Source organism: Wolbachia endosymbiont (group A) of Colletes cunicularius, from assembly GCF_964264715.1.
Taxonomy (GTDB): domain Bacteria; phylum Pseudomonadota; class Alphaproteobacteria; order Rickettsiales; family Anaplasmataceae; genus Wolbachia.
Map to the genome: position 1 here is coordinate 972,469 of NZ_OZ183471.1, position 53,593 is coordinate 1,026,061.

A 53,593-nucleotide genomic window follows, 5' to 3' on the forward strand; every position below is an offset into this window, starting at 1 on the left:
CTTAATTAAACTTCATCTCTACTAGTGGAATGTTATTCCAGCTATTGCTTCCATAGTCATCAATAGAAGCGTTTAAGTAATCTGTATCAAAGCGCACGGGCACATCAAATTCGAAGCTCGCAGTGATTATTGCATCTTTTACTGGTGGCTTCATAAATGTTATTTCTCCCGTTGAATAATTTACTGAATATTCACTCTCTTCTTTACCATTTAAATAAATCTTTACTGTCCCATGTACTGGCTTTTTGATCATGCGTATATGCTTATCTTCCCCACTTACATAAGTTTTGATTAGCTGAAAAGTCGTTTTTTTGTTATCTCCTATACCAATCTTTTGATTAATGGCTATAAAATCTGACCAATCCTTAAAACGAAACCCTATTGCTTTACCTTTTCGTGCATGAAAAAATGTTATGAGTTCTGTTAGAGCCTGTCTTCAAACTAAGTAGAAAGGAGTTAAGAAGTGTGTTATAAGATATATTTTAAATGTACCCAAGCGATATAAGTGACAAAGAATGGAAGATAATAGAGCTATATTTTGAACCTAAAAAGACCGGTAGACCAAGAAAACATAGTATTAGAACAATTATTAACGCAATCCGCTATATGATGAGAACAGGATGTCAATGGAGACAACTGCCTAAAGATTTTCCACCATGGAAAACAGTGTATAGTTGTAATTAGCGATTGAAAAAAAGTGGAATATGGCAAGAGATTCATGATTTTCTAGTTAAAAAAGTAAGAGAGATAATTGGTAAGAATGAAACTCCATCAGTGGGAATAATAGATAGCCAATCAGTAAAAACTACTCAAAAAGGGGATCCAGAGGATATGATGCTGGCAAGAAAGTAAAGGGTAGAAAGCGCCACATCGTTGTAGATACTGTAGGTCTTGTAATTGCTGCTGAAGTACAAAGTGCAAGCATTCAGGATCTTGATGGTGCACTAAATCTTTTTGTTCAAGCCAAATGCAAAGCTCCAACATTACATAAGTTTTTTGCTGATCAAGGATACACAGGTAAATTGCAAAACCTCTGCTTATTGGAAACTGGATGTTTATTGACGATTACCAAGAAAATAGTTGATACAGGATTTCAGGTTATTCCCAAACGTTGGATTGTTGAGAGAACCTTTGCTTGGCTCTCCAATTTTAGACGTATGAGTAAGGATTATGAGCATTCTCCTCTCACTTCAAAAAATAACATCTTCTTTAATATGATCACTATTATGCTTCACAAATTAGCTCATTCTTGAGTTTGAAGACAGGCTCTTAGCTGCTCGTTTGATCTGACCCCGTAAGCTATGTTGTATCTAGTGCGTGCATGAGACCAATTGATGTTGCGATGTTCACAACCGTTATGAGTTGTTACAACGTCAGTGGAAAATTCCGGTCCTCCAGTGGAACCATAAGATATATTTTCTGGAAATCTAATTTCTGTGAATGACATATGTCCTCCTATGAAAGTAAAATTAAAGTAATTTGAGCTAAATAACACCAGGTCATCCTGATTAAAAAGTACAATTATTGATGTCTGTGCTTGAGAGAAAACTTGCTAATTGAATGGTACCTTAAGTGTAATTTAAGCACCACGCCTACGGTACATTGTACTCAGGTTCGTTTACGTTGTCAAGTAAAAAAAATAAAATTTTATAGCAAATTAATCGCTGAAGCTAGTCTTTGCTTGCGACTTAATTCATCTACTTTTTTGCGTAATACATTCAAATCAGTTGCTCCTACAAACAGACTATCCCCAATTATTAAAAAAGGTGTGCCACCTACTCCCAAATCTCTTACTAGGAGCTTACTGCCATTTATCATTTGCTCAATTTTGTCTGCATTATTTTTCATGGAACTATTAAAATCGTCCTCATCAATCCCTATGCTTTTCACTACATCCAATATGCTTTCGTCTGAAAATCCTCCTTTGTGACTTAAAGCAGAATAGTGAAAGTCGAAATATTTTTCTTTATCAATAAAGTAAACAGCTAAAGCGCTTTTTGCTGCCCTTAAAGAGTCATTACCAAGTATTGGAGCATCCCTAAAGATATACTTAATTTTACCGTCGTTAATTAACTGTTTTATATTGTCTTTTATAGTCTTGCAATATCCACAAGAATAGTCAAAGAAACCTACAGCTATAACACTACTATTTTCATTTCCGGAGTAAGGATAAGTAAGGTCAAATATTTGATCCTTGTATTGTGAAATTTTACTTTTGGTCACATTATCTCGAGCAGCGTAACTACTTTTAATCGACTCCTCTTTGAGAGTTTTTATGATCTTATCAAAATTTCTACTTATATAATTATCTAATTTCTCACCTATATAATCATCGCTTAGCATTTGGCTGCGATTTGAAAGCCAATTGTTTATTACTGGTAAACTTGCTACTGCCAGTATAAGGATCAATAAAAACGATATTCTAGACATACACTTACTTAAAGAATAATCAGACACATTATATTAAATAAATGTTCAATCTTAAGATATAAAAACATTTATATCAAGAAATGCAAACTTTATAAAGTGAAATTTAAGCATATTGTTGTAAAGTTCATTAGAAGATTTGGTGATGAAAACTTGTGCAGAGTTGGGGATTTGAGAGATTTGGATGGTCTTTACCGCCACGTCTAGCAATTGTAAGTGTGGTAGTAAAAAGTTGATTATCTTGTAATTGCCGCATATAATACTGGTAAACGCGGCGGTAAATTATATGAATGATTGGTAAAGAAATAGCCATCCTAGAAAGTAAACTTCTTTCCTAATCAGCTGGCTGTTTGTATTATAGGCAGCATTGTGTAAGTCTAATAAAATGATTTTTCAGTAAATATGGTGACGTAATGAAATTTTTAAAAACTCTCTTTAACTTAGCATTATTAGTACTTTTTGTAGCTTCTACAGCTGAAGCGAGGTGGAGCAAGTATGAAGATGCTTCCGTTGAGGTCAAATTTTCTAATGTTAACATTAGTGTTAATAAGGATGGTACCTATGAAGTGGAAGTTGAACAACTAGTAAAAATACTCAAGGAATCTGGGCGTAGCAGATTCTCTCCGTATAGTGTTATTTATAATGGTGATAGTGCAGAATTGACTGTTTTAGAGGCTAAAACAGCTTATAACGGAAAGGAATATATAGTCACTGAAGACATGATGGAGGATAAACCATTGGCTAGTCCTGGCAAAAGTTTCGATCAGTTAAGGCAAGTAACCATATCATTTTCTAAAATAGAAATTGGTACCGAAGTATATTTAAGATATAAAAGTATTAACAAAAAAGTCCCTGTTGATAATTTTTATAGCTTGAGCTCTTCTTATTATGGGGATTACTTCCAAGCAGAAAATACTAAAATCAATTCTAAATTACCTCTAGAGATTAAAGTTAATGATCCAAGAAACGTATTAAAGATCGTTGAGAAAAAAAAGAATGATGTACATTCTATAAGTATTACTTTAAAAAAAGCAGTTTATGAAAACACAATAAATGAGCCACATAATGGAATATTGAATATTAAACATAATACTTGGGTATCATTGTCAAGCTTATCTAAATGGAAGGATTTAGCTAAAAAATTAGCGCCTGGATATCATAGCGTCATTAATCAGCCACTTCCTGCAACTTTTACAGCTATAGTAGGATCTGCTGCCAATAAGAATACTGATGAGGAGAAAATTAATGCTGTTACTTCTTTATTGAACGAAAAAATCCAATACATGGGAGATTGGCGTACAGTATCAGGAAAGTATTTTCCGAGAGATTTAGAGAAAATTGCTGATTCTCAAGTCGGGGATTGCAAAGACTTTTCTGCCAGCACGGCTGCTATTTTACAAGAACTTGGTTATAAAGTTCAACCTATTTTAGTTATGAGGGGAACTACTGGCATTTCCAATCCTGAAGCGTTACCTAATATGGGTAATTTTAATCATGTGATGCTTAGAGTAACAAATAAAGGTGGAAAAATATATTGGATTGATCCAACTAATACTGTCAGTATGGCTCAGGGTATTTTCCCAGACATTGCTAATAGGAATGCTCTAGTACTGGATTCTGAGGAAGCTAGTTACATAAAAATTCCTGCTGTGCAAGCTGAAAATTCAAAAGTGATATCCTATAGTGAATTAACTATAGAAGATAATGTTGTAAGTGAACGCGGATGGCTTACTGTTCAAGGGGAGTCAACTCTAGGCTTAACAGGTGTTGGATTATATTATTCAAACGAACAATTAAGAGATTCTGTTTTTCGTATGATTAGTGGAGTATATCTTGATGAAGAAGAAAAGAAGTTCTTAGAGTTACCTGATCTTACTTTGCGTAATGTAGAGGGTCTTACAATTAAGTATGAATTTCAGCAAAAAAATAAGGTTTTTAAGACAAATCTAGGGCCTGCTTTGAATTTAGGAAATAATTGGCTTAATGATGTTGTGAATACAGCTTCTGATCAAGTATCAGACCTTTTTATCGGTATTCCTAAAACGAAGGAAAGTCATATGATAATAAAAGATATTAAAATTAAAAACTGTGAAAGTTTGAATTTTGAAATAGATACTCCTTGGTTATATGTAAATAGGTTCTGTAAATATAAAAATGATGGAACTGAATTTAGCAATGTAATAGCTATAAAGAAAAGTTTTATTACTAATGAAGAGTTAAAGACTGCTGAATATAAAAACTTAAAAAGCGAGCTGGAGAATAATTTTTCTAAGGCCTCTATAGTAATCAGTGAATAGATAATTGTCTTATGTACTTATTGTGCTGGAATCTGGGGAAAAGCACTACTTAGTAGACTTAAATACTCAAATATGTACAACAACTTACGTGACTTCATCAAAGCCTTAGAGGGAAAAAAGGATCTGATTAGGATTAAGGAGGAAGTTTCAACAGTTCTTGAAATGACAGAAATTCATCGCAGGGTTTTGTCAAATAAAGGACCAGCTATTATCTTTGAAAATGTTATCACGGAAAACGGTAAAAATTCGATTCCAGTTTTGGTGAATTTATTCGGTACTATTGAAAGAATTGCGTTGGGACTGAACATAAACCCTGATGAACTGAGAGATTTGGGTAAACTTCTTGCATTTTTGCGATCACCTGAGCCACCAAAAAACTTCAAAGATGCCGTGAAAATGTTTCCTTTACTAAAAGTTGTATTGTCGATGCGAAGTAAAGTTGTGAGCAAAGCTCCATGTCAAGAAGTGGTGCTAACTGGAGATGAGGTAGATCTTAGTTTGCTACCTATTCAAACATGCTGGCCAAATGAACCTGCACCACTTATCACCTGGCCAATTGTGGTGACAAAAGGCCCAACGGAAGACAAGCAAGATAATTTCAATCTTGGAATATATCGTATGCAGGTTATAGATAAAAAAACGACTCTAATGCGCTGGCTTGCACATCGTGGTGGTGCAGGTCACCACAAACGATGGAAAGAGAAGGAACAAAATATGAAATTTCCTGCTGCTGCTGTGATCGGTAGTGATCCTGCAACAATTATTGCTGCGGTAACTCCAGTGCCAGAAACATTGTCAGAATACCAATTTGCTGGGTTGCTGCGCAAAAAACCGCTCGAGCTTGTAAATTGTAAGACTATTCCGCTTCAAGTGCCAGCTCATGCAGAGATTGTTCTGGAAGGCTATGTAAGTTTGGATAGATATCAAGATGAAGGGCCATACGGAGATCACACCGGCTACTATAATTCTGTTGAGCAATTTCCAGAATTTAATATTACTGCAATTACTATGCGCAAAAATCCAATTTATCTCAGCACTTTCACTGGCAAGCCACCTGATGAACCATCAATTCTTGGTGAAGCGCTCAACGAAATCTTTGTGCCCATTCTTATCAATCAATTTCCAGAGATAGTGGATTTTTATCTACCACCAGAAGGTTGTTCATATAGAATAGCGGTAGTGTCGATAAAAAAATCCTATCCAGGGCAGGCAAAAAGAATTGTTATGGGCATACTTTCTTTTCTCAAGCAGTTTTTATACACGAAGTTTATTATCGTTGTTGATGATGATATAAATGTACGTGATTGGAAGGAAGTGATGTGGGCAATATCAACTAGAATGGACCCTGTGCGTGACACAATCACAATAGAGAACGCACCTATTGATTATTTAGATTTTGCTTCCCCTGAAAGTGGCCTGGGAGGTAAGATGGGATTTGATGCAACAAATAAAATCCCGCCTGAAACCAAACGAGAATGGGGAGAGAAAATTGAAATGAGCGAAGAAATAGTAAGAAAAATCACGGAGAAGTGGGAAGAATATGGATTGACAGGTGATTAAATTATGATGTAGCCTATCGCCGTATATCCGGGGGTGGGTTGTTGTGAGGCTTTTTCACTTTTTATTCTTGTTAATGTGTTTTTCTCTGTATTACTATGCGGGTTTTATATTTTCGCCCTGCCCAAAAGCTAAGGTTTGCTTTTCACCTGGAGAAGATTGTGCTGTACCGATAATCAGCGTAATAGATCCATACGCGTCAAGTTAAGGAAAAATGAGCAAATTTAGTGCACTCAAAGTTGATATTCTTGTTTTTCTATATTTGTCTTTTAAGGAGAATTTTGACCAGGTTGAGATGAGTTTTTTGAGGAAAATTTGTACTTTACTGACTACACAATTTAATGTTAAGAATAGCTCTCTAACTCGCCTTTTAAGCTCAATAAATGCCTTTGTTAAACTAAGTTCTGTGCCCTTTTTTAGTTCTGTACAACCAACTATTCCATGAAATATAAGAATTGCACACAATTTAGCATATAATTCACATAATACCCTATATGGTTTTCCTTTTAGTTTATCAAGTCCTATATGGCTCTTATATAATTTAAATAATAATTCAATTTGCCATCTTACTCGGTAAATTGTTAATACTTGTTCAGCACTAATTTTACTTTTTGGAACATTAGTTATAAATATTGACCAATTCAATAACTTTTGATTCCTTTTGGAAGATGTATATCCATGTGATTTTGCTAATCTATTAGCCTTCCTTCTCCTGGCTATAGACTGTTCTTCAGTTAGCTTTTGACATATAATTCTTACTCTAATCTTTGCTTCTTTTCCCAATAATACCTCAGTTTCTAAAAATAGCTTACCCTCTAAACATTCCAGTAACTCCATTTTTTGATTTGTTTCTATATCATATATATTGGTATCAGATTTATAACGACTAATAAAATAAGCTCCTATTTCCTTAATCTGTTTAAAAGAACTTGGCACAAAATAACCAAGATCAGATATTAGCAAATCGTTACTTGATATATTACTCAAATGTTTCCTATACCCTTGATCTGACCTTATTCCCTCCGTTATATTTAATTGATCAAATGTCTGATTTAAGTAGTCGAAAACTAATTGCAACTTTATCCCGGACTTGGTATTACTTTCATAGCCGCTGTAGCTGGTACCATATCCTTTATACATATTCTCCATACTGTTAGGCAGGCTAATATAGCTACTATCCAATAACTTAACGCTTTTAAATTGCTGCAAGATTCTACAATCAATTTGCAGGGTATTTTTAAATAAAGCCATAGATTCATTATACATCCTTTTCATAAATTCCACTGCCTCTTCAGTAAACCTCAAATCTAGACTCTGTTTTGTTATTATTACAGATGCTTCGTTTAATAATTGGCACATTGTATCTATGCTGCAGTTTGCAACTCCTATATTACCCAAAATTATAGCTTTTATGAATGATGAACCACTCAATTTTCTCTTCCTTTTTATAAATCCTGTTTCAATTGATACTTCATTTGCTCTTTCATTGAAAAATTTGTTTAGGTAATTTGATAAGCAAGTTATTTTATTCATCATTAGTTCTCTCACTAAAATATATCCGAGAGAACTTATATCTTCTTATCCTATCTTCTTCATACCTTTATTTTCTTAACTTGACGCGTATGGTCAGAAAACACTGGAATTTCATATATAGACACAACTCCCATTGCAGTTTGTCATGCAAAAAGAATATCCAAAAACAAAGTTTTTGCTGGAATTGCAAAATTAAGCAAGAGCACTTACGGCTGGTTTTTTGGTTTCAAATTACATATGGTAATCAATGAAAATGTTGAAATTCATGCACTTACGCTAACAAAAGGCAATGTTGATGATAGGATACCTGTGCCAAATCTGACGGAAAAATTAATCGGTCTTTTGTTTGGTGACAAAGGTTATATTGCAAAAGAGCTTTTTCAGAAGCTGTTTGACCGAGGTTTGAAACTTGTTACCAAGGTGAAAAAAGGTATGAAAAATACATTGATTTCGTTAAATGAGAAGATTTTACTGAGAAAAAGGTCTATCATTGAGACTGTTTTTGGTTACCTAAAAAATAGACTAGAAATTGAACACACTCGCCATAGATCCCCTGTTAATTTTTTGGTTCATATCTTTTCTACTCTCATTTCCTATTCCATCAAATCCACAAAACCTTCTATTTCCTATACTTTCTTCCTTCCTTAATCCAGAATTCGCGTTTAAAGCACTGGAGGCAAAAGTAGCTCAAGACGGAATCATTTTAACTGAAGAACAACTTGCAGCTTTAGAAAAAGTGAAAGAACAAAGGGAAGCTCATGGTGAAATTGAGACGCAACATCCAGGTTATTTGGGTTCTCAAGATACCTATTATGTGGGCAATATCAAAGGCATAGGGCACATTTATCAGCAAACTTTTGTTGATACTTATTCCAGAGTTGCAATGGTTAAACTTTACACGGACAGAACAGCTATTACAGCTGCAGATCTTCTTAACGATAGAGTTATCCCATTTTTTGATGAGCAGAGAATTCCATTATTACGCATTCTAACTGATAGGGGTACGGAGTATTGTGGCAAGCCCGAAAATCACGCTTATCAGCTATATTTAGGAATCGAAAATATCGATCATTCTAGAACCAAAGCCAACTCTCCACAAACTGATGGCATATGTGAAAGATTCCATAGAACTATGCAAGATGAGTGTTACAATATTATCTTTAGAAAGAAAATCTACTATTCTTTGGAGGATCTACAGATCGATGTTGATCATTGGTTGCGTTCTTACAATGAGACAAGGCCTCACTCAGGCAAATACTGCTATGGCAAAACACCTATGCAAACGTTTTTTGACAGTAAACATATTGCTTTTCAGAAAAATATTAGTAGCATTAAACAACAGCCTGATATTAGTTTTGACTACGTCAATTCTTCTGTCAGATCAAATCTTGTCTTTTACATGCATATCAAGCTCATACTCAGTATGTAAATCTTTGACCAAAGCTACAACGTATTCTTTTTGAACAATTATACTGATTTTGATTTCGGATGTTGTGATAGAAAGTATTTCTATCTTTTTTTCGCTTAAAACCTTGAGTGTGCGGTGCATCACTTCAGTGTTAGACATAACACCAATACCAATTATTGAAATTTTAGCTACATTATCGTTTATAGCATAATTTTTATTCTTATTCAGTAACTTTTCCATTAAATCAATATCAAATTTGGAGATAACAAAACTTGACCCATGTATCATATCAATTTTAACGTTTGCCCCTACTATATCTCTTAAAGTACGCAAGTTATTTGCAAGGTTAGTGAAAGTTACAAGAGCTTCATTAGTGCTATAAGCTATTCCAGTAATTAAGTATCTCTCTAGTACATCCCTTTTGTGTAGTACTGTGGTGCCTTCTACTTCTTTAAAAGTGGATAGCACTTGCACTTTAATATTATGCTTCATTGCAAGTTGTACTGAACGATTATGCAGTATTTTAGCACCAGATGACGACATTTCCAACATTTCATCGTAAGAGATAAATTTGAGCTTGCGTGCCTTTGGAACAATTCTCGGGTCTGCTGTATATATTCCATCAATATCAGTAAAAATTTCGCAAGTTCTAACACCAAAGGCTACCGTGAAGGCAACTGCTGATATATCAGAGCCTCCTCTTCCAAAAGTAGTGATTCTATCATCATTTATACCCTGAAAACCAGCGATGATCGCAGCAGTATAACCCTCAGCAAAAGATCTTTTCACACGGTCAATCTTTATTGTTTTTATTTTAGACTCAGAATAAAAATCATCAGTTACAATTGGTAACTGCCAGGCAAGCCACGATTTAGCATTAACTCCGATCGATTGGAGAGTGATAGCTAATAGACCGCAAGAAATTTGTTCTCCTGCTGAAAGCATAACGTCATACTCTGATAACTCTTGTCTGCAACTTAAATTTGAAATTTGCCTAGCCTGAAAAGCCATTTGGTCAGTAAATCCTGCAGCAGCAGATACAACAACGATTACATTACAACCTTTCTCAATATCGTTTTTTATCAAATTTGCAACTCGGTTTAAATCAGTTAGCGAAGTCCCACCAAATTTTTTTATGATTATTTTGTCCATAGTTACAATATAACTCTCTTCTGAAGAAAAATATAGTTTTTGTAGAGATAGAGGTTGTCCGAAAACTAGAATTAAGGTAGAGTATAAGATGTATGGTTCCAGAGTGTGATGGCGTGGATCTATTATAAATAATTCAGGAGACTTTGTCAACTGAGAACATATAAATTCAAAAGGTGTAAGAGCCTGTCTTCAAACTCAAGAATGAGCTAATTTGTGAAGCATAATAGTGATCATATTAAAGAAGATGTTATTTTTTGAAGTGAGAGGAGAATGCTCATAATCCTTACTCATACGTCTAAAATTGGAGAGCCAAGCAAAGGTTCTCTCAACAATCCAACGTTTGGGAATAACCTGAAATCCTGTATCAACTATTTTCTTGGTAATCGTCAATAAACATCCAGTTTCCAATAAGCAGAGGTTTTGCAATTTACCTGTGTATCCTTGATCAGCAAAAAACTTATGTAATGTTGGAGCTTTGCATTTGGCTTGAACAAAAAGATTTAGTGCACCATCAAGATCCTGAATGCTTGCACTTTGTACTTCAGCAGCAATTACAAGACCTACAGTATCTACAACGATGTGGCGCTTTCTACCCTTTACTTTCTTGCCAGCATCATATCCTCTGGATCCCCTTTTTGAGTAGTTTTTACTGATTGGCTATCTATTATTCCCACTGATGGAGTTTCATTCTTACCAATTATCTCTCTTACTTTTTTAACTAGAAAATCATGAATCTCTTGCCATATTCCACTTTTTTTCAATCGCTAATTACAACTATACACTGTTTTCCATGGTGGAAAATCTTTAGGCAGTTGTCTCCATTGACATCCTGTTCTCATCATATAGCGGATTGCGTTAATAATTGTTCTAATACTATGTTTTCTTGGTCTGCCGGTCTTTTTAGGTTCAAAATATAGCTCTATTATCTTCCATTCTTTGTCACTTATATCGCTTGGGTACATTTAAAATATATCTTATAACACACTTCTTAACTCCTTTCTACTTAGTTTGAAGACAGGCTCTTAGCAACCCATTTATAATAACCACCAGCAGATATGTCTAAAACCCTACATAGTTCCTGTACTTTATAGCAATTTCTATATAAAAGAATACTTTACTCTTTTTGTTTGGTCAGGGCTTTTTTTTAAATGTCTCTTTCTCTTGTTACTCTTGCTAGTTCTTTTTTTAGATCAAATCTCTCTTTGTCATAAGGAGCCTTTGTCTGGAAATGCGTATGCTTTTGACATTTTTCCATCATATTTTCTTACCCATTTACTTAACATACTGCCATCTATGCCTAGATCCTTTGCTATTTTTGTACTTCTGTTTCTTTAACCAGCTTAACAGCTTCTAATTTGAATCCTGCTGTATATTCCCTTCTATTTGCCATATTTTGAAAAAACGTTTCATTTTACTCCAAAAAAGTCTTAACTTTCTCTCTACCTTTTCTGGGTAAGGCCACTAGACACTTATGCAGCTGTGCATAGAATGACAGAAGAGACTTGCGTTAGATATTGTTTATTTACTTTCGATCTTTTCTATCAATTTTTTAACTAAGCCTCTTAGCTTTTTACTGGATTCATCAAGCTCTTGAATCTGCGAGCTATGCTCTTTCATTAGTTCCTTATAGTTACCTCTTATGTAGTCAATCATTTCCTTCATCTGAGCAATCATCTTGTTAACATCCATACTACCCAAATCAGATACCATGCCAGGCATAGCCCCTTCTAACATACCGCCAGCCATAAGCTGCTGGGACATTTGCATAAATGGTTTTAAAGTCTGATTAAGCAATTCAGGATCCTTGGCTAATTTTTCTATTTGCTCTTTGCAAGTATCCATATACTGCTTCATAAATTCATCTTCTTGTCCTTTGTTTATCATAATATGTCTACCTAAAAATACGTATCCTTTATTATATATCGTTTTTAAATTAAAAACAATACAAAATACCTATCACAATTGCATTAATACTTTTTGAACAATAAAAAATGCTCCTTTGCTTACAAATGGTCACATACCTTCTTTAACCATTCCTTATCTTTTACGCTATTTTCTAAGTTTTCATAGACAAATTGATGATAGCTATTTATCCATTCAATTTCATCTTTAGTAAGCATTTGCACATCTATTAGCCTTCTATCATATGGAATGAAGGTCAGTTGTTTGAAATGTAAAAAGCTATTTTCTTGTCTGTCGACATACATCAGATTTTCAATTCTTATTCCATACTCTCCCGGAATGTAATAACCAGGTTCGTTGGAAAGTATCATTCCTGGCGTGAGTTTCACTTTATTGCCCTTTGATATTGCTTGTGGTCCTTCGTGTACTGATAGGTAACTTCCTACTCCATGCCCTGTACCATGCATATAGTCCATTCCAAATTTCCATAAATGTGTACGTGCCAATATATCCAATTCTCCACCAGTAGTGCCAGAAGGAAAGATGACACTTGCTACAGCAATGTGAGCTTTCAATACTATTGTATAGTGGGTTATTTGCTCACTAGTCGGATTACCAACCACTACAGTTCTTGTCACATCAGTTGTGCCATTAAGGTATTGGCCACCAGAGTCAATCAAATATAGTCCACTTTTCTGAATTACCTTATTCGTCTTACTGCTTGCACGATAGTGAATTATTGCACCATTTTCATTAAATGCGGAAATTGTTGGAAAACTTGGTTGCTTAAACAAATTCTGTTCTTTTCTGTATTCTAAAATCTTTTCTTCAGCTTCAAGTTCTGTACCAACATTACTTTCAAGCCAATGTAGAAAGTTTGTAACTGCCACTCCATCTCTGATATGCGCATTTATAGCCCCAGCTATTTCAGTTTGGTTTTTTACTGCTTTATAAATTAGACAAGGATCTTCTCTTTCAGCTACCTGTTTATCTTTTATTACAGCCATGATACTCATTGGAGTTGTGTTTGGATCTATAACTATTGAATTTAGCTTGTGCAGCAAATTTTCTAGCTCACTAATATCAAAAATATTTATATGATTGCCCAAATTTGCTTCTATAGTTGAATGTTCTTTATCTTGAATAAACAAATCAACATTACCGCTTTTATACAATATAGCACGGCCAAATATACATGGAGTATATTTGGCATTTTCATTTCTTAAATTTAATAGCCATGAAATTGAATTTGGATCAGTTAAAAGCACTGCTTCAGCTTCTTTATCTATGCTTTTAGCGACTTTTTCACATTTATTCTTGCTACTTTCACCAGCATATTTAATAAAATGTAAAACCACTGCTTGTTTTCGATAGTCACTTTTTTTTCCAGCTAAACAGGGTATTAATTTACAGATATTCTCATACTTTCTTATATCTTCTATGGTAAAATATTGCAAATAGTAACCTAGTGAGGTGGTCAATGTTAAGTTTGCTTTTACCCATTCGCGTGGATCCTCTTCTTGTATATTATATACTTGAAAATTGCCCCGATCGAGCTGATTGCGAGCTTGTGTGATATAGCGTCCATCCGTAAAAAATGGGCACTTGTTGTCTTTTGTAACGATAAGTAGCCCATTTGTTCCTGTAAAGCCACACAGCTTTGTTAGCTCCTCTGAATACTCATTTAAATATTCATCTTTAGTATGCAACATAAATGCGTCAACATTTGTTTCACACATAAAAGAACGAAATTCTTCGATTTTTGACATATACCTCACGCAAAACTAGCAGCTAATTTCGTTTTCTTATTCCTAAGGTACACTAATATGCTCACTATCGCTGCGGGAGTGATGCCTTGTATTTGCTTTGCAATGCCAATCGTCGCTGGTTTTATCGTCTGCAACTTTTCTATTACTTCACTTGACAGGCCTTTAACTTGTGAATAGTTAAAATCAATTGGAATTTGAGTGTTAATTTCCTCTCGTAAAAACTTCATATCTGCTTCTTGTCTTATTAGATAAGGTTTGTATTTTGCTTCAATTTCAACTGCTTCGCATATTTCATTCTTAGTTATGCTACCCATTGCGGCGTCATTCCAGTGCGTAACGCTGCTTTTTTCCTGGATCTTAGTGTCAGCTACTCGGATGACATGAGAGTGTCCTGAGATGATGGAAGAGGATCCAGTATCCGTTGTGCAGCGCGTGATGCTGCTTAACTCCTGCCATATTTCTTGTAATTTATTCCAGTCGATGTTTGGATAGCTGAGTAAATCTAGTGCCGTTTTTCTTATCCCATCATAAGATATTTTAATACCATAAGACCTAAGCTGCTCAGGAGTAATCGTCAGACTCCCTAACTTCTCTTCAAGCTGCTTAATGGATTTAAGTTTATTCTGTAAAACAGAGTATCTCTCATGCGAAACAAGGGAAATATCATAACCTTTTTGTGTTAATCTTCTATCCGCATTGTCTGACCTGATAGCTAGCCTATATTCTGCACGTGAGGTAAATAATCTGTAAGGCTCGATCACCCCTTTGGTGACCAAATCATCTATCATTACGCCAATATACGAATCTGTGCGGTGAAGAACAAAGCTCTCTTTTTTTTCAGATGCAGAGAGTGCTGCGTTAATTCCGGCAATAATTCCTTGCCCTACTGCTTCTTCATATCCAGTAGTGCCATTAATTTGGCCGGCAAAATATAGACCTTTGACTTTCTTGGTTTCAAGAGTATGAAATAGCTCTCGTGGGTCAATATAGTCATACTCAACTGCATATCCAGGTCTCAATATTTCTGCGTTCTCAAGTCCTTTAATACTCTTTATCATTTCACGCTGCACTTCAATAGGTAATGAATTTGAAATTCCGTTTGGGTATACAGTATCATCATCCAGCCCTTCTGGTTCTAAAAATATTTGGTGACTACTTTTTTCTGCAAATTTATTAACTTTAACTTCAATGGATGGGCAGTATCTTGGTGCAACAATGTCATCCAAATACGAAGAAGCTGACCTATGAAGATTTTCTCTAATTATTTTATGCGTATTTTCATTAGTATGGGTAATAAAGCATGATACCTGAGGTTGGTTAATTTTTTCTGTGAGATAAGAAAACGGCACAGGTGGGTTATCACCCACTTGTTCTTGCAATATTGACCAGTTTATAGTATTACGATCAAGCCTTGGTGGAGTTCCGGTACGCAGTCTACCTAATCTAAAATCATACTTCTTCAACGTATTTGCAAGTTCTACTGCAGACTTATCTCCCATTCTTCCTGAAGGAGTTGTTTGTTCTCCTATGTGAATCACACCTTGCAGAAAAGTTCCTGTGGTTAAAATGACTTTACCTGTTAGTATACTTTCACCAGAACTTGTTATTACAGCTTTAATGCACGGTTCTCCATTGCCATTACTTTCTATAAGAAAATTGTCAACTGACTCTTCTTTTACCGTCAAATTGTTATAATTTAGAATAATTTCCTGTATTGCCTGCTTATATAATTTTCGGTCTGCCTGTGCGCGTGGTCCCCATACTGCTGCACCTCTGCTGCTATTTAAAATGACTGAGTGTATGCTTGCTTGATCGATTGCTCTTCCCATTATTCCATCAAGAGCGTCAACTTCCCTGACTACAACACCCTTTGCAACTCCTCCAATTGCTGGATTGCAGGACATTTCTCCTATAGTTGAAATTTTATGAGTTATAAGCAGCGTGTTTGCACCAAGGCGAGCTGCCGCAGCAGCCGCTTCGCACCCTGCATGACCACCACCTACTACTACTACGTCATATTTATGCATGCTTTTTTGAGTAATTCTACTCTACTAATATTCCGATTATCAACGGTTAATGTCAAATCTTGTTATTCCAATGTTACACACTGGAATAACAGAAACCTTACTTGATTATCTTAAACTTTCTTCCTTCCCTTTTGAAGAAAAGCGCTCAACTATAGGAGAGATAATATAATCGTTCACTTTGTCAGCTACAAAGTACCCTGCAATTGGCGCTATTACTACTATTGCTCCTATTGTTGCACCTGCTAAAACTGCAGATCCGGCTCCAAGCATTATACCAGGAGAAATAGCAGCTGCAGCTGCAGCAAGACCAACTCCAATTGCAGCACCTGTAAAAATTATAATACTGGACACAATGGGAAGGATTTTATCAACTTTTTCAATAAGATCTTTGTTGTAAAATTTATGTAGCAAACATCCTGCAAAAAAATTGTAGCCGCTGCTGGAATTATAGAACCAACAATTCCACCTATGGCTAAAGGTGAAAAAGCTGTGACACTTAATCCCAAACCTGTAAGTGCCCCTATTGCAGTGCCTATTAATGATGCTCCAATCGCAAATATTAAAGTCTCTTTGTCCATGCAACCCCCTTAATTATTTTTTTTGTAAGCTTTTAAAATTTCTCTATTATTATAATTAGATTAATTGAAACAGGCAAGTGATTTTGGAAAAAAAGCGGGAGAAGGGCCTCAACTTACAACCATTCCAGTACCCCCTCTTGTCATCCAAGTAGCCCCTTCTCCTGTCATCCGAGTAGCCTCCTTTTTTTTGTCATTCCAGCGCGTGACGCTGGAATCCAGGAAACTTGGCTGTACATTAGGTTTGATAAATGTAGGGTTTTATGTTAAGAGGGAGTGTTTTTGATGAATTGCAAAAAACCAGTGTCTGGGCACTGGGATGACGAGAAGGGGTAGCGCGTGACGCTGGAATCTAGGAGTATAAAAATGACGAATAAAATTTATACTAAAAAATATAAAAAAAGTGCTTGCACTATAATTTATTTTTAGTATATTATTTACATAATATTTTTACTGAAGGTTAATATGCATGGTAATAACGATAAAGAAAGTAGGGGTAATAGGGTGATTCCAAGTGACAGGTTTGAAAGAGTTGGTCCTGATAAGCATGAGAGAGAAGCACGGCAACGTGAACGTGAAAGTAGCAAGCCTGCTACTCAACCATACGCGTCAAGTTAAGAAAATAAAGGTATGAAGAAGATAGGATAAGAAGGTATAAGTTCTCTCGGATATATTTTAGTGAGAGAACTAATGATGAATAAAATAACTTGCTTATCAAATTACCTAAACAAATTTTTCAATGAAAGAGCAAATGAAGTATCAATTGAAACAGGATTTATAAAAAGGAAGAGAAAATTGAGTGGTTCATCATTCATAAAAGCTATAATTTTGGGTAATATAGGAGTTGCAAACTGCAGCATAGATACAATGTGCCAATTATTAAACGAAGCATCTGTAATAATAACAAAACAGAGTCTAGATTTGAGGTTTACTGAAGAGGCAGTGGAATTTATGAAAAGGATGTATAATGAATCTATGGCTTTATTTAAAAATACCCTGCAAATTGATTGTAGAATCTTGCAGCAATTTAAAAGCGTTAAGTTATTGGATAGTAGCTATATTAGCCTGCCTAAGAGCCTGTCTTCAAACTCAAGAATGAGCTAATTTGTGAAGCATAATAGTGATCATATTAAAGAAGATGTTGTTTTTTGAAGTGAGAGGAGAATGCTCATAATCCTTACTCATACGTCTAAAATTGGAGAGCCAAGCAAAGGTTCTCTCAACAATCCAACGTTTGGGAATAACCTGAAATCCTGTATCAACTATTTTCTTGGTAATCGTCAATAAACATCCAGTTTCCAATAAGCAGAGGTTTTGCAATTTACCTGTGTATCCTTGATCAGCAAAAAACTTATGTAATGTTGGAGCTTTGCATTTGGCTTGAACAAAAAGATTTAGTGCACCATCAAGATCCTGAATGCTTGCACTTTGTACTTCAGCAGCAATTACAAGACCTACAGTATCTACAACGATGTGGCGCTTTCTACCCTTTACTTTCTTGCCAGCATCATATCCTCTGGATCCCCTTTTTGAGTAGTTTTTACTGATTGGCTATCTATTATTCCCACTGATGGAGTTTCATTCTTACCAATTATCTCTCTTACTTTTTTAACTAGAAAATCATGAATCTCTTGCCATATTCCACTTTTTTTCAATCGCTAATTACAACTATACACTGTTTTCCATGGTGGAAAATCTTTAGGCAGTTGTCTCCATTGACATCCTGTTCTCATCATATAGCGGATTGCGTTAATAATTGTTCTAATACTATGTTTTCTTGGTCTACCGGTCTTTTTAGGTTCAAAATATAGCTCTATTATCTTCCATTCTTTGTCACTTATATCGCTTGGGTACATTTAAAATATATCTTATAACACACTTCTTAACTCCTTTCTACTTAGTTTGAAGACAGGCTCTAAGACTTAAAAAAACGCCAATACAGAAAATAGACAATGACCAGGGCTTCTTTTGCCTTTTTTTTCGTTTGGTAAATTTCTTAATGTTTGTAGCTAAAGCAATTTAAGAGACCGAAAATGGTGTCATTCCAGCGCGTGACGCTGGAATCTAGTTTTCCATATAATCTCATCGAAAACGTTGTGTTTTAACAACCACTTTCTATGCTAGTTTGCTTGCTTACAAGCAAACTTTCCTGGATTCCAGCGTCGCGCGCTGGAATGACAGGAGAAGGTACTAGCCTGACAACCTTCATCCCGCTACGTGTTAGCGCTTACTATTACCCACAAGTATAGAATGAATGAGCAAGTCTCCATCCTTCTGCTAAATCAAAGAGACGTTTCCATCCCTTCCACAAAGCTATAGGGCCTGGTTCTAAGTCATTTTTGCGAGCTAAAAACCCTCCTAACTTGGCCACCCACCTCACAATTTCTCTTATAGGTGGTGGAGTCTCAGGATAGTTTTTTGTCTTAAGCATTTTGGTATATAAAACCTTCCATTCGTCATCAGTCAGTATGACAGTGCAAGAAAGATTCGGATTTGTTCTAGCTACCAATGTGATAAAAAATATTCTCCATGCAATTATACTCATAATTGTAAGAAAGCGGATCAATCTATCTGCTGTTTGGAGCCTACATTCTTCAACTTTAAGACCGGATTTCAAAATTTTATGAAAAACCTCTATTCTCCATCTTAAGCAATACCATTGTATTTTTTCTACTGCTTCTTCAAAATTATTAATATTTATATTTGTTAACAAAATCCAGTTCATGGGCTCTTCGCCAAATGGGGGATATTTTTCTATAACATAGACAGCATTTAAATTTAAATTAGGAAGTTTTTGCGTTTTACGTCTAGCGTTGTTTTTTGATGCATTCATCACAAAGTTACTAAACTTTACTTCTAAAACTGTTGTTCTTTGAGGTTTGTTATCGCAAGCAGGAATACTCACTTGTATTTCTCCTTGGCAAGACATGCGATTCATCAAATCCCACAATCTTTCACCACCTTTTTCAGAATAAGTCGACTTCTTGTTTACTGTTCTGTTTTGATTTCCTCTTACTACAAAAAGAGATTGATTAGTGGAAGCAACTTCAAATAAATCATAAATATCTGCTTCTCTATCACAAACGGTAACTACCTTAACATCCTTTAATCCAGGATGTTTAGTAGAGTCTTTAAGTGATGCTATCCACCGTATGCTTTCTTTCTCTTCTATGGGAAGAGCAGTATTATGGCTTCTTCTTTTCAACTCCTTTAGGTCTTCAGCTAAGGGAGGTCTAGTACTAATTTTTTGATCCAATAATCCTATAGGTAGTCCTTCTGTTGTAACTGCAAACGTTGTATGCATCACTAATCCATGGGTTTTAAAATTAGTTGTTTTAGATGTTAATCTTGCTGCTATAATCCCTAATCCTTCGGTCTTTTTATGATTTTTATATGAAATATAACTCGTGTCCTGGATAGCTAAGATAGTTGAGTATTCTTTAGCTCTTTCAATATTTTTAATTATATGACTGTCTAATATCTTTCTTTCAGAAATGGCATCTTTTTGGAAAAATCTATAAGCTGCTTTACTTTGATGCCAATCTTCACAAGCTTGATTTATTGAACACTCAGGCGATTCAGCAAAACTATTAACTATTTTTAGAAGCCTTTTACTTAATCTTATATCACCAAAATTAACAATTCCAAATTCACTTTCTGCCCATTCGCCAGTTGAGGTATTTATAGTTCTTTTCATCATATATTCCATTTTTAGACCATAGATCTATTTATAATAGAAAGTTGAATTAGTAAGATAGCAGCTTTTTCTCCTTTTAGATTTATGGGTAATAGTAAGCTTTATGCCAGACGCCACCTACCCAGTAAACAAGTTTCCGATAGGTTTATCCCAAGTTAGAAATTACCCCCTGGTTTTGACGTCACCTTTGATGTTTCGACACTTCATCAGTGGTTCACTTGCGTTCGTCTCTCTATTTAACACATGACACATAATTGTGCCTTTTCCGTAACTCTCACTACCTTGACTCTTTATCAAAGCAGCTTACGGTTGTTTAAAGCCTGCTCTTGTAAACCGGCTTTGAGGGGCCCACCCTCATCTATTATGTAGCTTTTGCACTTAGTTTGCTCTTTGTCTGAGCATCCTTTATGCTTCTACGGCACACAATTCCCTTATCATCATATTTTACAATTGTAGCTATTTTTCGATACAACCCTCTAATATCATCATTACTATATACCATAACTAAACCTACTACTATATGTTAGTTTATTATAGCAACTTTCCCACAACCAGTCAAGACATATTGCAGTTTCAAGCAGCATGATATATATTGAATGCTTTATTTATAGTTCTTAAAGTAAATGATGGAAGATTTAGCCTATAAATTAGTTAAAGTGACCGAAGCTGCAGCACTTGCTGCATATAAATTGGCAGGCTTTGGTGATGAAAAAAGGGCTGATCAAGTTGCAGTTGATGCAATGCGTACAGTATTAAATTCAATGGAAATAAATGGTACTATCGTAATTGGTGAAGGTGAGAGAGATTCAGCACCAATGCTATATATTGGCGAGAAGGTTGGCACTGGAAATGGTCCTGAAATCGACATCGCTGTTGACCCACTTGAGGGCACTACGATTTGTGCTCACCATAAACAAGGGGCAATGTCCGTTCTTGCTGTAACGAAAAAAGGTGATTTTTTACACGCACCTGATGTTTATATGGAAAAAATAGCGGTAGGAAAAAATCTTCCAGAGGGTGTAGTCTCACTAAAAAATAGCATTGAAAAGAATCTAGACAATTTAGCCAAGGCAAAAGGATGTAAAGTAAATGATCTTACAGTAACTATACTTAAACGTGAAAGGCATAATGAATTAATGCTGAAAATCAGGAAGTTAGGAGCAAAAGTTAAACTAATAGATGATGGTGATGTTGCGGCCGTAGTTTCACTAGTAAATGGCAATCACGATATGTATATCGGAATAGGAGGGGCACCAGAAGGGGTGCTTGCGGCTGCAGCGCTGAGTTCAATCGGTGGGCAGATGGAGGGAAGATTAATATTTGACACAGATCAGTTAAGAGAAAGAGCAAAAAATTTAAATATTGATGACCCAGAAAAAATCTACACCATAAAAGATATGGCAAGAGGTGAATCAGTGTTTATTGCAACTGGAGTAACAAGCGGAGAACTTGTGGATGGAGTTGAATTTAGTCATAACGTCTGTTCAACTAGTTCTTTAATAATTCTACCTAACAAGCTGATAAAGGTGCAAGTTATAAGTTAGGTTAATTATTTTTCAATATATTATGTAAGAGTTAAAGGGAGTGTTAAAATGTTAGATTCATTTTCTCAAGAGAAACTAATTGTACAAGAAGCTCCTCAAGACGGACATAAAAAGAAGGCTGACCCCTTTTCAAAACCTTCTATCTATTGTTTCTTAAACCACTCTGCTGAACGGAGACAGTTTAGGCTGTTATGCCTGGCGGCTTTGTTGGAATAAGTTTTTCAACATTGCTAACAATAAAATTGATTGTATCGTCAGCTACCTTATCGAATTTATCATTTATCTCTTTTCCCATTTTTTCATTTTTAACATATTCGTGTAGAGCTAAAGCAGTTATAGCTGCACATGCTGCAATTAAGCCAGTTTTTGCTATAATGAGCATTGATAATCCTCCTGCAAATATAAATGTTAGTCCAATAGCTAGGTTTATAATTTTACTTTGTGTTGTTTGTTGTGCTGCCTGATTCTGATCTACTTTTTCTTTTTCAAGAGCGTTTGATATTGTTTTTGAGAAAATTTTTACCGCGATTGTTGCAATTGCGATCATAGCTAATCCTATGGCTATTTTTGCTAAGAGAAAAAATGATGGGAACACCATCGCAAAGAATAGTAAGCCAGCTCCTGCAATTAGTAACTTGTGTTTAGGATGAATTTCACTTGTAAACATAATAACCTCTCTATTTTCTAATACTAAATTGTATCTAATATAAAATACGGAGATAGTCAACATATTTTATGAAAGGGCACGTTAAAAGTTTTTTTCATGTTGTTCTTCGCCGCCTCGTGGTTAAATTTGGAATTTTAGAAAGAGTTACGTATTATTTAAAATTCTTGTATACTGTTTTGAATCAGTTAAATAGATAATGAAGTGCAGGACGCAGTTTTAATTTTACAAGATGGTAAATGCTTTTGGGGAAAATCAGTAGGTAAAAAAGGCAAGTGCATAGGTGAGGTCTGTTTTACCACTGGTATCACCGGTTATCAGCATACTATAACTGATCCTTCTTTTGCTGATCAAATTATAACGTTCACTTTTCCTCATATTGGTAACATTGGAATAAACCATAAAGATAATGAAGGAGAGAAAATTTTTGCAAGTGGTGTGGTTATGCGTGAACTTTCTTCTATGTCCCACCCTTCTTCATATATCAGTTTAAATGATTGGTTAGAGAAAAATAACGTGGTTGGGATATCAGGAGTTGATACTAGAGCTTTAACGAGACATTTGAGAAAACATGGATCTCAAAGTGGAATGATATGCCCGTCAAGCGAGACGCATGTGTTGGATGAATTGAAGAAATACAAACCTGTAAATGGGATAGAAATAACCAATAAAGTTAGTTTGCATAGTAATTTTAAAAGTGACCTTAATGCAAAATATAGGGTTGTAATCGTTGATTTTGGCGTAAAAATCAGTATAGTTTCACGCTTAATAGAATTTGGTTGTACAGTTGAATTAATCAGACCAAGCACAGGTTTTGCTCAAAAAGTGTTGAGTATGAATCCAGATGGTATAGTGCTTTCAAATGGTCCTGGTGATCCGCAAGAAATAGGAGAAAGTGTAGTTTCAGAGATAGACATTATTATAAAATCTAAAATACCAATTTTTGGCATATGCATGGGTCATCAATTACTTGCGATTACTTTGGGAGCAAAGACCATCAAGATGGATATTGGTCACCGAGGGAGTAACCATCCAGTTTATGATGTAATTAGTGGAAAAGTTGAGATCACTAGCCAAAATCATGGTTTTGTTGTTGATTCAGCTTCTCTTCCAAGTAATGTTGAAATTACTCACATTTCTCTATTTGATAATAGTGTAGAGGGAATAATGATGAAGGATTACTCAGTCTTTTCTGTGCAATATCATCCAGAAGAAGCTCCAGGTACGCATGATTCGCATTATTTATTTAGACGTTTTATTGGCAATATTGTGTTGTATAAAATGAAATCTGCATGATTTTAATCAGGATAGGTTTTATTGCTTGATTTTTTAATTTTAGGCGTTTAGTATTAAATACAATAAAAGCTTGAGTTAAGGTATTAAAATAGCGTTCTCTTAACAAATTTTTGTGGAGGAGTGACCGAGTGGTTAAAGGTAACAGACTGTAAATCTGTCCGCATTGCGTACGTAGGTTCGAATCCTACCTCCTCCATTGTGCGGGTATAGCTCAATGGTAGAGCTCTAGCCTTCCAAGCTAGTGACGTGGGTTCGATTCCCACTATCCGCTCTTTTTTTTTGTTGTATTTTTATAAAATCAACATATTATTTATTGATGTATTTGTATTTTAGGTAGAAAAGTTTAAATTATGACAGCAGTAGTGGAAGCATTTGGAAAGCCGCATGTAAATGTGGGAACAATAGGACATGTGGATCATGGGAAGACAACGTTAACGGCGGCGATAACAAAGCATTATGGAAATTTTGTAGCGTACGATCAGATAGATAAGGCGCCAGAAGAAAGGAAAAGGGGGATAACGATAGCAACAGCGCATGTTGAGTATCAGACGGAAAAAAGGCATTATGCACACGTTGATTGTCCTGGACATGCTGACTATGTAAAGAACATGATAGTAGGTGCAGCACAGATGGATGCGGCGATATTGGTAGTGTCGGGGGTTGATGGGCCAATGCCACAAACGAGAGAGCATATATTGCTAGCGAAGCAGGTAGGTGTTGGATATATCGTGGTGTATATAAATAAAGCTGATGTTGCTGATGCTGATATGATAGATTTGGTAGAAATGGAAGTGAGGGAATTGCTGAATAAATACGGATTTCCAGGGGATGAAGTGCCTGTAGTAGTGGGGTCTGCATTGAAAGCGCTGGAAGATGACAGTAGCGAATATGGAAAGAAATCAATAGATAAATTGATGGAAAAGTTAGATGAGTATGTGGCGGTTCCACCAAGGCCTGTGGATTTACCGTTTTTATTGCCAATCGAGGATGTATTTTCGATATCGGGGCGAGGAACGGTGGTAACAGGAAGGATAGAGAAGGGAGAGATAAAGACGGGAGAAGAGATAGAAATAATAGGTCTGAAAGCGACGCAAAAGACGATATGCACAGGTGTAGAAATGTTTAAGAAGTTGCTGGATAAGGGGAGTGCAGGACTCAATGTAGGAATATTGTTAAGAGGAACAAAAAGAGAAGAAGTGGAGAGAGGGCAAGTATTAGCAAAACCGGGGACGATAACGCCGCATAGAAAGTTTAGGGCGGAGGTTTATATATTAAAGAAAGAGGAAGGAGGAAGGCATACACCATTTTTTGCGAATTACCAGCCACAGTTTTATTTAAGGACAACGGATGTAACTGGGAGCATAAAATTGCTAGATGGAAAGGAGATGGTAATGCCAGGAGATAATGTGAGTGTAGAAGTAGAATTGCAAGTACCGATAGCAATGGATAAGGGATTGCGTTTTGCGATAAGAGAAGGCGGTAGAACTGTTGGTTCTGGTGTTGTTTCTGAAATTTTGGAGTGAGTGTAGTAACTAAGATGAAGCAAGATATATATATTAACATTAAGGCTTTCGATTGTTCTTTATTGGAGGAGTGTGTTCGAAAATTTGTTGATGAATTAAAGCGGTCCAATGCAAAATTATCTGGTCCGATTGCGTTGCCAAGAAAAGATTCTAAATTTATTGTTAATAGATCTCCTCACGTTGATAAAAAATCTCGTGAACAGTTTGAAATGAGAACTTCTAGGCGTTTGATTGTTTTACATGATCTTACTCCTACTATGATGCAGATGCTTACAGGTTTATCTTTTTCTGCTGGCGTAGAAGTGGATTTAAAAGTCAAGGAAGTTAAGGTTTAGGAGAAGGAAATGAAGAGAATAAATTCACTGAGGAGAATTGGTTTATTAATGACGAATATTGGTCATACTGCTATATACTCTGACAATAGTCGCATGGCTGTAACTTTATTGCATCTCAGCGAAACTCATATTGTTGATATAAAAGGACAAGATAAATGTGGCTATAATTCAGTCATTTTAGGCACAGGAGATTTTAAAAATATAGCAAAACCTCAGTTGGAATATTTAAAGAAAAAGGGTATAAGTAATAAATGTAAGTTATACGAAAGTAGATTAAATGACCTGTCGGGAATAGAATGTGGTAAAAAAGTGGGAATCAATCATTTTGTGGTTGGTCAATATCTTGATATTACGGGTTATTCTATAGGTAAAGGATTTGCTGGTGTGATGAAGCGGCATAACTTCAGTGGGCTTAGGGCATCTCATGGTGTTTCTATTGCTCACAGATCACAAGGTTCCACTGGTCAATGTCAGGATCCTGGTAGAGTATTCAAAGGAAAGAAAATGGCTGGTCATTTAGGTAACAGCAGAATAACTGTACAAAATATGAGGATATTATCCATTGATCATGAAAATAGTATAATTGCTGTGAAGGGTAATAATGTTCCTGGGTTTAAAAATTCCTATGTTTTTGTAAGAGATGCAGTTAAAAAATCTTTACATAAAGATGTTCCTTTTCCGGTAGGTTTACTGTTAGATGTAAATGATGATGCTAGTAATTTGGTAAGTTAGTTATGGAATGTAATTTAGTTAATCTATCTAATAATAATGTAGGTACTACTCAGCTCAATCCTTTGATATTTTCTGCTAAGCAAAAATTGAGTATTTTGCATGATATAGTGAGATGGCAATTAGCGAAGAGAAGAGCTGGTGCTCATAAAACAAAAGGTATCAGTGATGTCTCTGGTACAACAGCTAAACCTTATGGTCAAAAACGTACCGGTAGGGCAAGACAAGGGAGCTTGCGATCTCCTCAATTTAGAGGTGGTGGGATTATTTTCGGCCCTGTTGTGAGGAGTCATACTTATTCTCTTAATAAGAAGGTACGCAAATTTGGTTTAAAAATTGCTTTATCTCTAAAGTATTTAAATAATCAAGTGGTTATCCTGGATAATTTAAATATTGATGTGAAGAAAACGTCTGAAATGTATAAATGTATTAAAATTTTTAAATTTTCTTCCTTTTTGATAGTTGGTGATTATGGAGATGATTTGTTGCGTGCTGTTAGAAACTTGCATTATGTAGACTTAATCAAACCTATTGGGTTAAATGTCTTTGATATATTGAATCACGAATGCGTGATGTTGACAAAGGATACTTTAAAGCATCTTGAAGGTAGATTGTTATGATCAAGTATAATAATATAATAAAATCTCCTATAATTACAGAAAAGGCCTCTTTTTTGAGGGAGAAGTTTAATAAATATTCTTTGTATGTTTTTGTAAATGTAAATAAGCGTCAAATAAAGTTGGCAATAGAGTCTCTATTTGATGTTAAAATTTCTTCTATAAATGTTGTTAGAATTAAGCCTAAATATAGGCGTTTCAGGGGTGTGATTGGTTGTGAAAAACAGAAAAAGAAAGTTTATTTTTCTTTGATAGATGGTCAAAAATTAGATATAATGAGCGTTTAATATGGGTATGAAATTTTTTAATCCTGTTACTCCGTCTTCTCGTGGGACTGTGTTAGTAAGTAAAGTTGGTTTATCAAAAGATGAGCCAGAAAAGTCTCTTACATCCGGTAAAAAGTCCAGTGGTGGAAGGAATAATTATGGTAGAATTACAACTCGTCATAGGGGTGGTGGTCACAAAAAGAAGTATAGAGTTATAGATTTTAAGCGTAATAGAAGTGGTCAGGGTATAGTTGAAAAAATAGAGTATGATCCAAATAGAAGTGGGTTTTTAGCGTTAATATCATATAAGGAAGATGATATTAAGTCTTATATATTAGCTTCTCAAGGTATGAAGCCTGGTGATATTGTTACAGCTGGAAATGATGCTGATATTTTGCCAGGTAATTGTTTGCTACTCAAGTATATACCTGTTGGTTCTTTCGTTCATAATGTTGAGCTGAAGCCAGGTAATGGTGCTGCGATTGCTAGAGCTGCTGGTTGTTATGCGCAAATCGTTGGTCGTGATGGCCAATATGTTTTATTAAGACTCAGGTCTGGTCAAATTAGGTTGATTTTATCTTCTTGCAAGGCTACTATTGGTGTAGTATCTAACCCTGACCATAAGAATAGAAAGCTGGGTAAAGCTGGAAGAAGTAGGTGGCTTGGAATTAGACCTACTGTGCGTGGGGTTGCAATGAATCCGGTTGACCATCCTCATGGAGGTGGGGAAGGAAAAACCTCTGGTGGTCGTCATCCTGTTACTCCTTGGGGTGTTGCAACAAAAGGAAAGAAAACTCGGAGGAAAAATAAATCTAGTGATAAGTATATAAAACAATTGAAAGGTTAGTTTATGAGTAGATCTGCGTGGAAGCCTCCTTTTTGTCATCCTTCTATATTAAAGTCGGTGAATAATGCTTTAACCAAGGGGTTTGTTAACATGGCTATAAAAGTTCATTCCAGGGCTTCTGTAATTCTTCCTAATTGTTTAGGTTTAAAGTTTGCTGTTTATAATGGTAAGGATTACATTCCTGTTAATGTTAATGATCAGAATATGATAGGTCATAAGTTTGGTGAATTTTCGCCCACTCGTAAATTTACTGGGCATAGTGGTGATAAAAAGGCGACAAGAAGGTAATTGATATGAAAAACAGAGATGTAATAGTTAAAGCTGGTTCTAGGGTTTTAAAATCAACTCCTCGTAAATTGAATTTGGTTGCTGGTTTAGTACGTAATAAAAAAGTTTCTTTTGCCACTGTGCAATTAAGATTTTGTGAAAAGAAAGCTGCGAGTCTTGTAAGGAAGGTATTGAATTCTGCGATTGCTAATGCTCAATATAATTATGGATTGGATATCGATAATTTATATATAAAAGAAATTTCAATAGGTAAGTCTCTTACTTTGCGTAGGGTATGTCCAAAAGCTATGGGTAGAGCTAATAGAGTTAGTAAACGTTATAGTAATATAACTGTAAAATTGGGGGAAATTATATGATTCATAAAAATAGAAAATTAATAAGGAAAGTGCAAAAGTATGGGAAACGTTAATCCTAAAGGATTTAGGTTAAAAATAATTAATACTTGGTTGTCTGTTTGGTATGTTGAGAAGGGTTATAAACAAGGGTTGCATCAAGATTTATCTATTCGCAGTTATATAAATGAATCTTTTAAGCATGCTGGTGTTTCTAAAGTAATTATAGAGCGTACAATTGATTTGGTGTCTGTAATAATACATTCTTCTAGACCTGGAGTGATAATAGGTAAGAAAGGCTCAGATATTGAGAAGATAAAGCAAAAAATAGCTGAAAAAGTAAAAAATAATGTGGAAGTGAATGTAGTAGGAGTTAAAAGGTCTGAAATAGATGCAACTTTAATATCAAACAGCATTGCGCAACAGTTAGAAAAAAGGGTTTCATTTAGAAGAGCGATGAAAAAAGCTATTCAAAGTTGTTTGAGGATGGGTGCTAGAGGTATTAAAGTAAGTTGTTCTGGGCGCCTTGGGGGAGCTGAGATAGCTCGTACTGAATGGTATAAAGAAGGTCGTTTGCCTTTACACACTTTACGTGCTAATATAGACTATGCTTTTTGTGAAGCAAAAACTATATATGGTATTATAGGAGTTAAGGTTTGGGTTTATATTGGTAATTAAGGTATATTGAGATGTTTGTTCCCAAAAAGAGTAAATATAAGAAGGTATTTAAGGGGCGAATTAAGGGTAATACAAAAGGTGGTAGCACATTATCTTTTGGAGATTATGGCTTAAAAGCTGTAGAAGCAGGTAGGATTCAGTCTAAGCATATTGAAACTGCAAGGCGTGTAATATCTAGAACATTAAAACGCTCTGGTAAAGTGTGGATAAGAATTTTTCCTGATACCCCTGTTAGTAAAAAGCCGGCAGATGTACGTATGGGTAAGGGAAAAGGTAGTGTTGAATTTTGGGTGTTTAAAGCTAAGCCCGGTAGAATGTTGTTTGAAATTAGCAGTGATGTTCCCATGCATTTAGCAAGATTGGCGCTTGAAAAGGCAACCGCTAAGCTTCCTATGAAGTGTAAATTTGTATCTAATCATAATTAAATGGAGTTGCAATGGATATAGCTGACATTGAATCGAGGTCTTCACAAGAATTGCATGAAATTCTTGTAAATTTGAGAAAAGAGTTTGTTAATTTGGTTTTTCAAAAGAAGTTGGGGCAGTGCAACAATATTTCGCGTTTTAGCTTAATAAGAAAGAGCATAGCTCGTATTCTAACTATATTAAATAAAAGAAGAAGAGAGGAAAAGAATGCCTAAAAAGGTTTTTTGTGGTACTGTAACTAAGGCTAAGTGTGATAAGACTGTAAAGGTTTCGGTATTACAAGTGTATAAGGATGAGCTGTATAAAAAGGTTATAAAAAAGTACAAGAAGTATACAGCACATAATGAGAATAATAGTTGTAAAGAAGGGGACAAGGTTTTAATACAAGAACACAAGCCTATTTCTACTACTAAAAAATGGGTTGTTGTTAATAGCTCACATTGAATAGGATATTTATATGATTCAAAAAAATACATTGTTGGAAGTGGCTGATAATTCTGGTGCGCGTGCAGTGCTTTGTATTGGTTTATTGGGTGGTAGAAAGTCTGCATCTATAGGTGACACAGTTATTGTATCTACTAAATCTGTTACTCCAAGAGGGAAGGTTGAGAAGGGAAAAGTATATAGAGCAGTTGTGGTGAGGGTGAAAAGCCCTATTAGAAAATCTGATGGTTCTGTAATTCGTTTTTCTAGCAATGCTGTAGTTTTGATTAACGATCAAGGTGAACCACTTGGCACTCGGGTATTTGGTCCGGTAAAAAAGTTATCATCTGGTTCTTTTATGAAGATAATGTCATTAGCTGTTGAGGTTTTATAATGAGTGCTAAAATAAAAAGTGGTGACGACGTTATAGTTTTAACTGGTAGAGATAAGGGAAAAATTGGTAAAGTGATTAAAGTTGTGGCATGTGATGCTAAAAAGAAAGTAATTGTTTCTGGGGTAAATGTACATAAGAGACACACTAAACCAAAAGCTGGTAGTAGTGGTGGTATATTAAATAAAGAGTTAGCTATTGATATATCCAACGTTGCAACATTGGACCCTAAATATAAAACTCCAACTAGAGTGGGGTTTAAGGTTATAGACGGTAGAAAAGTGCGTTTTGCAAAAGTTTCTGGAGAAGTGATAGATTAGGTTGATATGTTTAAAGAATTGTATAAAGATAGCATAGTAAAGTCCTTAAAGGATAAGTTTAATTACGGCAATATAATGCAAGTGCCTAAACTTGTCAAGGTGTGTATCAATATGGGCGTTGGAGATGCTGCTACAGATAGTAAAGCAATAAATGAACCACTTGATAGCCTATATTTGATTGCTGGGAAGAAGCCTTTATCAACTTTTGCAAAAAAATCTATTTCTGGCTTCAAGATCAGAAAAGGTGCTACAGTAGGTTGCAAAGTAACTTTGCGTAGAGATAAAATGTATGAGTTTTTAGAAAGATTGATATATATTGCTTTGCCAAGGGAAAAAGATTTTAGAGGATTTAGTGTGAAGCAATTTGACGGTAATGGTAATTTTTCCTTTGGTATAAAGGAACATATCTCGTTTTTAGAAATAGACTATGATAAAATAAGTAAAATTAGAGGTATGGATATTAATATTATAACAAGTGCAGTTAGTGATAAGGAAGCAAAGGAATTATTACTGGCTCTTAAATTTCCTTTTTTTGATTAATTGAGAGAAGAAATATATGGCAAAAAAATCTATGATAGAAAGAAATCTTCGCAGAATAAAGCTGTGCGATCAATATAAAGAAAAAAGAGAGGAATTGAAATCTATAATAAATAATAAGAATTTGTCTATTGTAGAAAGGTTTACAGCTCAAAATAAATTAATTAAAAAATTGCCTAGAAATTCTTCTAAAACCAAAATTAGAAATAGGTGTGCTTTAACTGGGAGACCAAGAGGAGTATATAGAAAATTTGGTTTATGTAGAATTGTTTTGCGTGATTTATGTTCTTTTGGGCAAGTTCCAGGAGTTACAAAGTCTAGTTGGTAAATATAATATAAGGAGTATATTGTGGCGTTATCTGATAGTATTGGTGATTTTTTAACAAGGATACGTAATGCTCAATTGGCAATGCATAGAACAACAAGAGTGTTGTTTTCTAAAGTGAATTCTTCTATACTGAAGATTTTAAAAGATGAAGGGTATATCCTTGATTATGAAAAGCAAGTTGTAGATAATTTACCTTCTTTCATTGTAAAATTGAAGTATTATGAGAAGTCACCTGTAATTAGTGACATAGTTAGGGTGTCAAAGCCTGGTTGTCGTTGTTATTCTAAGTATAAGGACATTTCTAAAGCATATAATGGTCTTGGTATTTTTATTATATCGACACCCAAAGGGGTGATGACTGATTATAATGCACATAAGTTAAAGGTTGGTGGAGAAGTTTTGTGTCGTGTGTTTTAAATAATAGGAGAAATTCATGTCTCGTATAGGTGCTGCTCCTATCAATATTCCTGCTGGTATTTCAGTTGAATATAATAATGGTAGGATGTTAATAAAGAGTGCTAAGGCTGAAAAAGAGCTTAGCTTAATCAGTGATGTTGTGTGCCGGATTGTTGATAATCAGCTACTCCTTTCTGTGGATCAAGATAAAGATGATTATGATGAAATAAAGCCTATGTGGGGCACTTATAGGAGTAATATTAATAATATTATTAACGGCATGGTTGATGGTTTTTCTGTTAATCTTGAGATTAACGGTGTTGGATATAAGGCAGAGTGTGATGGTAAGTATTTGACTTTGTATCTTGGTTATAGCCATAATGTTAAATATAAAGTGCCTAAAGATGTTGAGATTAAGTGCATAAAGCCAACTCACTTAGTAGTTAGTGGTATGGATAAGCAAAAAGTCTATATGGTGGCATCTGATATATGCAGGATTAGGAAGTACGATCCTTATAAAGGTAAGGGTATTGTAATAAAGGGTAAATTTATGTTGCGTAAAGTTGTAAGTAAAAAGAAGTAATTAAGATGAGAAGGTTATATAATTTTTTAAGTAACTATGAAAAAAGGAAGTTGCGTAATAGAGCGAAGCTTGACAAGAGCGCTGAACGTTTGCGTATATCCATATTTAAATCTAATAGGCATTTTTATGTCCAGTTAATTAATGATGTAAAAGGAGTAACTCTCACTTCAGCTTCTACTTTGGATGCTAAAATTAAGGATGTATGTAAAGGAAAAGTCAATGCTGAAACTATAAAACAGGTTTCTTCTTTAATGATTGAGCGCTTATCTGGTCTGAAATTAGAACAAAAGCTAGTATTTGATCGTGGAGCGTATAAATATACAGGATTAGTTTCTCAATTTGCTGAGGCTTTAAGAAGTTCTGGATTTGAATTTTAGAAGGTTTTGAATATGGCTATAAAGAATTTACAAAATAATGATGATTTATCAGAACTTTTAGTTTCGGTACGAAGGGTAACAACGGTTACCAAAGGTGGCAGAAGATTTTCATTTTCAATTTTGGTTGTTGTTGGCGATGGGAAGGGTAGGGTAGGATGTGGAATAGGTAAGCACGCAGAAGTTGCTGAAGCAAGAGTCAAAGCTGTAAATGCTGCAAAGAAATCGATGATTAGAGTGTACTTGCGTGAAGGTAGAACTTTGCATCATGATATTAAAGCTAAATTTTGTTCTGGTGAGATAGTTTTAAGAACCGCAAGAGCCGGAACAGGTATTATTGCTGGTGGAGCGATTAGATCAGTTTTTGAGGTGTTAGGTATAAAGGATGTGGTGGCTAAATCCACTAGATCAAATAATCCTCATAACGTTATATGTGCGGTATTTAAGGCTTTTGATAGTATCTTATCTCCTCGTCAGGTAGCAAGCAAAAGAGGCAAAAAGATTAGCGAGATAGTTGGAAACAGGTAAAGTATGAATAATGCTATAAAATTAAACTCTATATTTACTAAGTTATCTAAGAAAAAGAAGCCTAAGTTGCTGGGTAGAGGTATCGGTTGTGGTAAAGGTAAAACATCCGGTAGAGGGCATAAAGGGCAAAAGGCTAGAAGTGGAGTTTCCATAAATGGTTTTGAGGGTGGACAACAGTCTATATATACTCGTTTGCCTAAAAGAGGTTTTAAGCCTATACGTAGGAACATATATTCTATAATCAATGTTGGCGATATACAGCGCTTAATGGAAGCTAAAAAAATAGTGAAAGACTCTGTTATAGATAAGGAGAGGCTGTATAGATTAGGTTTTATAAAGTCTATTAAGGATAAAATTAAACTTCTTAATAAAGGTAAGTTGAGCGAAAAATTTGTGTTTCATGTTGATTTTGCGTCAGAAGCTGCAAAAAAATCTGTAGCTTCAGTTGGTGGTAGTGTGGAAATACTATCGTAAATCATGGGCAATAAATCCGCATTTAATAGCTTGGATCCTACGTTGTTATATAAAGGCGATTTATTAAAACGTATATTTTTTACGCTAATGGCTTTAATTTGCTATCGCTTGGGTACTTATGTGCCTATTCCTGGAATTAATCTTAATGTAATTAATGATATATTTCCCAAAGGGGGCTCAGGTGTTTTTGGAGTATTTAATTTATTTTCTGGTGGTGCATTGGCTAGAATGACAATTCTAGCATTGAACGTTATGCCATATATAATGGCTTCTATCATTATTCAGTTGCTTTCTTCTGCGATTAAAGGAATGAAGGAAGTTAAGAATGATGGAGAGTCAGGCCGTAGAAAGATGAATTCTTATATACGCTACCTGACCATAGTAATTTGTGTATTTCAATCAATTCCAATTTTGGTTGGATTGGAAGGGATGAATAGGGAAGGGGTATTGGTTGTAATCGAACCTGGTGTTATGTTTCGTACAATAGGTGTTTTCAGCCTTTTAGGTGGAACTATGCTTTTAATATGGCTTGGTGAACGAATCAGTGCTAGCGGTATAGGCAATGGTATCTCATTAATCATTTTCACGGGCATAATATCAGAGTTACACAGCGCTTTGTCATCTCTGTTAACGTTAAATAAAAACGGTAGCGTATCGTTATTTATTATCCTTTTTGTTTTGGTATTGTTTTTTTTGCTGCTAGTCTTAGTCATTTTTGTAGAGTCTTCTTATAGAAAAGTTATTGTTCAACATCCTAAAAAGCAATTTAAAAGATTACATAATGACGATTTTACTTATATTCCATTGAAGATTAATTTATCTGGTGTAGTACCAACCATTTTTGCTAATGCAATTTTATTGACACCTATTTCAATTGCAAATTTCTATAAGGGGCAAGCTTTTTCTGATTTTATTTTAAATTACTTTATGGCAAATAAAGTAGTATATATTGTAGCCTATTTGGTGCTGATAGTATTTTTTAATTTTTTCTATACCAATTTTATATTTAATCCAGAGGAAAACGCAGATTTTCTTAAAAAAAATGGTGGTTTTATACCTGGTAGAAGGCCTGGGAAACATACTTCTGATTACCTTCAAGATATAGTTTTTAAGTTGACATTCATTGGCTCTGCGTATTTGGTAGTCATATGTACTGTACCTGAAGTTATGAGATATTATTATGATATACCATTTATTTTTGGTGGGACGAGTTTACTGATTATAGTGAACGTTATTACTGATACTATTATGCAAATACAATCTTATATTTTTTCGAATAGGTACGATAGCTGGATAAAGAAATATGAGTCTAAAACGAGGAAAGTAAGATGATCATTACGATTTTTGGTCCTCCAGGTTCTGGTAAAGGTACTCAGTCAAGCTTGTTAATAGCAAAATATAATTTAAAATTAATTTCAGTGGGGGATTTATTAAGGAATATTATATCTGATGGCGGTGAGTTAGGTAAAAAAATAAAGGGTACCGTGGAATCTGGTAATTTAATTCAAGATGAAATTATATGTGGATTATTGCATGACCAGCTTGCATTAATGGGTGATAATTGCTTATTAGATGGTTTTCCGAGAAATTTAAACCAGGCTCATTTTTTGACTCAAGTTTTGCAAGAAAAATATAATAGGGATGTTGATATTGTAATTGAACTGCAGCTTGACGATAATATTGCAATCGATAGATTAAAAAATCGTCTCGCGTGTTTGGACTGTAAAAGCATATATAGTGTATCTTCTTTTAAGAGTACTACTTGTGCTAAATGTAAAAGTACGAGGTTAGAGAAAAGAATTGATGATGCTGATATGTCTGCAATTAATAAGAGAATAAGTGAATATCACCTTCAAATGAAAGGTTTACGCGAGTATTATAAAGGCAAATTATTGACAATTGACGCTAATTTGAGTGTTGATGAGGTAACGCAAGAGATTGAAAGTAAAATTTCTTGTAATTTGGTTTGACTCTGAGTTGTTTTATGGTATAAATTAAGAGTTGTTATTAATAAAGTATCGAGGTACCAGTGGCACGTATTGCAGGCATAAATATTCCAGTGAGGAAATGTGTTCCTTTTGCATTAACTTATATATATGGTATAGGTATTGCTACTGCAAATGTAATTTGTCACGCTTGTGAAGTTGATAAGCGCAAACGTGTTTCAGAATTACGAGATGAAGATATAGAAAAGATCAGCAGTTTCATTAGACAAAATTATGTTATAGAAGGTGAGCTCAGAAAAGAAGTGGCTATGAACATAAAATCTTTAGTGGAAATGGGATGCTATAGAGGAGTGAGACATAGAAAAGGTTTACCTGTGAGAGGGCAAAGGACTCATACTAATGCTAAGACTCGTAAAGGTAGATCTCGGTTGCCTATTGCTGGGAAAAAATAAAATTTATTATTATTGTGAGTTTTAATGAAAAAAGTCAAAACGGTTGGTAAGAGTACAAAGGAGTTTATTACTGGTGTTGTTCATATTCGTGCAACTTTTAATAATACCTTTGTAAATGTAACTGATGTTCATGGTAATACGCTATGTCAAACTTCTGTGGGTGCATGTGGTTTTTCAGGTTCGAGAAAATCCACACCTTATGCTGCAGGTAAGGCTGCGGAGGCTGCTGCGAAGAATGCAATGGAGAGATTTGGTATGAAGGTTGTCTCTGTAATAATTCGTGGTCCTGGCTTTGGTACCGAAGCTGCGGTTAAAGCACTTCAGAGCTGTGGGTTGACTGTGACTTCAATTGCAGATAAAACCGCAATTCCCCATAATGGGTGCAGGTTAAGAAAAAAAAGAAGAGTATAGGATATTCGAAAAGGTTGTTTTATGTATTATAATAATGATGTTTCTCTCTGTAGCAATTTAGATAAATTGATTAAACCTAGTTCAATTAAGGTAATATCAGATGATTCAAGTGAAAAAAGTGATATAGTCCTAGAACCGTTGGAAAGTGGTTTTGCTTTAACATTAGGTAATGCATTAAGACGTGTAATGTTATCTTCTCTTAAAGGTAGTGCTGTTTATGGAATAAAAATTGAAGGTGTAACTCATGAGTTTACTTCAATTCAAGGGGTAAGAGAAGACGTAACTGATATAGTATTAAATATGGGCATGTTGAGGTGTAAATTAAAAGGTGCTTCTAATAAATGCTTAAATTTAAACGCTAAAGGGCCTTGCCAGGTATTAGCTGGGATGATAGAAACTGATGATCAATGCTCTATTGTTAATAAAGATTTGTTAATATGTACGCTGGGGCAAAATGTAGAGCTTAACATGACCATATATGTGGCTAGCGGAAAAGGTTATCTTCCTGTAACTAAGTATAAAGAAAATGAACTTTTGAAGCTTATGAGTGAACAGGATTTAATTGGTTTTATTCCAGTTAATGCTTTGTATAGCCCTATCAACAGGGTTTCGTACAGGGTAGAGAATAGTCGTGTTGGCCAAGTTACTGATAAGGATAAGCTGATATTGTCAGTTGAAACTGATGGTACAATCTCTCCAAGTCAAGCTGTTGACTCTGCTGCAAGAATATTACAGGAGCAACTTCAGCCCTTTATTAGTTCTGATGTAAGTTATAAAAAATCGCAGGTTTCTTCGTCTAGTGGTGCTAAAGATTTGGGTTATGACCCTGTCTTATTGCGTAAGGTAGATGAAATGGAATTATCTGTCAGGTCTCATAACTGTCTGAAAAACGAAAACATCACTTATATAGGTGATCTTGTGCAAAAGACAGAAGGTGAAATGTTAAGAACTGCTAATTTTGGCAGGAAGTCTTTGAATGAGATTAAGGCAGTTTTGGCTAATTTTGGCTTGTCTTTGGGTATGAATGTGCTAAACTGGCCGCCTAAGGATATAGATGAGTTGGCTAAACAACATACTGATGAAGATTAGGTGATATATGAAACATGGAATAAAAAAACGTAAACTATCTCGTTGCACTGAACATAGATTATCGACGTTAAAGAATCTATCTATCTCATTAATTAACCATGAGCAGATTGTAACTACTTTACCAAAAGCTAAGGAACTTCGTCCATATGTCGAAAAGTTTATTACAATTGCTAAGAATAAGAATACTTTACATGGTAGAAGACTTTTGCTTTCACGCCTTCATAATAGTAAGTTAGCAGTTGATAAGTTATTAAACGTCTTAGCCAGCCGTTATCAAGATCGTAAAGGTGGGTATTCTAGAATAATAAAATTTAGCACTCGAAAGGGTGATTGCGCTTCAATGGCAGTGATAGAACTGGTTAATAGGGATATTGCAGCAAGAGGTAAGGTTTATAGTAAAAATAGAGAAGGAGGCAAAGTAGTTACACAAAGTTAATTGTTATCATAATTGTTCTTCTTATGGTAAGTAGGTTACGCTACTTTGTAGGTTACTTTGGCGAATTGTTAGTTTTGGCATATTTAAAGCTGAAATGGTATAATGTTATAAAACGCCGTTACCGTTGTAAGTTCGGTGAAATTGACTTAATTGTATCTAAAAAAAAGGAGCTGATTTTTATAGAAGTTAAAACAAGTTTACTTGGAAAAGAAATACCGATATCTCATCTTCAATGTCAGTCTATTATAAATTCTTCTAAGTATTTCTTAAGTACAAACCTTAGTTTTTTAGATTATTCAGTCAGATATGATTTATGTTTTCTTTCCTTAAAGAGAGGACCTGTTTATATAAAAAATGCTTGGATTGAAGAATGGAAGATTTGTAGCTGAATTAATTTAGATTTACTGGATTTAATATGAAAAAGACCCAATACAATAATTTAGTTTCATCTTACGCTAGAGTGCTGTTTCATGTCTCAGGAAGCAGGTTAGGTGTTATAAGGAAAGAAGTAGAATTTTTATTGGCTTTTTTTAAGGATCAACGTGATGTTTTTGTGTACCTATCTCATCCTATGATTTCTTTTGCACACAAAAAAGAAGTGATGCTTTCTATAAATGAGCACTTGAGTGAAAATTTAGTAAAATTTATTATGGTTATATTTGCAAACAAACGCTCTAGTTTATTGATCCTTATATTAGAAAAATTCTTAACCCTTGCAAAAGAAAATGAAAATGAATTCGAAATTACTATAAAGTCAGCAGAAGCTTTAAAGGAATCTGATATAAAAATAATTACTGAATCTTTGAGCTTTCTTGGTAAAATAATAAAAGTAAGCAATGTGGTTGACCCTTCTATACTAGGTGGCTTCGTAGTTAGGTATGGTTTTAATTTGATCGATGCTTCGCTAAAAAGTTACTTAGATAGGTTAGTTGACTTAAGTAAAATGGAAATATTAAAAGTAAGGAATTTTGTATGAAGAACAGTATGAATGTTTCTGAGATAGCAAGTGTAATAAGGGAAAAAGTTGAGACGTTTGATAATCCTATAAAGCGGGAAAATATAGGTGAAGTAATTTCAGTAACAGATGGTATCGCATTGGTTTATGGGCTGGAAAAAGCAAAATTCGGTGAAAAGGTATTTTTTGCAAGCGGTGTAGAAGGAATAGTTCTTGATTTAGATCATGATACGGCTGGAATAGTTGTGCTTGGTAATGACCGTGATGTGAAAGAAGGGGACGTTGTAAAATGTAGTGGTGATGTTGTGCAGGTGCCTATAGGGCATGAATTGTTAGGGAGAGTTGTAAATGCGTTGGGCCATCCTATAGACGACGGTGGGGAAATTAGAGCCAAAAACAGAATGGATATAGAATCTAAAGCGCCAGGCATTATTGATCGTAAGTCTGTGCATGAGCCACTGCAAACAGGAATTAAAATTATAGATTTGCTAATTCCAATAGGTAGAGGGCAGCGTGAATTAATTATTGGCGATAGACAAATTGGTAAAACTACTATTGCGCTTGATACTATTATCAATCAGAAGAAGATTAACGATGAGGTAAACGAAAATCAAAAAATTTACTGTGTTTATGTTGCTATTGGACAAAAAATTTCAACAGTAGCAAAAGTGGTAAATAAGCTGAAAGAAAGCGGAGCATTAGAGTATACAACTGTAGTTGTGGCTAGTGCATCTGACTGCGCGCCTATGCAATTTTTAGCACCTTATGCTGGTTGCACTATTGGGGAATTTTTCCGTGACAATGGAATGCATTGTTTGATTATATATGATGATTTATCTAAGCATGCTGTGGCATATAGGCAGATGTCTTTATTGCTCAGACGTCCTCCTGGTCGTGAAGCTTACCCTGGAGATATATTCTATGTACATTCTCGCTTGCTTGAAAGAGCTGCTAAAATGTCTGATAAAAAAGGGCAGGGGTCTTTAACTGCTTTGCCGATTGTCGAAACTCAAGCTGGTGATGTATCTGCATATGTGCCAACAAATGTTATTTCAATTACCGATGGGCAGATCTTTCTTGAGTCTGAATTATTTTATAAAGGATTTCGACCTGCAGTAAATATAGGTTTGTCAGTTTCACGGGTTGGTTCTGCTGCACAACTAAAGTCTGTGAAGAAAGTTGCTAGTTCTATAAAGCTAAGCTTAGCTCAGTATAGAGAATTAGAAGATTTTGCAAAATTTGGTTCTGATCTTGATGCTAGTGTTCAATTATCCTTGAATAAGGGTAAATATCTTGTCGAGTTATTAAAGCAAAAACAACATTTACCTATGTCAATAGAAGAGCAAGTAGTGCTGATGTATATTTTTTCTAACCTATATAATCAGTTAAGTAAAATACAAATAAGTTACATTAATAAATTTGAACATGATCTTATTAATTATTTTCATACTGTACACCCTGGGGTTTTAAAAAAGTTGTCAAATGACATGAGTGATGATATAAAAGGTGATATTTTTAACATTGTGAGTAATTTCGTTACTCAATTTAATTGCGTTTAGGTGGTGATTATGGCTTCATCCATTATTAATAAATTTCCTATGACGAGGGAAGGTTTTGAGAATATGCAAGCCGAACTTGAAAAATTAAAGGAAGAAAAACCTTCTGTGATACAGGCTATTTCTGATGCTCGTGATCAAGGTGATTTGTCTGAAAATGCAGAGTATCATGCAGCACGGGAAAGGTTAGGTTTTATTGAAGGCCGTATAATGGAGATAGAAAGTAAGCTCTCACATGCGGAAGTAATAGAAGTAAAAAATTTGTCTGGTGATTCAGTAATGTTTGGTGCAACTGTGACATTAAGCATGTTAAGTGATAATAACAGTGAAGTGGAATATGTTTATAAGGTTGTAGGCGAATATGAAGCTGATGTTTCAAAGCAGTTAATATCTACTAGTTCACCACTCGGGAGTGCCTTAATCGGCAAAAAAGTCGGTGAGTATGTGGAAGTGACAGTGCCAAATGGAGAGAAATTATATAAAATAGTTAAGATTGAATTTAAGTAAATTATTATGGTACAGGCCACTTATGCTTCAATGAGTCTACCAGGTATTTCTTCTGTGGAAGATGTATTAGAGGATGCTCGTTCCGGTAAATTATTCATTTTAGTTGATGATGAAAGTAGAGAGAATGAAGGTGATTTGGTTGTCTTAGCTGAAAAAGTAAAACCAGAACATATGGCTTTTATGGTTAGGTACGGTACAGGGGTTGTGTGCTTAGCAATGACTAAATTTCACATGAAGAGGTTGGGCCTTAATTTCATGGAAAAGAAAAATATTGGTGAAAATCATACCGCATTTACTACATCAATTGATGCACGTTATGGCATTACAACCGGTGTTTCAGCAGAGGATAGAACGAAAACTATACATGCTGCTATCAACAAGGATGGCACTCAGGATGACATCATAACTCCAGGTCATGTTTTTCCTGTAATTGCACATAAAGGTGGGGTGGCACAACGTGCTGGTCATACTGAAGCGAGTGTTGAAATGGCGAAGTTAGTAGGGTTTGATCATTCAGCAGTTATTTGTGAATTAGTAAATGATGATGGCTCTATGATGCGCTTACCTCAGTTACTTAAATTTGCTGAACAACATAAAATTAAGTTAACTACCATCGACAAACTTATCAGTTACGTTAAAAAATTAAACTAGCGTTTATAAATTTGTATAATTTAAGTGTTAAAATATAGAATTCCTATAAATTATATAAGCACAGAATTTCCATGTTTAGAATTGCTAAGTTTTTGACCTTATTGTTCTTTTTTGCATATTATAATAATGCTTACTCTATTAACATTATTAGAGATAGTGAAGTGGAAGCAATAGTGAAAGAGCTAGCGCAACCTTTATTTTTTGCTGCAAACATTGATAGTGACCGAATGAAAGTTTTTATAATTAATGATAATTCGATTAATGCTTTTGTAATTAACAACAACAGTATCTTCATTCATTTAGGACTTTTACAATACTCGGCTAAACCTTATGTCCTGCTTGGTATATTAGCACATGAGATTGCTCACATATCTGCTGGTCATATATTGCAAATGAGTAGTGCTATGGGTTATTTTCAATCGATAGCAATGATTAGTTATATGGTAGGATTAGTTTCTAGTATTATCATTAACCCTCAGGTTGCTGGTGCAATTTTGCTTAGTGGTGTAGCACTCAGTTCAAGGCTATTTTTTAACTATTCTCAAGAGCAAGAAAGTGTAGCAGATAGCTATGCTTTAAGGTACCTTGATGAATCTGGCTATGATAATTCAGGTATGAAAGAGATTTTTGATTATTTTAAAAGTATTGAGCATGAGAACACCGAGGAATATTTCCGCACTCACCCACTTAGTGAGAAACGCATATTTGCTGTACAAAATTATAAGGTCAAAAACAACGTAAAACCAATTTTTGCGGATAAGTTACTAAAGTTTGAGCGTGTGGTTGCAAAGCTAGACTCTTTCTTTGCTCCTATTCATGTGTTATCTAATAAATATGAAAATAATTCTGAGTATGTAAATGCTATAGTTTGCTATAGGCAAGGAAAGATAGAAGAGGCTATTGCTAAAGTTAATTCATTGATTCAAGAGTCACGCAATGACCCATACCTATATGAATTAAAAGCAGAAATGCTATACAAGGCCGGAAATTTAAGTGAAGCAATAAAAATGTATGAGGAATCGCTTAGGTATTTATCTGAGAAAAACAGTTATTTAGTGAAACTTGCATTATCTCATACTTTATTATTACACGGTGATGCAAAAAAGGCGATTTTTTACCTGGAGCAGATTTTGAATGTAGAACCAAATAACGCTTTTGTCTGGAAATATTTAAGCATTGCATATAAATGTGAAGCTGATACGGCAATGCATTATTTTGCCTTGACAAAAAAGGCTTGTATTGAAGGTGATTTAAAGCAATTTACAAAATACGCTGACCTAGCTGTTAAAACTCTACCAAAAGATAGTCCTTATTTGTTGCAAGTTGAAGATATGAAGCGATTTAATGGATAACAAAAAAGCATTTCTGCACTTTTATGGGTTATTTTCCACACTTTTCCAACATAGCTTTTGTTTCATCACTTAAGTTGGGCATAATTTTCGTTATGATAGTTTTAGCGCCAAAAAATACACCACAGAACATGCCTAGAGCAAAGAGGGCTGGCCACGGCATCCTGCCAAATATTGCAAGCAAAGCTGCACCAATTATTACTACCGTCATAAGTGGACCGCCTATTCCCCAAACGTAACCAATAATATTGCATATTACTTTAGTTGTGTCATCCATATCAGGATCAGTGGTAGTTGCATAACCTGAGAAAGAGAAAAGTAATACTACACAAAAAACACTAAAAAATCTTTTTATTATAGAGCTCATTTTCTTGCCTTTAAACAATAAATTAACGCAAACGCAAACCTAAACCTACACATATTTTTATTTTAAAGTAAAAATTATAATTTGTCCATACATAAGTGTTGCTACATAAATAACCCACCATTAATGTTAAGCACATGCCCTGTTATATATTTTGCTTCATCACTTGCTAAAAATAAGACCCCTGCTGCTATTTCTTCCCCTGTTCCCATTCTTTTCATTGGAATATTATCTAATATTTTTCCCTTTTGTCCTTCATTTAAAACTTCAGTCATTTTAGTATCTATAAACCCAGGAGCAATACAATTTACTGTTATATTACGACTTGCAACTTCTTTTGCTATAGATTTGCTCATAGCTATTATTCCAGCTTTAGACGCTGCATAATTTGCTTGCCCGGCGTTTCCTGTCAGCCCTATTATTGAGGAAATATTTATAATTCTTCCCCAATTATTCTTAATTAGTCTCTTACATGCTTCTCTACTCAGCTTAAATGTAGAGCTCAAGTTAATATCAATTACTTTTTGCCATGCTTCATCTGTCATTCTCAATAATAAACTGTCTCGCGTAATGCCCGCATTGCATATAAGCCCGTCAAAGCCTTCCATCAACTCACTTGCTCTATTTACTAGTTGATTTACTTCCTCAGCATTTGATAAGTCACAAGGGAGTATGTGCATATTTTTTTCATATTGTTTAGCAACTTCTTCGAGCACTTCTTTTTTTGTGCCAGAAATACATAAAGTTGCTCCGGCTTTGTGCATAATTTTTACAATTGCTTGCCCTATTCCGCCTGATGCGCCAGTGATCAGGAACTTTCTGCTTTCCAATCTAAACATAATAACTTTATATTATCTTAATTCCTAACAGAATATTGACTGGTTGGCAATAGATTTCTTACATAATATAAGTAACTCAGATATTCACAAAATAAAGGAAAAGTTATAATAAAGTTAAACGTCAAAAAATTTTAAAAACATAGTTGATGCAGGAATTGTTACTAAATAGTTTATTCTGGTGCTCTGCAGTCTAAATGGAATGCCTAAATTATAGATTCTTTGTTTTTGTGTGTTATCTTGAGTTAACACAAATTCACAGTAGTATTATGATAAGTAAGTTGAAAAAGCTTAGCACTGGATTTTCTTTGACAGGCCTGATTGGCCATAGTGATAATATAAATATGCAAGGAGCAAAAAATAAAAAGAAGAAGTACCCAAAATTTTTGGATAAGACGTTTGCATTGATTGATGCAGTGATAAATTTTATTTTAAAACGCGAAAGTAATAACGTAAATGAAGTTCTGAGAGTAACATGGGGACCACTATTTTTTGGTCTGGTAGTAATACTCATCTTTTTTGGGATAGGTGGTATTTGGTCGGCTATAGCTCCAATTGACGGTGCGGTGCATGCAAGTGGAGAAGTTATTGTATCTTCAAATAGGAAAATAGTTCAACACTTGGGCGGAGGAATAATAAGCAAAATTTTAGTCAAAGAGGGCCAAGCAGTTAAAAAAGATGAGCCTCTAGTTTTGTTGAGTGATGTTAACGAGAAGGCGAATTTAAGTATTATCAAAGAGAAGCTCTTATCATTTTTAGCAACAGAAGCAAGGCTTATTGCAATCAGAGGAGATTTAGACACGCTCGAGTTTCCTGATGAGGTTAAAAAATTATCTCACGATGAACTTGTAAATAAAGCGATAAAGAATCAAGTAAAGTTGTTCAACTCTCAGAGAAAGAGCATATTGGGAAAAACAGACATACTGCAACAACGTATAAAGCAGTTAAATGATGAATTAGCTGGGCTAAACTTTCAACTAAATGCAGCTCATAAGCAATATGACTTGATAACTGAGGAGTTGGAAACAAAAAGACAATTACTTGATAGTGGCCATATAAGCAAACCACACATTTTAGCTTTAGAAAAACAGTTTGCTGAAATTGAAGGCAGAGTTGGACATTACCGTTCTGCAATATCTCAAGTGCAGCAAAAAATTGGAGAGAACGAATTAGAAATTATAAACGTGAGAAATGATTCTCAAGAAAGAGCAAACGCTGAACTTAAGGAAGTTAGTACGTCTATTGCAGACTTGAAAGAGAGGCTGATGGTTGCTGAAGATTCATTAGCACGTACAATAATTAAATCCCCTCAAGATGGGATAGTCACAGATATAAGATACCATACTGAAGGTGGTGTTATACAATCTGGAGTTCCAATCATGAGCGTAGTGCCATCGGATGATGACCTAATAATAGATGCTAAAATTCAGACCAGAAACATAGAAGAGGTACTGTCAGCACAAAAGAAAGATAGCAACATAGTCTCTATTGATGGGCTAGAAGGGCTAAAGGTTAAAGTCCGGCTGAGTGCTTACAGTGCACGACGTTTAAGTTTAATTAGTGGTATAGTAAGCCATATTTCTCCTGATGCTCTTGATGATCCAAGACTAGGGCGTTATTATTCAGTGCGCGTAGTGATACCGAAGTCAGAGCTTGCTCAATTTAAAAATGTATACCTATACCCTGGTATGCCAGCAGAAGTGTACATAGTTACTCAATCCCGTACTCTTTTATCATTCTTGTTTACACCTATAATTGCAACAGTCGATAGGTCTTTTATAGAAAGGTAGCTCTATTTGGCTTCTCTAAGAGCCTGTCTTCAAACTAAGTAGAAAGGAGTTAAGAAGTATGTTATAAGATATATTTTAAATGTACCCAAGCGATATAAGTGACAAAGAATGGAAGATAATAGAGCTATATTTTGAACCTAAAAAGACCGGCAGACCAAGAAAACATAGTATTAGAACAATTATTAACGCAATTCGCTATGTGATGAGGACAGGATGTCAATGGAGACAACTGCCTAAAGATTTTCCACCATGGAAAACAGTGTATAGTTGTAATTAGCGATTGAAAAAAAGTGGAATATGGCAAGAGATTCATGATTTTCTAGTTAAAAAAGTAAGAGAGATAATTGGTAAGAATGAAACTCCATCAGTGGGAATAATAGATAGCCAATCAGTAAAAACTACTCAAAAAGGGGATCCAGAGGATATGATGCTGGCAAGAAAGTAAAGGGTAGAAAGCGCCACATCGTTGTAGATACTGTAGGTCTTGTAATTGCTGCTGAAGTACAAAGTGCAAGCATTCAGGATCGTGATGGTGCACCAAATCTTTTTGTTCAAGCCAAATGCAAAGCTCCAACATTACATAAGTTTTTTGCTGATCAAGGATACACAGGTAAATTGCAAAACCTCTGCTTATTGGAAACTGGATGTTTATTGACGATTACCAAGAAAATAGTTGATACAGGATTTCAGGTTATTCCCAAACGTTGGATTGTTGAGAGAACCTTTGCTTGGCTCTCCAATTTTAGACGTATGAGTAAGGATTATGAGCATTCTCCTCTCACTTCAAAAAACAACATCTTCTTTAATATGATCACTATTATGCTTCACAAATTAGCTCATTCTTGAGTTTGAAGACAGGCTCTTAGAGCAACAAACCTGGTATATGAAGGTAACTTTGGAAACTCTGATTTGTAGAGCAACGTTAGGTAATGTAGATAGAAAGTTTTACACGGAGATTGTTGATATAGCAGGATTATTGTCATGATTTCGGAGTGCTCAATTTCCGTTGTTCTTGTGGGGTTTTTACCATTTGGCAGTAGTTTATCTGCAAAATTTTTCTCTATATCTCTGCAAAAATCATCGACCAAACAAAACAGTTTTGTTATATCTTCCATGGGTAACCTCATCTATTTTTTTATCACTGCTGAGTTTACCCTGTTTTCTTGCCTTTTCTATTCTCCTTTAATCCAGAATTCACGTTTTTAACCTTTCAAAAAAGTTCTGCAAGTCGAGTAAAGTTAATTCAGATGTTTCCATAAAACCCTCCAGTTTTATTATCACGTATCAATAATACATCTAGTATACTTAAATATCTTTAAGAAAGGCAACTCTGACCCTCAGGTAGCTAATGTTAACTACCAATATCGTATGTAAACCAAAATCAATAATGGCAATTGCTGACAACTTACCCCTCCATATTATTTAAAGCAATATCTGATAATAAAGAAAATCATGGGGCAAGTAAACTATAGCTAAAGTGACTTAGGTTTACCTACAATTCGAAAAACAACAAATTCGTTATTCCGCTACTTGTTAGCGCCGCGGCGGTATGACGTAGGGAAACCTTCTTGGGTTAGCTATACCTGTTTTGCCACTCTGCTGAACGGATACTTTGAAAGTAGATCTATTATAGAATTGATATGAGCCTTATTTTACCCTAATCGTTTATAACCTTTGGCACTACGAAATACCCATGCTCAGGTTTTGTATTGGACAATATCTCTTCTTTAATGTTTTGAGAACTTATAACATCATCGCGTACATGAATGTCCTTGTCTATACTGCCATAACGCATAGGAGAAACACCTTCAGTATTAACTTGCAATAAAGTATCATATATCCAATCCAGCATTGTCAGTTCTTTGGAGTAGTGATCAATCTCGTCATTTGATAACTTAATCCTTACAAGCTGTGCAATTTTAAGCATTTCTTCCTTGGTAATTGTTATTTTTCTCTTATTTGCAAATTCTATTAGTGAAGTAATAACGTCTCCTGTTGACTTAGCTGGCATCTTTACCTCCTTGGATGAAGTGAGTTAAAATATCTACGACCGAAACAACTTCTATTTTACCAGTTTTTTCAAGTTTGTGAAGTATAGTATCCGTAATCACTAATTTATCTAAAGAAGAGGAAGAAATTTTTTCAACTGCACTTCCTGAAAGCACGCCATGTGTGATGCATGAAATTACGGACTTTGCTCCGCAATTTTTTAAAGCAAGGGCTGCATTACACAATGTTCCACCAGAGTCAACTATATCATCAACAATGACACAATTTTTATTCGCAACTTCTCCTATTATGTTCATTACTTGAGATGTGCCTGCTTTCTCCCTATATTTATCTACTACAATAATCTTATCACTTAACCCTATCTTGTACTTTTCCTCTAAAGTCTTTGCAAAAGCACGTGCTCTGCCAATTGCTCCAACATCAGGTGCAACAATTGCCAAATTTTCCGTGTGTATACAGTCAACAAATGCTTCAAAGCAGTTCAAATTAGTTATCGGTACATCAAAGAATCCTTCAATTTGACTTGAGTGCAAATCAATCACTGCAACACTACTTGCACCTGCAGTTTGAATAAGATTTGCAACTAATTTGGCATTTAAAGCAGATTGCATATCATTATTCTTGATAATTCTATCTTGTCTGCTATATCCATAATAAGGAATAATTACTACTATCCTTTTGGCTCCTAATCTATTTACTGCATCAATTATAAGCAGAAGCTCCATGAGGTTATCATTCACAGGGGGAGAAAGAGATTGTACTATGTATACTTCTTGATTATATAGATCATTTGCTACTTCTACATTTACCTCGCCATCGGTAAACTTTGATATCCAAGCAGAGGATGGTTGAACATCTAGCCGGTTAACTACTGATTCCCCTAATTCTTTACTAGCATTACCTATTATTATCTTCATAATGTACCAATTGAGCTTGTAAGATTATACAGAAATTATAAAATAATTGAAATGTAAGTTTCTTTATCTAGCATTCTTGTCGGCAAATTAGGTACCTCTTGTACAATGACCTGTCATTTTCACGCATTGTTTCAATATACAGACCCAAATTGAAACAACTATACAAAATCCTGCTTATGTTTCAAGATAAATGACTTTAATGAAATATAATTTACCTTACCACTTCGTTTTGATTCTCCAGTTCAACATAGGATAAATTACTCATACATTCTCCTAGTATTTCCTCCTTTTTATCATTATCTAGTCCACTGCTAAACCCCTGACACTTTTTCTCAAGAGCTAAGAGCCTGTCTTCAAACTCAAGAATGAGCTAATTTGTGAAGCATAATAGTGATCATATTAAAGAAGATGTTGTTTTTTGAAGTGAGAGGAGAATGCTCATAATCCTTACTCATACGTCTAAAATTGGAGAGCCAAGCAAAGGTTCTCTCAACAATCCAACGTTTGGGAATAACCTGAAATCCTGTATCAACTATTTTCTTGGTAATCGTCAATAAACATCCAGTTTCCAATAAGCAGAGGTTTTGCAATTTACCTGTGTATCCTTGATCAGCAAAAAACTTATGTAATGTTGGAGCTTTGCATTTGGCTTGAACAAAAAGATTTGGTGCACCATCACGATCCTGAATGCTTGCACTTTGTACTTCAGCAGCAATTACAAGACCTACAGTATCTACAACGATGTGGCGCTTTCTACCCTTTACTTTCTTGCCAGCATCATATCCTCTGGATCCCCTTTTTGAGTAGTTTTTACTGATTGGCTATCTATTATTCCCACTGATGGAGTTTCATTCTTACCAATTATCTCTCTTACTTTTTTAACTAGAAAATCATGAATCTCTTGCCATATTCCACTTTTTTTCAATCGCTAATTACAACTATACACTGTTTTCCATGGTGGAAAATCTTTAGGCAGTTGTCTCCATTGACATCCTGTCCTCATCACATAGCGAATTGCGTTAATAATTGTTCTAATACTATGTTTTCTTGGTCTGCCGGTCTTTTTAGGTTCAAAATATAGCTCTATTATCTTCCATTCTTTGTCACTTATATCGCTTGGGTACATTTAAAATATATCTTATAACATACTTCTTAACTCCTTTCTACTTAGTTTGAAGACAGGCTCTAAGCATGTAGCTATCTTACTGTTTCAGACGATAATTCCGGCAACTCATTACGAATCTTTTCCTGCTCTTCCTCAGAGAAATTGCCAAGGTTTTCCCTGGCCATTTCAGAAAATTTTTGAGTAATCGTTTCTTTTATCATTCCACCAACTTCCTGTTTATTTAGTGTAATAACTACCGATGGATGCAAGCCAGATAAATACTCAACCATTTTATTGTATGTTCCACCTGAAGTAAGTAAAATAGCGAGGTTTAAATGGCATTAAGATCAAAATTATTGGGTGAAAAAGTGGTTCACTAATAATGAGAATTGGTATTAGCTATAGAAAACTTGTATAGATTTTTTCTACTTCTGTGATATCATAAGCCTGTAATAATAAAATAAGCAAATATGGATAAGTCAGCGTATGAGATCATAGAACATGAGTATGATGTGGTAGTAGTGGGTGCAGGTGGAGCAGGGCTCAGAGCAACGCTTGGGATGGCTGCAACTCATTTTTCAGTTGCTTGCATTTCTAAAATTTTCCCTACACGAAGTCATACAGTTGCAGCACAAGGCGGAATTAGTGCAGCTTTAGGTAATATTGGTGAAGACGATTGGCGCTGGCATGCATATGACACAATAAAAGGTTCAGACTGGCTTGGTGATCAAGATGCAATAGAATATATGTGTAAAAACGCTGCTAAAGCTGTTATTGAACTTGAAAATTTTGGCGTACCTTTTTCTCGTACAGAAAATGGCAAAATATACCAGCGTTCCTTTGGTGGAATGACAACTCACTTTGGTAAAGGAAAATCAGCGCAGCGCACTTGTGCGGCAGCAGACAAAACTGGGCACGCAATCCTTCACACTCTATATCAGCAGTGTCTTAAATTCAACGCTGAATTTTTTGTTGAATACTTTGTGATTGATTTAATTATGGATAGCGAAACTGGAGCATGCTGTGGAGTTCTTGCTTGGTCGCTATGCGACGGTACATTACATAGATTTCGCGCACATTCGGTGGTGCTAGCAACAGGTGGATATGGACGTGTTTATTTCTCTGCAACAAGTGCGCATACCTGCACAGGTGATGGTAATGGCATGGTAGTGAGAGCTGGGTTACCACTTGAAGATATGGAATTTGTACAATTTCATCCAACAGGAATATATGGCTCAGGGTGCTTGATGACAGAAGGGTGCCGTGGAGAAGGGGGGTACCTCGTTAATTCTCAGGGCGAAAAGTTTATGGAACGTTACGCACCAAAAGCAAAAGATTTAGCTTCCCGTGATGTGGTAAGTCGTGCAATAACAATTGAAATTAGAGAGGGAAGGGGAGTTGGACCGAAAAAAGATCATATGTATTTAACTATAGCGCATCTTGATCCGGAAGTAATAAAACTCAGATTGCCGGGCATCAGCGAAACCGCAAGAACTTTTGCTGGAGTTGATGTCACTAAAGATCCAATACCGGTCATTCCGACTGTTCACTATAACATGGGTGGCATTCCAACCAATTATCATGGAGAAGTGATCACGCTGAAGCAAGGTAAGGAAGAAGTGGTAGATGGACTATTTGCAATTGGAGAAGCTGCGTGTGTCTCTGTGCACGGTGCAAATCGACTTGGTTCTAACTCGCTTCTTGATCTTGTGGTTTTTGGTAGAGCTGCAGCACTCAAAGCAAAAGAGAAACTAAAATCCTGTACATCACATAAAAAATTGAGCTCAGATTGTACAGATTGGATAATAGATAGGTTTAATAAAATGCGATTTGCTTCTGGGAAGCTCAAAGTAGCAAAAATACGCAGCGAAATGCAGAACACTATGCAAAAGTACGCATCAGTGTTCCGTGTTGCTGAAGTTTTAGAAGAAGGTAAAAAAGCTATAAAAAAGGTAGCAAAAATGATGCCTGATATTTCACTTGAGGATCGCAGTATGATATGGAACAGTGATTTAGTTGAAGCACTGGAGCTTGCTAACATGATCCCACAAGCGGTTATTACCATGGAATGCGCAGCCAATCGAGAGGAGAGTAGAGGTGCTCATGCTCGTGAAGATTTTCCTGAGCGTGATGATAAAAACTGGATGAAACACACCATAGCGTGGCTTGAAGAAAAGAAAGGTCAAATTAATGTAAAAATTGATTATAAAAAAGTGGCTGAAAAAACTCTGAGCGATGAAATTGACTTCATCGCTCCGGAAAAGAGGGTATACTAGTTATATTGTTAACCCATCTGCGGGAGATTTTGTTGATGTATCTTTCATTTCACTTTTTGGATTTCTTGCACGCTTTGTCTGTCGGTCATTGTCAGTAGAGTTCTTTGTTTTATTAGTTAGTTTTTCAAAACATTTCTTAACACCACTAAACCCTAAAGTAAGAGCAAGACATGTAGCTATAGCAATAGCTGCGAGGAATAAAGCGGCAAGGGCCCCAATGTAACCCTGAGAGACACCATATGCTACAGCTGAAATGAAAATAACCGTTGTTATGGATATTAATGTTTGACGGGTTCTCTTTGCTGGATCTATGTACTTTCCAGCAGCAGATAATGCTTTTCCTGTAGTAGATGCTGTTTTTTCTATAAAAGAACCTGCTTTTTCAATGCCAGACTGACATTTTTTTGAAGCAGTTTTACAGTGGTATTTTTCCTCGAGTTTCTCCTTTAGCTCTCTAACCTTTTTTTGTGTTTCTTGTGTAATTCTTGGATATTCTTTTAAATTAAGTAAAGTTAGATAATACTTTTTAGTATCAAATGTTTGACCTTCCAACTCTAGAGAACAGGGATCAGCGCCCATTTCTAGCAGCATTGCACAAAACTTTGTTGTATTGCTACAACTAACTGTTGAATCAAAAATTGTTCCTTGCTTTAGAGCCTGTCTTCAAACTCAAGAATGAGCTAATTTGTGAAGCATAATAG

The 53,593-nt window shown here is 35.1% G+C and carries 75 protein-coding genes, 2 tRNA genes and 6 pseudogenes (2 of these 83 running past the window's edge); 53 read left to right on the top strand and 30 right to left on the bottom strand.

Annotated features, from left to right (window positions below; translation table 11 throughout):
• A protein-coding gene (locus tag ACFELZ_RS05730; RefSeq protein WP_375315890.1) for a 2-oxoglutarate dehydrogenase E1 component crosses the window boundary here: on the top strand, positions 1 to 9 show its 3' portion. It extends 2,637 nt beyond the left edge of the window; only the last 9 of its 2,646 coding nucleotides appear in the window; the start codon falls outside the window, past its left edge; it ends in the stop codon at positions 7 to 9.
• Here the strand turns inward: ACFELZ_RS05730 and ACFELZ_RS05735 are convergent.
• Entirely contained in the window at positions 2 to 415 is a 414-nt protein-coding gene (locus ACFELZ_RS05735) for a TIGR02217 family protein (RefSeq protein ID WP_375316679.1), read from the bottom strand. The two genes, ACFELZ_RS05730 and ACFELZ_RS05735, sit on opposite strands and share 8 nt — an antisense overlap.
• Positions 416 to 486: 71 nt before the next feature.
• On the opposite strand from ACFELZ_RS05735, the gene ACFELZ_RS05740 reads away from it, so the two are divergent.
• The 3 genes from ACFELZ_RS05740 to ACFELZ_RS05750 are packed head-to-tail and all read left to right on the top strand — an operon-like array spanning position 487 to position 1,253.
• On the top strand, positions 487 to 684 hold the full coding sequence (locus ACFELZ_RS05740; RefSeq protein WP_375315805.1) for a transposase: 198 nt from the start codon (positions 487 to 489) through the stop codon (positions 682 to 684).
• Positions 685 to 687: 3 nt separating this feature from the next.
• Complete coding sequence (locus tag ACFELZ_RS05745) at positions 688 to 852, top strand: hypothetical protein (RefSeq protein WP_375315781.1); 165 nt, start codon at positions 688 to 690, stop codon at positions 850 to 852.
• 17 nt (positions 853 to 869) lie between these two features.
• Positions 870 to 1,253, top strand: coding sequence for a transposase (locus ACFELZ_RS05750; RefSeq protein ID WP_375316621.1), 384 nt, complete (start codon positions 870 to 872; stop codon positions 1,251 to 1,253).
• Between the two features lie 17 nt (positions 1,254 to 1,270).
• On the opposite strand, the pseudogene ACFELZ_RS05755 reads toward ACFELZ_RS05750, so the two are convergent.
• Both ACFELZ_RS05755 and ACFELZ_RS05760 read right to left on the bottom strand, forming a co-directional pair.
• Positions 1,271 to 1,447, bottom strand: a pseudogene (locus ACFELZ_RS05755) (DUF2460 domain-containing protein); the annotation flags it as partial.
• A 200-nt stretch (positions 1,448 to 1,647) separates the two neighbouring features.
• Positions 1,648 to 2,430, bottom strand: coding sequence for a DsbA family protein (locus ACFELZ_RS05760; protein ID WP_375315892.1), 783 nt, complete (start codon positions 2,428 to 2,430; stop codon positions 1,648 to 1,650).
• Positions 2,431 to 2,840: 410 nt separating this feature from the next.
• Here ACFELZ_RS05760 and ACFELZ_RS05765 point away from each other — a divergent pair, with 410 nt between their 5' ends.
• From ACFELZ_RS05765 to ACFELZ_RS05775, 3 genes and pseudogenes are all read left to right on the top strand, one after another.
• Entirely contained in the window at positions 2,841 to 4,724 is a 1,884-nt protein-coding gene (locus tag ACFELZ_RS05765) for a DUF3857 domain-containing protein (protein ID WP_375315893.1), read from the top strand.
• Positions 4,725 to 4,796: 72 nt separating this feature from the next.
• On the top strand, positions 4,797 to 6,284 hold the full coding sequence (locus ACFELZ_RS05770) for a UbiD family decarboxylase (protein ID WP_375315894.1): 1,488 nt from the start codon (positions 4,797 to 4,799) through the stop codon (positions 6,282 to 6,284).
• A gap of 43 nt (positions 6,285 to 6,327) precedes the next feature.
• Positions 6,328 to 6,471: pseudogene (locus tag ACFELZ_RS05775) on the top strand (phospholipase D family protein); the annotation flags it as partial.
• Between the two features lie 14 nt (positions 6,472 to 6,485).
• Here the strand turns inward: ACFELZ_RS05775 and ACFELZ_RS05780 are convergent.
• On the bottom strand, positions 6,486 to 7,814 hold the full coding sequence (locus ACFELZ_RS05780; protein WP_375315862.1) for an IS4 family transposase: 1,329 nt from the start codon (positions 7,812 to 7,814) through the stop codon (positions 6,486 to 6,488).
• 102 nt (positions 7,815 to 7,916) lie between these two features.
• On the opposite strand from ACFELZ_RS05780, the pseudogene ACFELZ_RS05785 reads away from it, so the two are divergent.
• Positions 7,917 to 8,462, top strand: a pseudogene (locus ACFELZ_RS05785) (IS982 family transposase); the annotation flags it as partial.
• Positions 8,463 to 8,478: 16 nt separating this feature from the next.
• Positions 8,479 to 9,243: pseudogene (locus ACFELZ_RS05790) on the top strand (integrase core domain-containing protein); the annotation flags it as partial.
• On the opposite strand, the gene ACFELZ_RS05795 reads toward ACFELZ_RS05790, so the two are convergent.
• The 9 genes from ACFELZ_RS05795 to ACFELZ_RS05835 form a co-directional block, all read right to left on the bottom strand.
• Complete coding sequence (locus tag ACFELZ_RS05795) at positions 9,196 to 10,374, bottom strand: aspartate kinase (protein ID WP_375315895.1); 1,179 nt, start codon at positions 10,372 to 10,374, stop codon at positions 9,196 to 9,198. The pseudogene ACFELZ_RS05790 and the gene ACFELZ_RS05795 sit on opposite strands and share 48 nt — an antisense overlap.
• A gap of 195 nt (positions 10,375 to 10,569) precedes the next feature.
• Positions 10,570 to 11,028, bottom strand: a complete 459-nt coding sequence (locus tag ACFELZ_RS05800; protein ID WP_375316627.1) for a transposase — start codon at positions 11,026 to 11,028, stop codon at positions 10,570 to 10,572.
• Positions 10,971 to 11,135, bottom strand: coding sequence for a hypothetical protein (locus tag ACFELZ_RS05805; RefSeq protein WP_375315781.1), 165 nt, complete (start codon positions 11,133 to 11,135; stop codon positions 10,971 to 10,973). The genes ACFELZ_RS05800 and ACFELZ_RS05805 overlap by 58 nt, the downstream gene beginning before the upstream one ends.
• A gap of 3 nt (positions 11,136 to 11,138) precedes the next feature.
• Positions 11,139 to 11,336 (bottom strand): transposase, encoded by a 198-nt coding sequence (locus ACFELZ_RS05810; RefSeq protein ID WP_375315805.1) that lies wholly within the window; start codon positions 11,334 to 11,336, stop codon positions 11,139 to 11,141.
• A gap of 556 nt (positions 11,337 to 11,892) precedes the next feature.
• On the bottom strand, positions 11,893 to 12,258 hold the full coding sequence (locus tag ACFELZ_RS05815) for a hypothetical protein (RefSeq protein ID WP_375315896.1): 366 nt from the start codon (positions 12,256 to 12,258) through the stop codon (positions 11,893 to 11,895).
• Positions 12,259 to 12,377: 119 nt separating this feature from the next.
• Entirely contained in the window at positions 12,378 to 14,045 is a 1,668-nt protein-coding gene (locus ACFELZ_RS05820) for a M24 family metallopeptidase (protein WP_375315897.1), read from the bottom strand.
• A gap of 5 nt (positions 14,046 to 14,050) precedes the next feature.
• Positions 14,051 to 16,072: a tRNA uridine-5-carboxymethylaminomethyl(34) synthesis enzyme MnmG gene (gene mnmG / locus ACFELZ_RS05825; RefSeq protein WP_375315898.1), complete on the bottom strand. Its 2,022-nt coding sequence runs from the start codon at positions 16,070 to 16,072 to the stop codon at positions 14,051 to 14,053.
• Positions 16,073 to 16,177: 105 nt separating this feature from the next.
• Positions 16,178 to 16,423, bottom strand: a complete 246-nt coding sequence (locus tag ACFELZ_RS05830) for a hypothetical protein (RefSeq protein WP_375315899.1) — start codon at positions 16,421 to 16,423, stop codon at positions 16,178 to 16,180.
• Positions 16,408 to 16,650 carry a hypothetical protein gene (locus ACFELZ_RS05835; protein WP_375315900.1) on the bottom strand — a complete coding sequence of 81 codons (243 nt, stop codon included), beginning with the start codon at positions 16,648 to 16,650 and terminating at the stop codon, positions 16,408 to 16,410. Before ACFELZ_RS05835 ends, ACFELZ_RS05830 begins: the two co-directional genes overlap by 16 nt.
• A gap of 462 nt (positions 16,651 to 17,112) precedes the next feature.
• Between ACFELZ_RS05835 and ACFELZ_RS05840 the strand changes: the two genes are divergently transcribed.
• Positions 17,113 to 17,265 carry a hypothetical protein gene (locus ACFELZ_RS05840; protein WP_375315901.1) on the top strand — a complete coding sequence of 51 codons (153 nt, stop codon included), beginning with the start codon at positions 17,113 to 17,115 and terminating at the stop codon, positions 17,263 to 17,265.
• 75 nt (positions 17,266 to 17,340) lie between these two features.
• Positions 17,341 to 17,727 (top strand): annotated as a pseudogene (locus ACFELZ_RS05845) (IS4 family transposase); the annotation flags it as partial.
• A 9-nt stretch (positions 17,728 to 17,736) separates the two neighbouring features.
• Here ACFELZ_RS05845 and ACFELZ_RS05850 read toward each other — a convergent pair.
• The 5 genes from ACFELZ_RS05850 to ACFELZ_RS05870 all read right to left on the bottom strand — a co-directional run bounded on the left by ACFELZ_RS05850 (position 17,737) and on the right by ACFELZ_RS05870 (position 20,846).
• Positions 17,737 to 18,195, bottom strand: a complete 459-nt coding sequence (locus tag ACFELZ_RS05850) for a transposase (protein ID WP_375316627.1) — start codon at positions 18,193 to 18,195, stop codon at positions 17,737 to 17,739.
• The gene (locus ACFELZ_RS05855) at positions 18,138 to 18,302 is read right to left on the bottom strand and encodes a hypothetical protein (protein ID WP_375315781.1); all 165 of its coding nucleotides are present in this window, start codon (positions 18,300 to 18,302) and stop codon (positions 18,138 to 18,140) included. The genes ACFELZ_RS05850 and ACFELZ_RS05855 overlap by 58 nt, the downstream gene beginning before the upstream one ends.
• 3 nt (positions 18,303 to 18,305) lie before the next feature.
• Positions 18,306 to 18,503: a transposase gene (locus tag ACFELZ_RS05860; protein ID WP_375315805.1), complete on the bottom strand. Its 198-nt coding sequence runs from the start codon at positions 18,501 to 18,503 to the stop codon at positions 18,306 to 18,308.
• A gap of 377 nt (positions 18,504 to 18,880) precedes the next feature.
• The gene (locus ACFELZ_RS05865; RefSeq protein ID WP_375316680.1) at positions 18,881 to 20,347 is read right to left on the bottom strand and encodes an IS4 family transposase; all 1,467 of its coding nucleotides are present in this window, start codon (positions 20,345 to 20,347) and stop codon (positions 18,881 to 18,883) included.
• A 358-nt stretch (positions 20,348 to 20,705) separates the two neighbouring features.
• On the bottom strand, positions 20,706 to 20,846 hold the full coding sequence (locus ACFELZ_RS05870; RefSeq protein WP_375315902.1) for a hypothetical protein: 141 nt from the start codon (positions 20,844 to 20,846) through the stop codon (positions 20,706 to 20,708).
• A gap of 124 nt (positions 20,847 to 20,970) precedes the next feature.
• Here ACFELZ_RS05870 and glpX point away from each other — a divergent pair, with 124 nt between their 5' ends.
• A complete protein-coding gene (glpX, locus tag ACFELZ_RS05875) occupies positions 20,971 to 21,888 on the top strand; it encodes a class II fructose-bisphosphatase (protein WP_375316681.1) in 918 nt (305 codons plus the stop codon).
• 181 nt (positions 21,889 to 22,069) lie between these two features.
• On the opposite strand, the gene ACFELZ_RS05880 is transcribed toward glpX, so the two are convergent.
• Entirely contained in the window at positions 22,070 to 22,555 is a 486-nt protein-coding gene (locus tag ACFELZ_RS05880) for a hypothetical protein (RefSeq protein WP_375315903.1), read from the bottom strand.
• Between the two features lie 201 nt (positions 22,556 to 22,756).
• On the opposite strand from ACFELZ_RS05880, the gene carA reads away from it, so the two are divergent.
• The 36 genes from carA (at position 22,757) to ACFELZ_RS06060 (ending at position 43,597) form a co-directional block, all read left to right on the top strand.
• Positions 22,757 to 23,848, top strand: coding sequence for a glutamine-hydrolyzing carbamoyl-phosphate synthase small subunit (gene carA, locus ACFELZ_RS05885; RefSeq protein WP_375315904.1), 1,092 nt, complete (start codon positions 22,757 to 22,759; stop codon positions 23,846 to 23,848).
• 114 nt (positions 23,849 to 23,962) lie between these two features.
• Positions 23,963 to 24,044, top strand: a tRNA-Tyr gene (locus tag ACFELZ_RS05890).
• Between the two features lie 4 nt (positions 24,045 to 24,048).
• A tRNA-Gly gene (locus tag ACFELZ_RS05895) sits at positions 24,049 to 24,119 on the top strand.
• Between the two features lie 79 nt (positions 24,120 to 24,198).
• Entirely contained in the window at positions 24,199 to 25,371 is a 1,173-nt protein-coding gene (gene tuf / locus ACFELZ_RS05900) for an elongation factor Tu (RefSeq protein ID WP_264329094.1), read from the top strand.
• 14 nt (positions 25,372 to 25,385) lie between these two features.
• Positions 25,386 to 25,706, top strand: coding sequence for a 30S ribosomal protein S10 (gene rpsJ / locus ACFELZ_RS05905; RefSeq protein WP_096616846.1), 321 nt, complete (start codon positions 25,386 to 25,388; stop codon positions 25,704 to 25,706).
• A 9-nt stretch (positions 25,707 to 25,715) separates the two neighbouring features.
• Positions 25,716 to 26,438 carry a 50S ribosomal protein L3 gene (gene rplC / locus ACFELZ_RS05910; protein WP_375315905.1) on the top strand — a complete coding sequence of 241 codons (723 nt, stop codon included), beginning with the start codon at positions 25,716 to 25,718 and terminating at the stop codon, positions 26,436 to 26,438.
• Between the two features lie 2 nt (positions 26,439 to 26,440).
• Positions 26,441 to 27,055, top strand: coding sequence for a 50S ribosomal protein L4 (rplD, locus tag ACFELZ_RS05915; protein ID WP_375315906.1), 615 nt, complete (start codon positions 26,441 to 26,443; stop codon positions 27,053 to 27,055).
• Positions 27,052 to 27,339 carry a 50S ribosomal protein L23 gene (locus ACFELZ_RS05920; RefSeq protein ID WP_064124642.1) on the top strand — a complete coding sequence of 96 codons (288 nt, stop codon included), beginning with the start codon at positions 27,052 to 27,054 and terminating at the stop codon, positions 27,337 to 27,339. Before rplD ends, ACFELZ_RS05920 begins: the two co-directional genes overlap by 4 nt.
• A gap of 1 nt (position 27,340) precedes the next feature.
• Entirely contained in the window at positions 27,341 to 28,165 is an 825-nt protein-coding gene (gene rplB / locus ACFELZ_RS05925) for a 50S ribosomal protein L2 (RefSeq protein WP_375315907.1), read from the top strand.
• Between the two features lie 3 nt (positions 28,166 to 28,168).
• Positions 28,169 to 28,453: a 30S ribosomal protein S19 gene (gene rpsS, locus ACFELZ_RS05930; RefSeq protein WP_375315908.1), complete on the top strand. Its 285-nt coding sequence runs from the start codon at positions 28,169 to 28,171 to the stop codon at positions 28,451 to 28,453.
• A gap of 5 nt (positions 28,454 to 28,458) precedes the next feature.
• Entirely contained in the window at positions 28,459 to 28,809 is a 351-nt protein-coding gene (rplV, locus tag ACFELZ_RS05935) for a 50S ribosomal protein L22 (protein WP_375315909.1), read from the top strand.
• Positions 28,810 to 28,848: 39 nt separating this feature from the next.
• Positions 28,849 to 29,463, top strand: a complete 615-nt coding sequence (gene rpsC / locus ACFELZ_RS05940) for a 30S ribosomal protein S3 (RefSeq protein WP_375315910.1) — start codon at positions 28,849 to 28,851, stop codon at positions 29,461 to 29,463.
• A gap of 11 nt (positions 29,464 to 29,474) precedes the next feature.
• On the top strand, positions 29,475 to 29,888 hold the full coding sequence (gene rplP, locus ACFELZ_RS05945) for a 50S ribosomal protein L16 (protein WP_250294844.1): 414 nt from the start codon (positions 29,475 to 29,477) through the stop codon (positions 29,886 to 29,888).
• Positions 29,889 to 29,899: 11 nt separating this feature from the next.
• Positions 29,900 to 30,103 carry a 50S ribosomal protein L29 gene (rpmC, locus tag ACFELZ_RS05950; protein WP_265033798.1) on the top strand — a complete coding sequence of 68 codons (204 nt, stop codon included), beginning with the start codon at positions 29,900 to 29,902 and terminating at the stop codon, positions 30,101 to 30,103.
• A complete protein-coding gene (rpsQ, locus tag ACFELZ_RS05955) occupies positions 30,096 to 30,332 on the top strand; it encodes a 30S ribosomal protein S17 (RefSeq protein WP_375315911.1) in 237 nt (78 codons plus the stop codon). Before rpmC ends, rpsQ begins: the two co-directional genes overlap by 8 nt.
• Positions 30,333 to 30,345: 13 nt before the next feature.
• A complete protein-coding gene (gene rplN, locus ACFELZ_RS05960; protein WP_375315912.1) occupies positions 30,346 to 30,705 on the top strand; it encodes a 50S ribosomal protein L14 in 360 nt (119 codons plus the stop codon).
• Positions 30,705 to 31,022: a 50S ribosomal protein L24 gene (gene rplX, locus ACFELZ_RS05965; protein ID WP_182182782.1), complete on the top strand. Its 318-nt coding sequence runs from the start codon at positions 30,705 to 30,707 to the stop codon at positions 31,020 to 31,022. Before rplN ends, rplX begins: the two co-directional genes overlap by 1 nt.
• Before the next feature lie 6 nt (positions 31,023 to 31,028).
• Positions 31,029 to 31,562: a 50S ribosomal protein L5 gene (gene rplE, locus ACFELZ_RS05970; RefSeq protein ID WP_375315913.1), complete on the top strand. Its 534-nt coding sequence runs from the start codon at positions 31,029 to 31,031 to the stop codon at positions 31,560 to 31,562.
• 16 nt (positions 31,563 to 31,578) lie between these two features.
• Entirely contained in the window at positions 31,579 to 31,887 is a 309-nt protein-coding gene (gene rpsN / locus ACFELZ_RS05975; RefSeq protein ID WP_375315914.1) for a 30S ribosomal protein S14, read from the top strand.
• 21 nt (positions 31,888 to 31,908) lie between these two features.
• Positions 31,909 to 32,304: a 30S ribosomal protein S8 gene (gene rpsH, locus ACFELZ_RS05980; protein WP_064124654.1), complete on the top strand. Its 396-nt coding sequence runs from the start codon at positions 31,909 to 31,911 to the stop codon at positions 32,302 to 32,304.
• A gap of 16 nt (positions 32,305 to 32,320) precedes the next feature.
• Positions 32,321 to 32,866 carry a 50S ribosomal protein L6 gene (gene rplF, locus ACFELZ_RS05985; protein ID WP_253309084.1) on the top strand — a complete coding sequence of 182 codons (546 nt, stop codon included), beginning with the start codon at positions 32,321 to 32,323 and terminating at the stop codon, positions 32,864 to 32,866.
• A 5-nt stretch (positions 32,867 to 32,871) separates the two neighbouring features.
• Positions 32,872 to 33,243: a 50S ribosomal protein L18 gene (rplR, locus tag ACFELZ_RS05990; RefSeq protein WP_250294835.1), complete on the top strand. Its 372-nt coding sequence runs from the start codon at positions 32,872 to 32,874 to the stop codon at positions 33,241 to 33,243.
• A gap of 12 nt (positions 33,244 to 33,255) precedes the next feature.
• Positions 33,256 to 33,768: a 30S ribosomal protein S5 gene (rpsE, locus tag ACFELZ_RS05995; protein WP_375315915.1), complete on the top strand. Its 513-nt coding sequence runs from the start codon at positions 33,256 to 33,258 to the stop codon at positions 33,766 to 33,768.
• Positions 33,769 to 33,771: 3 nt separating this feature from the next.
• Positions 33,772 to 34,242: a 50S ribosomal protein L15 gene (gene rplO, locus ACFELZ_RS06000; protein WP_375315916.1), complete on the top strand. Its 471-nt coding sequence runs from the start codon at positions 33,772 to 33,774 to the stop codon at positions 34,240 to 34,242.
• A gap of 3 nt (positions 34,243 to 34,245) precedes the next feature.
• Entirely contained in the window at positions 34,246 to 35,574 is a 1,329-nt protein-coding gene (secY, locus tag ACFELZ_RS06005; RefSeq protein WP_375315917.1) for a preprotein translocase subunit SecY, read from the top strand.
• Complete coding sequence (locus tag ACFELZ_RS06010; RefSeq protein WP_375315918.1) at positions 35,571 to 36,212, top strand: adenylate kinase family protein; 642 nt, start codon at positions 35,571 to 35,573, stop codon at positions 36,210 to 36,212. The genes secY and ACFELZ_RS06010 overlap by 4 nt, the downstream gene beginning before the upstream one ends.
• Before the next feature lie 59 nt (positions 36,213 to 36,271).
• Positions 36,272 to 36,640, top strand: coding sequence for a 30S ribosomal protein S13 (rpsM, locus tag ACFELZ_RS06015; protein ID WP_007550179.1), 369 nt, complete (start codon positions 36,272 to 36,274; stop codon positions 36,638 to 36,640).
• A 24-nt stretch (positions 36,641 to 36,664) separates the two neighbouring features.
• On the top strand, positions 36,665 to 37,051 hold the full coding sequence (gene rpsK, locus ACFELZ_RS06020) for a 30S ribosomal protein S11 (protein WP_264732204.1): 387 nt from the start codon (positions 36,665 to 36,667) through the stop codon (positions 37,049 to 37,051).
• 21 nt (positions 37,052 to 37,072) lie between these two features.
• A complete protein-coding gene (locus tag ACFELZ_RS06025; protein WP_375315919.1) occupies positions 37,073 to 38,140 on the top strand; it encodes a DNA-directed RNA polymerase subunit alpha in 1,068 nt (355 codons plus the stop codon).
• 7 nt (positions 38,141 to 38,147) lie between these two features.
• On the top strand, positions 38,148 to 38,576 hold the full coding sequence (gene rplQ / locus ACFELZ_RS06030; protein ID WP_253309077.1) for a 50S ribosomal protein L17: 429 nt from the start codon (positions 38,148 to 38,150) through the stop codon (positions 38,574 to 38,576).
• A 23-nt stretch (positions 38,577 to 38,599) separates the two neighbouring features.
• Positions 38,600 to 38,965: a YraN family protein gene (locus ACFELZ_RS06035; RefSeq protein ID WP_375315920.1), complete on the top strand. Its 366-nt coding sequence runs from the start codon at positions 38,600 to 38,602 to the stop codon at positions 38,963 to 38,965.
• Positions 38,966 to 38,991: 26 nt separating this feature from the next.
• Positions 38,992 to 39,552, top strand: a complete 561-nt coding sequence (atpH, locus tag ACFELZ_RS06040) for an ATP synthase F1 subunit delta (RefSeq protein WP_375315921.1) — start codon at positions 38,992 to 38,994, stop codon at positions 39,550 to 39,552.
• Positions 39,549 to 41,090: a F0F1 ATP synthase subunit alpha gene (gene atpA / locus ACFELZ_RS06045; protein WP_253309074.1), complete on the top strand. Its 1,542-nt coding sequence runs from the start codon at positions 39,549 to 39,551 to the stop codon at positions 41,088 to 41,090. Before atpH ends, atpA begins: the two co-directional genes overlap by 4 nt.
• Positions 41,091 to 41,099: 9 nt before the next feature.
• Positions 41,100 to 41,594, top strand: coding sequence for a transcription elongation factor GreA (greA, locus tag ACFELZ_RS06050; protein ID WP_375315922.1), 495 nt, complete (start codon positions 41,100 to 41,102; stop codon positions 41,592 to 41,594).
• Between the two features lie 6 nt (positions 41,595 to 41,600).
• Positions 41,601 to 42,245, top strand: coding sequence for a 3,4-dihydroxy-2-butanone-4-phosphate synthase (gene ribB / locus ACFELZ_RS06055; RefSeq protein ID WP_182182755.1), 645 nt, complete (start codon positions 41,601 to 41,603; stop codon positions 42,243 to 42,245).
• A 71-nt stretch (positions 42,246 to 42,316) separates the two neighbouring features.
• Positions 42,317 to 43,597: a M48 family metalloprotease gene (locus tag ACFELZ_RS06060; protein ID WP_375315923.1), complete on the top strand. Its 1,281-nt coding sequence runs from the start codon at positions 42,317 to 42,319 to the stop codon at positions 43,595 to 43,597.
• Positions 43,598 to 43,625: 28 nt separating this feature from the next.
• Here the strand turns inward: ACFELZ_RS06060 and ACFELZ_RS06065 are convergent, their stop codons facing one another.
• Together ACFELZ_RS06065 and fabG are read right to left on the bottom strand one after the other, a co-directional pair.
• A complete protein-coding gene (locus ACFELZ_RS06065; protein WP_375316682.1) occupies positions 43,626 to 43,961 on the bottom strand; it encodes a TrbC/VirB2 family protein in 336 nt (111 codons plus the stop codon).
• A gap of 101 nt (positions 43,962 to 44,062) precedes the next feature.
• Positions 44,063 to 44,797: a 3-oxoacyl-[acyl-carrier-protein] reductase gene (gene fabG, locus ACFELZ_RS06070; RefSeq protein ID WP_253309071.1), complete on the bottom strand. Its 735-nt coding sequence runs from the start codon at positions 44,795 to 44,797 to the stop codon at positions 44,063 to 44,065.
• 266 nt (positions 44,798 to 45,063) lie between these two features.
• Between fabG and ACFELZ_RS06075 the strand changes: the two genes are divergently transcribed.
• The 4 genes from ACFELZ_RS06075 to ACFELZ_RS06090 all read left to right on the top strand — a co-directional run bounded on the left by ACFELZ_RS06075 (position 45,064) and on the right by ACFELZ_RS06090 (position 47,430).
• Positions 45,064 to 46,584: an HlyD family type I secretion periplasmic adaptor subunit gene (locus tag ACFELZ_RS06075; RefSeq protein ID WP_375315924.1), complete on the top strand. Its 1,521-nt coding sequence runs from the start codon at positions 45,064 to 45,066 to the stop codon at positions 46,582 to 46,584.
• Between the two features lie 79 nt (positions 46,585 to 46,663).
• Positions 46,664 to 46,861, top strand: coding sequence for a transposase (locus ACFELZ_RS06080; protein WP_375315797.1), 198 nt, complete (start codon positions 46,664 to 46,666; stop codon positions 46,859 to 46,861).
• A gap of 3 nt (positions 46,862 to 46,864) precedes the next feature.
• Positions 46,865 to 47,029 (top strand): hypothetical protein, encoded by a 165-nt coding sequence (locus ACFELZ_RS06085; protein ID WP_375315781.1) that lies wholly within the window; start codon positions 46,865 to 46,867, stop codon positions 47,027 to 47,029.
• 17 nt (positions 47,030 to 47,046) lie between these two features.
• A complete protein-coding gene (locus ACFELZ_RS06090; RefSeq protein WP_375316665.1) occupies positions 47,047 to 47,430 on the top strand; it encodes a transposase in 384 nt (127 codons plus the stop codon).
• Positions 47,431 to 47,444: 14 nt separating this feature from the next.
• Here the strand turns inward: ACFELZ_RS06090 and ACFELZ_RS06095 are convergent.
• The 7 genes and pseudogenes from ACFELZ_RS06095 to ACFELZ_RS06125 all read right to left on the bottom strand — a co-directional run.
• A pseudogene (locus ACFELZ_RS06095) lies at positions 47,445 to 47,699 on the bottom strand (IS982 family transposase); the annotation flags it as partial.
• Positions 47,700 to 48,241: 542 nt separating this feature from the next.
• Entirely contained in the window at positions 48,242 to 48,595 is a 354-nt protein-coding gene (gene gatC, locus ACFELZ_RS06100; protein WP_375315925.1) for an Asp-tRNA(Asn)/Glu-tRNA(Gln) amidotransferase subunit GatC, read from the bottom strand.
• Entirely contained in the window at positions 48,585 to 49,511 is a 927-nt protein-coding gene (locus ACFELZ_RS06105; protein ID WP_253309402.1) for a ribose-phosphate diphosphokinase, read from the bottom strand. Before ACFELZ_RS06105 ends, gatC begins: the two co-directional genes overlap by 11 nt.
• Positions 49,512 to 49,870: 359 nt before the next feature.
• The gene (locus ACFELZ_RS06110; RefSeq protein ID WP_375316683.1) at positions 49,871 to 50,329 is read right to left on the bottom strand and encodes a transposase; all 459 of its coding nucleotides are present in this window, start codon (positions 50,327 to 50,329) and stop codon (positions 49,871 to 49,873) included.
• A complete protein-coding gene (locus tag ACFELZ_RS06115) occupies positions 50,272 to 50,436 on the bottom strand; it encodes a hypothetical protein (RefSeq protein ID WP_375315781.1) in 165 nt (54 codons plus the stop codon). The genes ACFELZ_RS06110 and ACFELZ_RS06115 overlap by 58 nt, the downstream gene beginning before the upstream one ends.
• A gap of 3 nt (positions 50,437 to 50,439) precedes the next feature.
• The gene (locus tag ACFELZ_RS06120) at positions 50,440 to 50,637 is read right to left on the bottom strand and encodes a transposase (RefSeq protein ID WP_375315797.1); all 198 of its coding nucleotides are present in this window, start codon (positions 50,635 to 50,637) and stop codon (positions 50,440 to 50,442) included.
• Positions 50,638 to 50,708: 71 nt separating this feature from the next.
• Entirely contained in the window at positions 50,709 to 50,906 is a 198-nt protein-coding gene (locus ACFELZ_RS06125) for a hypothetical protein (protein WP_375315926.1), read from the bottom strand.
• A 180-nt stretch (positions 50,907 to 51,086) separates the two neighbouring features.
• Here ACFELZ_RS06125 and sdhA point away from each other — a divergent pair, with 180 nt between their 5' ends.
• Positions 51,087 to 52,892: a succinate dehydrogenase flavoprotein subunit gene (gene sdhA, locus ACFELZ_RS06130; protein ID WP_375315927.1), complete on the top strand. Its 1,806-nt coding sequence runs from the start codon at positions 51,087 to 51,089 to the stop codon at positions 52,890 to 52,892.
• Here the strand turns inward: sdhA and ACFELZ_RS06135 are convergent, their stop codons facing one another.
• Both ACFELZ_RS06135 and ACFELZ_RS06140 read right to left on the bottom strand, forming a co-directional pair.
• Entirely contained in the window at positions 52,893 to 53,444 is a 552-nt protein-coding gene (locus tag ACFELZ_RS06135; RefSeq protein ID WP_375315928.1) for a hypothetical protein, read from the bottom strand.
• Between the two features lie 117 nt (positions 53,445 to 53,561).
• Positions 53,562 to 53,593, bottom strand: partial view of a transposase gene (locus ACFELZ_RS06140; RefSeq protein WP_375316683.1) — the 3' end only. The gene runs 427 nt beyond the window's last position; the window shows 32 of its 459 coding nt (coding positions 428–459); the start codon falls outside the window, past its right edge; the stop codon is at positions 53,562 to 53,564.

Bases quoted from the DNA above. Each gene is read 5' to 3' on its own strand.
- ACFELZ_RS05740 (WP_375315805.1), top strand. From the start codon at position 487: ATGTACCCAAGCGATATAAGTGACAAAGAATGGAAGATAATAGAGCTA.
- ACFELZ_RS05760 (WP_375315892.1), bottom strand. From the start codon at position 2,430: ATGTCTAGAATATCGTTTTTATTGATCCTTATACTGGCAGTAGCAAGT.
- ACFELZ_RS05765 (WP_375315893.1), top strand. From the start codon at position 2,841: ATGAAATTTTTAAAAACTCTCTTTAACTTAGCATTATTAGTACTTTTT.
- ACFELZ_RS05770 (WP_375315894.1), top strand. From the start codon at position 4,797: ATGTACAACAACTTACGTGACTTCATCAAAGCCTTAGAGGGAAAAAAG.
- ACFELZ_RS05780 (WP_375315862.1), bottom strand. From the start codon at position 7,814: ATGAATAAAATAACTTGCTTATCAAATTACCTAAACAAATTTTTCAAT.
- ACFELZ_RS05795 (WP_375315895.1), bottom strand. From the start codon at position 10,374: ATGGACAAAATAATCATAAAAAAATTTGGTGGGACTTCGCTAACTGAT.
- ACFELZ_RS05810 (WP_375315805.1), bottom strand. From the start codon at position 11,336: ATGTACCCAAGCGATATAAGTGACAAAGAATGGAAGATAATAGAGCTA.
- ACFELZ_RS05815 (WP_375315896.1), bottom strand. From the start codon at position 12,258: ATGATAAACAAAGGACAAGAAGATGAATTTATGAAGCAGTATATGGAT.
- ACFELZ_RS05820 (WP_375315897.1), bottom strand. From the start codon at position 14,045: ATGTCAAAAATCGAAGAATTTCGTTCTTTTATGTGTGAAACAAATGTT.
- mnmG (WP_375315898.1), bottom strand. From the start codon at position 16,072: ATGCATAAATATGACGTAGTAGTAGTAGGTGGTGGTCATGCAGGGTGC.
- ACFELZ_RS05835 (WP_375315900.1), bottom strand. From the start codon at position 16,650: ATGGACAAAGAGACTTTAATATTTGCGATTGGAGCATCATTAATAGGC.
- ACFELZ_RS05840 (WP_375315901.1), top strand. From the start codon at position 17,113: ATGCATGGTAATAACGATAAAGAAAGTAGGGGTAATAGGGTGATTCCA.
- ACFELZ_RS05860 (WP_375315805.1), bottom strand. From the start codon at position 18,503: ATGTACCCAAGCGATATAAGTGACAAAGAATGGAAGATAATAGAGCTA.
- ACFELZ_RS05865 (WP_375316680.1), bottom strand. From the start codon at position 20,347: ATGATGAAAAGAACTATAAATACCTCAACTGGCGAATGGGCAGAAAGT.
- ACFELZ_RS05870 (WP_375315902.1), bottom strand. From the start codon at position 20,846: ATGGTATATAGTAATGATGATATTAGAGGGTTGTATCGAAAAATAGCT.
- glpX (WP_375316681.1), top strand. From the start codon at position 20,971: ATGGAAGATTTAGCCTATAAATTAGTTAAAGTGACCGAAGCTGCAGCA.
- ACFELZ_RS05880 (WP_375315903.1), bottom strand. From the start codon at position 22,555: ATGTTTACAAGTGAAATTCATCCTAAACACAAGTTACTAATTGCAGGA.
- tuf (WP_264329094.1), top strand. From the start codon at position 24,199: ATGACAGCAGTAGTGGAAGCATTTGGAAAGCCGCATGTAAATGTGGGA.
- rpsJ (WP_096616846.1), top strand. From the start codon at position 25,386: ATGAAGCAAGATATATATATTAACATTAAGGCTTTCGATTGTTCTTTA.
- rplC (WP_375315905.1), top strand. From the start codon at position 25,716: ATGAAGAGAATAAATTCACTGAGGAGAATTGGTTTATTAATGACGAAT.
- rplD (WP_375315906.1), top strand. From the start codon at position 26,441: ATGGAATGTAATTTAGTTAATCTATCTAATAATAATGTAGGTACTACT.
- ACFELZ_RS05920 (WP_064124642.1), top strand. From the start codon at position 27,052: ATGATCAAGTATAATAATATAATAAAATCTCCTATAATTACAGAAAAG.
- rplB (WP_375315907.1), top strand. From the start codon at position 27,341: ATGGGTATGAAATTTTTTAATCCTGTTACTCCGTCTTCTCGTGGGACT.
- rpsS (WP_375315908.1), top strand. From the start codon at position 28,169: ATGAGTAGATCTGCGTGGAAGCCTCCTTTTTGTCATCCTTCTATATTA.
- rplV (WP_375315909.1), top strand. From the start codon at position 28,459: ATGAAAAACAGAGATGTAATAGTTAAAGCTGGTTCTAGGGTTTTAAAA.
- rpsC (WP_375315910.1), top strand. From the start codon at position 28,849: ATGGGAAACGTTAATCCTAAAGGATTTAGGTTAAAAATAATTAATACT.
- rplP (WP_250294844.1), top strand. From the start codon at position 29,475: ATGTTTGTTCCCAAAAAGAGTAAATATAAGAAGGTATTTAAGGGGCGA.
- rpmC (WP_265033798.1), top strand. From the start codon at position 29,900: ATGGATATAGCTGACATTGAATCGAGGTCTTCACAAGAATTGCATGAA.
- rpsQ (WP_375315911.1), top strand. From the start codon at position 30,096: ATGCCTAAAAAGGTTTTTTGTGGTACTGTAACTAAGGCTAAGTGTGAT.
- rplN (WP_375315912.1), top strand. From the start codon at position 30,346: ATGATTCAAAAAAATACATTGTTGGAAGTGGCTGATAATTCTGGTGCG.
- rplX (WP_182182782.1), top strand. From the start codon at position 30,705: ATGAGTGCTAAAATAAAAAGTGGTGACGACGTTATAGTTTTAACTGGT.
- rplE (WP_375315913.1), top strand. From the start codon at position 31,029: ATGTTTAAAGAATTGTATAAAGATAGCATAGTAAAGTCCTTAAAGGAT.
- rpsN (WP_375315914.1), top strand. From the start codon at position 31,579: ATGGCAAAAAAATCTATGATAGAAAGAAATCTTCGCAGAATAAAGCTG.
- rplF (WP_253309084.1), top strand. From the start codon at position 32,321: ATGTCTCGTATAGGTGCTGCTCCTATCAATATTCCTGCTGGTATTTCA.
- rplR (WP_250294835.1), top strand. From the start codon at position 32,872: ATGAGAAGGTTATATAATTTTTTAAGTAACTATGAAAAAAGGAAGTTG.
- rpsE (WP_375315915.1), top strand. From the start codon at position 33,256: ATGGCTATAAAGAATTTACAAAATAATGATGATTTATCAGAACTTTTA.
- rplO (WP_375315916.1), top strand. From the start codon at position 33,772: ATGAATAATGCTATAAAATTAAACTCTATATTTACTAAGTTATCTAAG.
- secY (WP_375315917.1), top strand. From the start codon at position 34,246: ATGGGCAATAAATCCGCATTTAATAGCTTGGATCCTACGTTGTTATAT.
- ACFELZ_RS06010 (WP_375315918.1), top strand. From the start codon at position 35,571: ATGATCATTACGATTTTTGGTCCTCCAGGTTCTGGTAAAGGTACTCAG.
- rpsK (WP_264732204.1), top strand. From the start codon at position 36,665: ATGAAAAAAGTCAAAACGGTTGGTAAGAGTACAAAGGAGTTTATTACT.
- ACFELZ_RS06025 (WP_375315919.1), top strand. From the start codon at position 37,073: ATGTATTATAATAATGATGTTTCTCTCTGTAGCAATTTAGATAAATTG.
- rplQ (WP_253309077.1), top strand. From the start codon at position 38,148: ATGAAACATGGAATAAAAAAACGTAAACTATCTCGTTGCACTGAACAT.
- ACFELZ_RS06035 (WP_375315920.1), top strand. From the start codon at position 38,600: ATGGTAAGTAGGTTACGCTACTTTGTAGGTTACTTTGGCGAATTGTTA.
- atpH (WP_375315921.1), top strand. From the start codon at position 38,992: ATGAAAAAGACCCAATACAATAATTTAGTTTCATCTTACGCTAGAGTG.
- atpA (WP_253309074.1), top strand. From the start codon at position 39,549: ATGAAGAACAGTATGAATGTTTCTGAGATAGCAAGTGTAATAAGGGAA.
- greA (WP_375315922.1), top strand. From the start codon at position 41,100: ATGGCTTCATCCATTATTAATAAATTTCCTATGACGAGGGAAGGTTTT.
- ribB (WP_182182755.1), top strand. From the start codon at position 41,601: ATGGTACAGGCCACTTATGCTTCAATGAGTCTACCAGGTATTTCTTCT.
- ACFELZ_RS06060 (WP_375315923.1), top strand. From the start codon at position 42,317: ATGTTTAGAATTGCTAAGTTTTTGACCTTATTGTTCTTTTTTGCATAT.
- ACFELZ_RS06065 (WP_375316682.1), bottom strand. From the start codon at position 43,961: ATGAGCTCTATAATAAAAAGATTTTTTAGTGTTTTTTGTGTAGTATTA.
- fabG (WP_253309071.1), bottom strand. From the start codon at position 44,797: ATGTTTAGATTGGAAAGCAGAAAGTTCCTGATCACTGGCGCATCAGGC.
- ACFELZ_RS06075 (WP_375315924.1), top strand. From the start codon at position 45,064: ATGATAAGTAAGTTGAAAAAGCTTAGCACTGGATTTTCTTTGACAGGC.
- ACFELZ_RS06080 (WP_375315797.1), top strand. From the start codon at position 46,664: ATGTACCCAAGCGATATAAGTGACAAAGAATGGAAGATAATAGAGCTA.
- gatC (WP_375315925.1), bottom strand. From the start codon at position 48,595: ATGCCAGCTAAGTCAACAGGAGACGTTATTACTTCACTAATAGAATTT.
- ACFELZ_RS06105 (WP_253309402.1), bottom strand. From the start codon at position 49,511: ATGAAGATAATAATAGGTAATGCTAGTAAAGAATTAGGGGAATCAGTA.
- ACFELZ_RS06120 (WP_375315797.1), bottom strand. From the start codon at position 50,637: ATGTACCCAAGCGATATAAGTGACAAAGAATGGAAGATAATAGAGCTA.
- ACFELZ_RS06125 (WP_375315926.1), bottom strand. From the start codon at position 50,906: ATGGTTGAGTATTTATCTGGCTTGCATCCATCGGTAGTTATTACACTA.
- sdhA (WP_375315927.1), top strand. From the start codon at position 51,087: ATGGATAAGTCAGCGTATGAGATCATAGAACATGAGTATGATGTGGTA.